The 47,775-nt window shown below is 43.6% G+C and carries 39 protein-coding genes (1 of these 39 cut by a window edge); 24 read left to right on the top strand and 15 right to left on the bottom strand.

Annotated features, from left to right (window positions below; all coding sequences use genetic code 11):
- The 3 genes from AACT42_RS03030 to nagE form a co-directional block, all read right to left on the bottom strand.
- The coding region (locus AACT42_RS03030; protein WP_094183097.1) for a FimV/HubP family polar landmark protein at nucleotides 1–2,863 on the bottom strand (2,863 nt) is incomplete at its 3' end.
- Between the two features lie 225 nt (nucleotides 2,864–3,088).
- A complete protein-coding gene (gene glnS, locus AACT42_RS03025; protein WP_017048027.1) occupies nucleotides 3,089–4,759 on the bottom strand; it encodes a glutamine--tRNA ligase in 1,671 nt (556 codons plus the stop codon).
- Between the two features lie 328 nt (nucleotides 4,760–5,087).
- Nucleotides 5,088–6,575, bottom strand: coding sequence for an N-acetylglucosamine-specific PTS transporter subunit IIBC (nagE, locus tag AACT42_RS03020; RefSeq protein WP_013857296.1), 1,488 nt, complete (start codon nucleotides 6,573–6,575; stop codon nucleotides 5,088–5,090).
- Nucleotides 6,576–7,064: 489 nt separating this feature from the next.
- On the opposite strand from nagE, the gene nagA reads away from it, so the two are divergent.
- The 4 genes from nagA to asnB all read left to right on the top strand — a co-directional run bounded on the left by nagA (nucleotide 7,065) and on the right by asnB (nucleotide 13,041).
- Complete coding sequence (gene nagA / locus AACT42_RS03015; protein WP_094132931.1) at nucleotides 7,065–8,201, top strand: N-acetylglucosamine-6-phosphate deacetylase; 1,137 nt, start codon at nucleotides 7,065–7,067, stop codon at nucleotides 8,199–8,201.
- A gap of 2 nt (nucleotides 8,202–8,203) precedes the next feature.
- On the top strand, nucleotides 8,204–9,418 hold the full coding sequence (nagC, locus tag AACT42_RS03010) for a DNA-binding transcriptional regulator NagC (protein WP_026028126.1): 1,215 nt from the start codon (nucleotides 8,204–8,206) through the stop codon (nucleotides 9,416–9,418).
- Between the two features lie 99 nt (nucleotides 9,419–9,517).
- Nucleotides 9,518–11,104 carry a cation:proton antiporter family protein gene (locus AACT42_RS03005; RefSeq protein WP_017045500.1) on the top strand — a complete coding sequence of 529 codons (1,587 nt, stop codon included), beginning with the start codon at nucleotides 9,518–9,520 and terminating at the stop codon, nucleotides 11,102–11,104.
- A gap of 272 nt (nucleotides 11,105–11,376) precedes the next feature.
- On the top strand, nucleotides 11,377–13,041 hold the full coding sequence (gene asnB, locus AACT42_RS03000) for an asparagine synthase B (RefSeq protein ID WP_017045499.1): 1,665 nt from the start codon (nucleotides 11,377–11,379) through the stop codon (nucleotides 13,039–13,041).
- Between the two features lie 81 nt (nucleotides 13,042–13,122).
- On the opposite strand, the gene rfaH is transcribed toward asnB, so the two are convergent.
- Nucleotides 13,123–13,623: a transcription/translation regulatory transformer protein RfaH gene (gene rfaH / locus AACT42_RS02995; RefSeq protein WP_013857303.1), complete on the bottom strand. Its 501-nt coding sequence runs from the start codon at nucleotides 13,621–13,623 to the stop codon at nucleotides 13,123–13,125.
- 307 nt (nucleotides 13,624–13,930) lie between these two features.
- Between rfaH and AACT42_RS02990 the strand changes: the two genes are divergently transcribed.
- Nucleotides 13,931–15,319: a peptide MFS transporter gene (locus tag AACT42_RS02990; protein ID WP_094132933.1), complete on the top strand. Its 1,389-nt coding sequence runs from the start codon at nucleotides 13,931–13,933 to the stop codon at nucleotides 15,317–15,319.
- Between the two features lie 91 nt (nucleotides 15,320–15,410).
- Here the strand turns inward: AACT42_RS02990 and hemH are convergent, their stop codons facing one another.
- From hemH to htpG, 3 genes are all read right to left on the bottom strand, one after another.
- Nucleotides 15,411–16,376 (bottom strand): ferrochelatase, encoded by a 966-nt coding sequence (gene hemH, locus AACT42_RS02985; RefSeq protein WP_094132935.1) that lies wholly within the window; start codon nucleotides 16,374–16,376, stop codon nucleotides 15,411–15,413.
- Between the two features lie 115 nt (nucleotides 16,377–16,491).
- The gene (adk, locus tag AACT42_RS02980) at nucleotides 16,492–17,136 is read right to left on the bottom strand and encodes an adenylate kinase (protein WP_013857306.1); all 645 of its coding nucleotides are present in this window, start codon (nucleotides 17,134–17,136) and stop codon (nucleotides 16,492–16,494) included.
- A 318-nt stretch (nucleotides 17,137–17,454) separates the two neighbouring features.
- The gene (htpG, locus tag AACT42_RS02975; protein WP_094132937.1) at nucleotides 17,455–19,362 is read right to left on the bottom strand and encodes a molecular chaperone HtpG; all 1,908 of its coding nucleotides are present in this window, start codon (nucleotides 19,360–19,362) and stop codon (nucleotides 17,455–17,457) included.
- Nucleotides 19,363–19,620: 258 nt separating this feature from the next.
- On the opposite strand from htpG, the gene AACT42_RS02970 reads away from it, so the two are divergent.
- The 3 genes from AACT42_RS02970 (at nucleotide 19,621) to AACT42_RS02960 (ending at nucleotide 21,376) form a co-directional block, all read left to right on the top strand.
- Complete coding sequence (locus AACT42_RS02970) at nucleotides 19,621–20,487, top strand: winged helix-turn-helix domain-containing protein (protein ID WP_017045495.1); 867 nt, start codon at nucleotides 19,621–19,623, stop codon at nucleotides 20,485–20,487.
- Between the two features lie 10 nt (nucleotides 20,488–20,497).
- The gene (locus tag AACT42_RS02965) at nucleotides 20,498–21,013 is read left to right on the top strand and encodes a regulatory protein ToxS (protein WP_026027495.1); all 516 of its coding nucleotides are present in this window, start codon (nucleotides 20,498–20,500) and stop codon (nucleotides 21,011–21,013) included.
- 84 nt (nucleotides 21,014–21,097) lie between these two features.
- Nucleotides 21,098–21,376 carry a SelT/SelW/SelH family protein gene (locus AACT42_RS02960; RefSeq protein ID WP_017045494.1) on the top strand — a complete coding sequence of 93 codons (279 nt, stop codon included), beginning with the start codon at nucleotides 21,098–21,100 and terminating at the stop codon, nucleotides 21,374–21,376.
- A gap of 17 nt (nucleotides 21,377–21,393) precedes the next feature.
- Here AACT42_RS02960 and yfcE read toward each other — a convergent pair whose 3' ends face one another.
- Complete coding sequence (gene yfcE / locus AACT42_RS02955) at nucleotides 21,394–21,951, bottom strand: phosphodiesterase (protein WP_026028124.1); 558 nt, start codon at nucleotides 21,949–21,951, stop codon at nucleotides 21,394–21,396.
- Nucleotides 21,952–22,179: 228 nt separating this feature from the next.
- On the opposite strand from yfcE, the gene AACT42_RS02950 reads away from it, so the two are divergent.
- The 4 genes from AACT42_RS02950 (at nucleotide 22,180) to AACT42_RS02935 (ending at nucleotide 26,054) form a co-directional block, all read left to right on the top strand.
- Nucleotides 22,180–23,094, top strand: a complete 915-nt coding sequence (locus tag AACT42_RS02950) for a TIGR01777 family oxidoreductase (RefSeq protein ID WP_013857312.1) — start codon at nucleotides 22,180–22,182, stop codon at nucleotides 23,092–23,094.
- Between the two features lie 399 nt (nucleotides 23,095–23,493).
- Complete coding sequence (locus tag AACT42_RS02945) at nucleotides 23,494–24,348, top strand: thioredoxin family protein (RefSeq protein WP_094132840.1); 855 nt, start codon at nucleotides 23,494–23,496, stop codon at nucleotides 24,346–24,348.
- Between the two features lie 307 nt (nucleotides 24,349–24,655).
- Entirely contained in the window at nucleotides 24,656–25,579 is a 924-nt protein-coding gene (locus AACT42_RS02940) for an SPFH domain-containing protein (protein ID WP_013857314.1), read from the top strand.
- A gap of 7 nt (nucleotides 25,580–25,586) precedes the next feature.
- On the top strand, nucleotides 25,587–26,054 hold the full coding sequence (locus tag AACT42_RS02935) for an NfeD family protein (protein ID WP_017045468.1): 468 nt from the start codon (nucleotides 25,587–25,589) through the stop codon (nucleotides 26,052–26,054).
- 121 nt (nucleotides 26,055–26,175) lie between these two features.
- Here AACT42_RS02935 and cueR read toward each other — a convergent pair whose 3' ends face one another.
- The 5 genes from cueR to zipA all read right to left on the bottom strand — a co-directional run bounded on the left by cueR (nucleotide 26,176) and on the right by zipA (nucleotide 31,921).
- Nucleotides 26,176–26,595, bottom strand: a complete 420-nt coding sequence (gene cueR / locus AACT42_RS02930; RefSeq protein ID WP_017045467.1) for a Cu(I)-responsive transcriptional regulator — start codon at nucleotides 26,593–26,595, stop codon at nucleotides 26,176–26,178.
- A 66-nt stretch (nucleotides 26,596–26,661) separates the two neighbouring features.
- Entirely contained in the window at nucleotides 26,662–27,405 is a 744-nt protein-coding gene (locus AACT42_RS02925) for a YccT family protein (RefSeq protein WP_094183096.1), read from the bottom strand.
- Between the two features lie 76 nt (nucleotides 27,406–27,481).
- A complete protein-coding gene (locus AACT42_RS02920) occupies nucleotides 27,482–28,507 on the bottom strand; it encodes a porin (RefSeq protein ID WP_088732075.1) in 1,026 nt (341 codons plus the stop codon).
- A 505-nt stretch (nucleotides 28,508–29,012) separates the two neighbouring features.
- Nucleotides 29,013–31,028, bottom strand: coding sequence for an NAD-dependent DNA ligase LigA (ligA, locus tag AACT42_RS02915; protein WP_047689606.1), 2,016 nt, complete (start codon nucleotides 31,026–31,028; stop codon nucleotides 29,013–29,015).
- A 68-nt stretch (nucleotides 31,029–31,096) separates the two neighbouring features.
- On the bottom strand, nucleotides 31,097–31,921 hold the full coding sequence (gene zipA, locus AACT42_RS02910) for a cell division protein ZipA (RefSeq protein ID WP_013857321.1): 825 nt from the start codon (nucleotides 31,919–31,921) through the stop codon (nucleotides 31,097–31,099).
- Between the two features lie 230 nt (nucleotides 31,922–32,151).
- Between zipA and cysZ the strand changes: the two genes are divergently transcribed.
- The 5 genes from cysZ (at nucleotide 32,152) to crr (ending at nucleotide 37,065) form a co-directional block, all read left to right on the top strand.
- Nucleotides 32,152–32,904 carry a sulfate transporter CysZ gene (gene cysZ / locus AACT42_RS02905; protein ID WP_013857322.1) on the top strand — a complete coding sequence of 251 codons (753 nt, stop codon included), beginning with the start codon at nucleotides 32,152–32,154 and terminating at the stop codon, nucleotides 32,902–32,904.
- Between the two features lie 157 nt (nucleotides 32,905–33,061).
- Nucleotides 33,062–34,030: a cysteine synthase A gene (gene cysK / locus AACT42_RS02900; protein WP_013857323.1), complete on the top strand. Its 969-nt coding sequence runs from the start codon at nucleotides 33,062–33,064 to the stop codon at nucleotides 34,028–34,030.
- Nucleotides 34,031–34,328: 298 nt separating this feature from the next.
- Nucleotides 34,329–34,586, top strand: a complete 258-nt coding sequence (locus AACT42_RS02895) for an HPr family phosphocarrier protein (RefSeq protein ID WP_026027491.1) — start codon at nucleotides 34,329–34,331, stop codon at nucleotides 34,584–34,586.
- A gap of 138 nt (nucleotides 34,587–34,724) precedes the next feature.
- The gene (ptsI, locus tag AACT42_RS02890) at nucleotides 34,725–36,449 is read left to right on the top strand and encodes a phosphoenolpyruvate-protein phosphotransferase PtsI (protein ID WP_013857325.1); all 1,725 of its coding nucleotides are present in this window, start codon (nucleotides 34,725–34,727) and stop codon (nucleotides 36,447–36,449) included.
- A gap of 106 nt (nucleotides 36,450–36,555) precedes the next feature.
- The gene (crr, locus tag AACT42_RS02885) at nucleotides 36,556–37,065 is read left to right on the top strand and encodes a PTS glucose transporter subunit IIA (protein WP_010317358.1); all 510 of its coding nucleotides are present in this window, start codon (nucleotides 36,556–36,558) and stop codon (nucleotides 37,063–37,065) included.
- Nucleotides 37,066–37,144: 79 nt separating this feature from the next.
- Here crr and AACT42_RS02880 read toward each other — a convergent pair whose 3' ends face one another.
- Nucleotides 37,145–38,296, bottom strand: coding sequence for a 2-octaprenyl-3-methyl-6-methoxy-1,4-benzoquinol hydroxylase (locus AACT42_RS02880; RefSeq protein ID WP_094132782.1), 1,152 nt, complete (start codon nucleotides 38,294–38,296; stop codon nucleotides 37,145–37,147).
- Nucleotides 38,297–38,553: 257 nt separating this feature from the next.
- Between AACT42_RS02880 and miaB the strand changes: the two genes are divergently transcribed.
- The 5 genes from miaB to lnt all read left to right on the top strand — a co-directional run bounded on the left by miaB (nucleotide 38,554) and on the right by lnt (nucleotide 44,128).
- Nucleotides 38,554–39,978, top strand: coding sequence for a tRNA (N6-isopentenyl adenosine(37)-C2)-methylthiotransferase MiaB (miaB, locus tag AACT42_RS02875; RefSeq protein WP_017048014.1), 1,425 nt, complete (start codon nucleotides 38,554–38,556; stop codon nucleotides 39,976–39,978).
- A gap of 70 nt (nucleotides 39,979–40,048) precedes the next feature.
- Entirely contained in the window at nucleotides 40,049–41,149 is a 1,101-nt protein-coding gene (locus tag AACT42_RS02870; RefSeq protein WP_017043446.1) for a PhoH family protein, read from the top strand.
- A complete protein-coding gene (gene ybeY / locus AACT42_RS02865; RefSeq protein ID WP_094127304.1) occupies nucleotides 41,149–41,613 on the top strand; it encodes an rRNA maturation RNase YbeY in 465 nt (154 codons plus the stop codon). Before AACT42_RS02870 ends, ybeY begins: the two co-directional genes overlap by 1 nt.
- 85 nt (nucleotides 41,614–41,698) lie before the next feature.
- Nucleotides 41,699–42,574, top strand: coding sequence for a CNNM family magnesium/cobalt transport protein CorC (gene corC / locus AACT42_RS02860; RefSeq protein ID WP_010317353.1), 876 nt, complete (start codon nucleotides 41,699–41,701; stop codon nucleotides 42,572–42,574).
- Between the two features lie 33 nt (nucleotides 42,575–42,607).
- A complete protein-coding gene (gene lnt, locus AACT42_RS02855; RefSeq protein ID WP_094132784.1) occupies nucleotides 42,608–44,128 on the top strand; it encodes an apolipoprotein N-acyltransferase in 1,521 nt (506 codons plus the stop codon).
- A 51-nt stretch (nucleotides 44,129–44,179) separates the two neighbouring features.
- Here the strand turns inward: lnt and AACT42_RS02850 are convergent, their stop codons facing one another.
- Nucleotides 44,180–44,650 carry a zinc ribbon-containing protein gene (locus AACT42_RS02850; RefSeq protein ID WP_029388304.1) on the bottom strand — a complete coding sequence of 157 codons (471 nt, stop codon included), beginning with the start codon at nucleotides 44,648–44,650 and terminating at the stop codon, nucleotides 44,180–44,182.
- Between the two features lie 122 nt (nucleotides 44,651–44,772).
- On the opposite strand from AACT42_RS02850, the gene leuS reads away from it, so the two are divergent.
- Together leuS and AACT42_RS02840 are read left to right on the top strand one after the other, a co-directional pair.
- The gene (gene leuS / locus AACT42_RS02845) at nucleotides 44,773–47,346 is read left to right on the top strand and encodes a leucine--tRNA ligase (protein WP_094132785.1); all 2,574 of its coding nucleotides are present in this window, start codon (nucleotides 44,773–44,775) and stop codon (nucleotides 47,344–47,346) included.
- Nucleotides 47,347–47,482: 136 nt separating this feature from the next.
- Nucleotides 47,483–47,775 carry the start of an LPS-assembly lipoprotein LptE gene (locus tag AACT42_RS02840; RefSeq protein ID WP_064624756.1) on the top strand. 334 nt of this gene lie beyond the right edge of the window, so the window shows 293 of its 627 coding nt (coding positions 1–293); the start codon lies at nucleotides 47,483–47,485; its stop codon lies off the right edge, out of view.

Genomic DNA, 47,775 nt, shown 5'->3' with positions numbered 1-47,775 from the left:
CGTCTTCCTTTTCTTCTTCTAGAGGAGGCTCGTTAATTGAAGCAAGTGCATCTTCTTCACTGAATTCAGGTAAGGCTTGCTCATCAATCGCTTCAAAACTTTCTTGAGCAACAGGCTCTGACGCCGCTTCTTGAGGCTCGGCTATCGCATCCGCCAGCGCGTCTTCTTCTGACTGCTCTGGCAGTTGGACTTCGGAAAGCTCGCTCTGTGACTGTTCTTCTAGCGATGGCTCATTAAAGGAAGCAAGGAGATCTTCTTCTTCTAACTCCACTAACTTGTCATCGTGGAGCTCCTCAACATGGTCCTTTGCCGATGATTCTGCTGAATTGGTTTGAAGCGGCTCAACATCAGCTTGGCTTGGTTCTTCCTCTTCTAGCTCACCAATGTCCCAGTCTTCATCTTGTGGAACTCCAAATTCGTTAGGGCTGACTTCTGGTTTGCTAACCTGTGCGGGTTCTATTTTTTCCGGGGATGTCGAGCTGTTTAGAGGTTGCTCCTCATTCGGCTTCAGATCCGGATAACTTGCCCCTTCAATTTCTGGGTTAAAATCAAATGAGTCGTCGATAAATTCTTCATCGATGTCGCCATCAACCACTCCCATCTGTTCATCATCCAGTAGAGGATCTTTTTCAGGAGCGGCACTTAGCAGATCGTCAATGAAGATGTCGCTGTTAAACTCGGAATCTTCAACGCTATCGTTTTCATTATCCAACAACTCGCTATTTTGCTGTTCGGCCTCTTCGATATTCTGAGCATGCTGCTCGATTTCCAGCAACTCTTCAAATAATGCCGTACCATCTTCTTCAGCGAGACTACCCTTATCTTCAGCACCTTCTTGCTCTTGGTCTGCCTTTTCAAACTCAAGTGATTCAGAACCATTGTCAGTAAATAGTTCGTCCAATAGCTCTGTACTATTCTCATCCAGCTCGGTTTCAATGTCGGATTCCGTAGTTTCTTCACCCAATAACTCATACAGAGTTTGATCACCAGTGAAGTCAACATCATCAATATCTTCTTCGCTCGAAGCGATGTCTTTATCGGGCTGCACAAGTTCTTCAAGTAAGTCGGTGCTTTCCGATAAGTCTGTCTCGCTCTCTTCATCATCACCGAGTAGCTCATCGAGCAGTTCGACACTGTCACTATCAATTGCTAGGACATCTTCATCTTGCTCTTCTAATAATTCATCCAGCAGCGCTGTTTCAGTGGAGGAATCAGTTTCTATTGAGGTGAGGTCAGATTGCGCTTCAATCGTTGCGAATAGATCATCAAGTTCACTATCCGACGCTAGCTCTGCTTCTTTTAAATCGAAGTTACCGCCGGTTTTTGCTAGATCAGGCTCTTCTGAATCCAAGTTGAAATCATCTTCGGACTCATCCAATAATGAATCAAAGTCAAAACTATCATGATGATCGTCATCACTATTGGCGGCAAACAAATCGTCAAGTAGCGATTGATCTAAAGTATCGCTTCCGAGATCTTCAGCTTTCTCATCTCCAGCCAATAACGCGTCAATGTCGTCTTCAGAAATGGAATCATCATCATCGGATAAATCAAATTCTGTTTCGCTATCATCTTCATCTAATAACGCTTCGTCTAAAGCTCGCGCCATCTCATCGAGACCGACAGCTTTTTCGTCAGTACCAACACTGATGCCGTTACTGCTAGCAGTCAAATCTTCTAAATCCGCAGCAAGATCACCATCATCGCCGATACTCGCAAATGGGTCTTCGCCATCTTCACCTTCGAGGTTGAAGTCTAAATCTGTATCGTCTAAATCGGCAAAAATGTCCGATTCTTGTTCAGCATTGTCATCGATTTCATCATCCAGTGTGATGTCGTCACCAAATAACTTCTCACTATCATCAGACTCACCAAACAAGTCATCATCCAGCATTAAATCATCGTCAATATCTTCAAGGCTGCCAGCAGCCATTGGCGTTATGGGCTCTTGATTACCTTGAGTGACAACAGGCTGCTCCGTTGGCTTGGATCGGCGGCCAAGCAACATCACAACCAGTAAACCAATTAACAGACCAGGAATAAGGGCGAGAGCGGCGACCAACCAAGAGTTGGAAAGCAGTTGATCAAGTGCACTTGGTGCAAGCTTTTGCGCCTCTAGTGCTTTTCGACGTTCTTCATCAAGTAGCTTTTCAACTTCAGAGCGAATGCGGTTTTCGTCACCGAGTTCTCCTTTGAGTGCATCGACTTCAGATTGAACATCTGCCAGCATCAAACGTAACTTATGATTTTTCTCTTCAAGCGCCAGTAATTCAGTATCAGATTTCGCAACTTGTGTGCCAATATCTTTTAGCACAGGTTCACTCTTCGTCTTTTCAACAACTGGTTGAGCGGCAATAGAGGCAATTGTTTTTTCAGGCAAAGCTGTAGAAGCAGCAGTAACAGGCGCTGTTGGCTGCGCCGTATTAGCATTCAATTTGGCTTGATGCGCGGCCATGATATTGACCGCTTCTTGTGTGGGCGCACTATTTACCTGTGCCAATGATGGAACACGTAAGTTGCTACCCGGAATCAAACTGTGAATATTTTGATTTTCGAACGCCTGAGGGTTTAGCCGATAAATGGCCAGCAGGGTTTGTTGTACAGTGACGTTATTCGATGGGCGTAGTCGAGTGGCAATAGACCACAAAGTGTCGCTGTCTAAGGTTGGCCCAAAAAACGTCGATGGTTGGCTATTAGCCTGCTGAAGATTACGAGTTTGAGTGAGATTTTCTGAAAATTGAGGAGAAGACTGGATCTCACCATTCGGCCCAACCAGGCGAATGCTCTCGGCACTAACGATAGAAGTCTGAGTCACGGCAACCATTGCTATCGGCAACAGTAGACGCTGAAAAATTTGACGCATATAAGGCTCAGCTATGTGCTTGGAATAAATAAATACGATGATCTGTTTAATATATCGGATAACGCTAGCAAAACTATAGGACGCAAGGTAAAAAATGTGTCACGACTACGATAATCGCAGGAATCTCACACATTTTCCCCGCTAAGTGAGCTTGCTCAGACAAAAACAGTACCATAATAAAAAGAAAGGCCAGCATTGGCTGACCTTTTTAAATAGTACTTAAGCTTACTCTGCGTCTATTTTTGCCCAAGTGTCACGTAGACCCACTGTGCGGTTAAAAACCAACGCTTCTGGTTTAGAATCTTTCGAGTCAGCACAGAAATAACCCATGCGCTCAAACTGATAACCTTGCTCCGCGTGTGCCGACACCAAACTAGGCTCAACAAAACCATTAATTTTAACCAATGAATCTGGGTTAATGGTTTCGGCAAAGTTGTCAGCCGCCGCCGGGTTGGGAACGGTAAATAGGCGATCATACAAACGAATTTCAGCTGGCAAGGCTTTATCGGCGGATACCCAGTGAATAACACCTTTCACTTTGCGTCCATCTGCCGGGTTTTTACCCAGAGTATCCATATCGTAAGTGCAGAATATTGTCGTAATATTGCCTTGTGCATCTTTTTCAATGCGCTCTGCTTTTATTACGTAAGCGCCGCGTAAGCGAACTTCTTTGCCTAGCACTAAACGTTTGTATTTCTTGTTGCCTTCTTCACGGAAATCTTCACGTTCAATCCACAATTCGCGAGTAAATGGAACTTCACGTTCGCCCATTTCAGGCTTGTTTGGATGATTTGCCAGCGTTAACGTCTCGACTTTACCCGCCTCAAAGTTTTCTATCACCACTTTTACAGGGTCAAGAACCGCCATGGCGCGAGGCGCATGTTCGTTTAAGTCTTCACGGATACAAGACTCTAACGAACTGAATTCGATCATATTTTCCTGTTTTGTCACACCTATGCGTTTGCAAAATTCACGAATCGATGCTGGTGTGAATCCACGGCGGCGTAAACCTGAAATCGTCGGCATACGTGGGTCATCCCAACCATCCACTAATTTTTCCGTAACCAGCTGGTTTAGTTTACGCTTAGACATTACCGTGTATTCAAGGTTTAAACGGCTAAACTCATACTGATGTGGTCGACAATCAATCGTGATATTTTCCAACACCCAATCGTACAGACGGCGGTTATCTTGAAACTCTAGGGTACAAATTGAGTGCGTGATCCCTTCCAAGGCATCCGAGATACAGTGGGTAAAATCGTACATTGGATAAATGCACCATTTATTACCCGTTTGGTGATGCTCAGCGAAACGAACACGGTAAAGCACAGGATCGCGCATCACCATAAAGGATGATGCCATGTCAATCTTGGCACGTAGGCACGCTTTGCCTTCTTCGAAACCACCAGCGCGCATTTTCTCAAATAGCGCTAGGTTTTCTTCAATGCTGCGATCGCGGTACGGACTTGGCTTACCTGCTTGAGTCAATGTACCTCGATATTCACGGATCTCTTCTGGACTGAGCTCTTCAACATAAGCCAGACCTTTTTGGATCAACTCAACCGCGTATTGGTATAGTTTGTCAAAATAATCTGACGAATAACAAACATCACCAGACCATTGGAAGCCGAGCCATTTCACGTCGGCTTTGATTGACTCAACGTACTCCATATCTTCTTTTTCAGGGTTTGTATCGTCAAAACGTAAATTACACTGTCCCTGATAGTCCTGAGCAATACCAAAGTTTAAGCAGATAGATTTAGCATGACCGATGTGCAGGTAACCATTTGGCTCGGGCGGAAAACGAGTATGCACACTTGTGTGTTTGCCATCCGCTAAATCTTTATCAATGATTTGGCGAATAAAATTCGATGGACGAGCCTCAGCTTCACTCATCTATAGCACCTCAAAATTATTTAGTATCGTCAGAAGATTTTTCTGTATGTAAGAGCAGCAATGCTTGCAGAAACAGAAAGTTTGTCGCTAATGATCCACAATTATCCGCTCTTGCACAATAAAAAGTGGGCATTTCCTGCGATTATTTCAAGACATTGCCTTTTGTCTGGCTAGGCTAAGCAAAATTTCAGGCAAAGGGCGTAAGAAATAGGCAAAAGCTACCGTTGTGGGCAGTCTTAAATTTGAATAGCGCTCATTTGATGAATAAGAAAAGCCTCTGCATGAAGCAGAGGCTTTAAAATAACCTAATCATCCGTTGCGATTAAGACTAAGGAAGTTTCACGCTAGAAAGATCTTCGTTTGCATTGATAGACTTCATCTCACCAGCAACGATTTCAGCAAGAGGACCTAAGATAACTTGTAGGTTATTAGTACCCAGTTTCACCACACCCATTGCACCCAATGCTTTTAATGTTTTCTCGTCGATAATGCTCATGTCATTGACAGATAAACGTAAGCGAGTGATACAAGCATCGATGTTAGATAGGTTGCTGTGACCGCCTAGAGCTTTAAGGTATTGTTTAGCGAGCTCAGAAGACTCTTTCGCGCCTGATACTTTGCTATCGCTGTCGTCATCTTCGCGACCTGGTGTTTTAAGGCCAAATTTCAAAATAACGGTACGGAAAATCACATAGTACAAAGCAAAGAACACAATACCTTGAACTATTAGCATGTACCAATTAACCGCCAGTGGGTTACGTGATGACAATACCATATCCACAAGGCCTGCAGAGAAACCGAAACCCGCAATCCACTGCATTGAAGCAGCAATGAATACTGATAGACCCGTCAATGCTGCATGCAGTACATATAGTGCAGGAGCAAGGAACATGAACGAGAATTCTAGAGGTTCAGTTACACCGGTAAAGAATGAAGCAAAACCAGCTGCAATCATGATAGAAGCAACTTTCTCTTTATTCTTCGCTGTAGATGTGTGGTAAATAGCCAATGCCGCACCAGGTAGACCAAACATCATAATAGGGAAGAAGCCTGCTTGGTACATACCCGTTACGCCTGGGATACCAGTACCCTCAGCGATAGATTTTGCACCACCTAGGAAGTTAGGAATGTCGTTAATACCCGCAACGTCAAACCAGAATACTGAGTTCAGCGCGTGATGAAGACCAACAGGGATTAGCAAACGGTTAAAGAACGCATAGATACCTGCACCCGCAGAACCTAGACCTTGAATCGATTCACCAAACGATACTAGACCACCATAAACATGCGGCCATACATACATCAGAACGAAGGCGATAAAAATACCAGCAAACGACGTCAAAATAGGTACTAGGCGTTTGCCAGAGAAGAAGGCTAATGCTTTATGCAATTCTACAGTAGAGAAGCGATTGTAGATTTCAGCAGAAACAATACCGACTAAAATACCAACAAACTGGTTGTTGATTTTACCAAAAGCAGCAGGAACTGCGCTTGGATCAATACCTTGGATCTGTGCAACGGCTCCTGGAGAAAGCAAAGTCGTCACGACTAAGAAACCAACAAAACCCGACAATGCAGCAGCACCGTCTTTATCTTTAGACATACCGTAAGCCACACCAACAGCAAACAGTACAGACATGTTATCAATGATTGCAGCACCTGCTTTAATCAGGAATGCAGCCAAGGCACTGTTTGAACCCCACCCATTTGGGTCGATCCAATAACCAATACCCATTAGTATCGCGGCAGCTGGCAATGTGGCAACTGGTACCATCAACGCCTTGCCTACTTTTTGAAAGTATCCAAGAATATTCACCTTAAGTTCCCCCTATAGGATTTAGGATTTTTTGTATTTGGTTGAGCCACTTATTTTAGTCGCTCAATTTAGTCAAACTCAGTTTATGATATTAATTTTGCTCCGCAAATTAAAACCTTATCATTTGTGATCATAATCACCACAATCTGCCAAATACCAAGGTTTTTGCTAGCGAGATCATAAAACTTATTTTACAATTAAAAAAAATGGAAATTAGGCGATAATATTTGCCTGTTTCATCGTCGAATAGCATGTAAGCTAAACAACCCCGACTGGCTTTTTTCGTATAAAATGCAAACTATAACCATCAAATAACCCAGTCAAAACGAGCACTTAATTTTAATGTCATCCAGCATTGGCTGTTTGCTAGCAAGATAATTCGCGACCTAATTGAAGTAAGAAAAGAAAGCACCGTACTGGCACATTCCACCTTTCATTTCGTCGCCTCGCCAAATTTATAAAATATTGATAGATAAGGATTTGATGATTATGTACGCACTAACTAACTGTAAAATCTACACTGGCAGTGATGTGCTAGTTGACCATGCTGTGATTATCAACAACGAGTTGATTGAAGCGGTCTGTCCTATTGCGGATTTACCACAAGATATAACGACACAAGATTTAAGTGGTGCAAACCTAAGCCCAGGCTTTATCGACCTGCAATTGAATGGTTGTGGCGGTGTGATGCTGAATGATGAAGTAACCGCGACTACGATGCAGATCATGCATAAAGCCAACCTAAAATCAGGATGCACAAGCTTTTTGCCAACGTTAATCACCTCTTCAGACGAAGACATGCGCAAAGCGATTTCTGCCGCACGTGAATATCACTCTCAATATAAAAACCAATCACTGGGTTTACACCTTGAAGGGCCATATCTTAATGTGATGAAAAAGGGCATTCACAGTGTGGATTTCATCCGCCCTTCAGATGACAACATGATCGCCACTATGTGTGAAAATAGCGATGTGATTGCTAAAGTGACATTGGCGCCAGAGCACAACAATCCAGAACACATTGAACGTTTGGTGAAAGCTGGCATTGTGGTATCGATTGGTCACACTAACGCAACTTATACTGAAGCACGTAAAAGCTTTGAATCAGGCATCACCTTTGCCACACACTTATTTAATGCCATGACGCCGATGGTTGGACGTGAACCCGGTGTCGTTGGTGCAATTTATGACACCCCAGAAGTTTATGCTGGCATTATTGCTGATGGATTTCATGTTGATTATGCTAACATCAGAATTGCTCACAAAATCAAAGGCGAAAAGCTTGTATTAGTGACCGATGCCACAGCTCCTGCAGGCGCTAACATGGATTACTTTATTTTTGTCGGTAAGAAAGTATATTACCGTGATGGTAAGTGTGTTGATGAAAACGGCACACTGGGCGGCTCAGCACTCACTATGATTGAGGCAGTGCAAAACACTGTTGAGCACGTTGGTATCGCATTGGACGAAGCTCTGCGGATGGCGACTCTGTATCCGGCAAAAGCAATTGGTGTGGATCACAAACTAGGCCGAGTTAAAAAAGGCATGGTGGCGAACCTCACTGTATTTGATAGAGACTTCAATGTTCAGGCGACGGTTGTTAACGGACAATACGAGCACAATTGATAATGAATGGCGGACAAATAGGTAACGTAGATTTAGTCAAACAACTCAACAGCGCAGCAGTGTACCGATTGATCGACCTACAAGGTCCGATATCTCGTATTCAAGTTGCCGATGTGAGCCAACTTGCTCCAGCAAGTGTTACAAAAATAACCCGCCAACTTCTAGAACGCGGCCTCATTAAAGAGGTCGCACAACAAGCCTCTACTGGCGGACGTAGAGCCATCTCCTTAACAACCGAAGTCGCCCCTTTTCACTCTGTCGCCGTACGTTTAGGCCGAGATTACATTCAGCTCAGCCTGTATAATTTAGGGGGCAAAGAACTCGCGTCGGACTATCACGAGTTTCACTATTCTCACCAAACACAATTAATTGAGGGGCTCCTTTTCCACCTCAATACCTTTATCAAACAACAGCAAGAGCGAATCGAACAGTTCATTGCCATTGGTATTGCCCTACCCGGCTTAGTCAACCCAGAAACGGGTGTCGTAGAATACATGCCCAATATTGCTATTGATGCACTCGCTTTAGGTGACATCATTCGTGATAATTTTCATGTTGAATGTTTTGTTGGCAACGACGTGCGCGGTATGGCGCTTGCCGAACATTATTTTGGTGCCAGCAAAGACTGTCAAGACTCTATCCTAGTCAGCGTTCACCGAGGAACTGGGGCTGGCATTATCGTCAATGGTCAAGTATTCCTAGGCTATAACCGTAACGTAGGTGAAATTGGTCATATCCAAATCGACCCACTCGGCGAACAGTGTCAATGCGGAAATTTCGGCTGTTTAGAAACGGTAGCCGCAAACCCGGCTATTATATCTCGTGTTAAAAAACTGATTGCTCAGGGCTATGAATCTAGCCTAGCGAATATAGAGAGCATTACCATCAATGATGTATGTGAGCACGCCAATCTCGGTGATGAGCTAGCAAAACAGAGCTTAATTCGAGTGGGTAATCAACTCGGTAAAGCCATTGCGATGACCATCAACTTGTTCAACCCACAAAAAGTGGTAATTGCAGGTCAAATTACAGCCGCTCAAGAGATCGTATTCCCCGCGATTCAACGAAATGTAGAGAATCAATCACTCAAAACTTTCCACACCAATTTACCCATAGTCGCGTCGCAGATTGATAAACAACCAACCATAGGTGCATTTGCTATGATTAAACGGGCAATGTTAAATGGTGTTTTACTTCAAAAATTACTTGGCGATTAAGCAACCGATTGAATTATAATAAAAGGCTGTGTCGTCATGACACAGCCTTTTTTACAACCAAAACATTATTTTTAAACCAAAGCATTACTAAAGGAATTTATGGAACTTATCCTAATTTCAACGGCTTTTTTCGCAGGGTTTATTGCCTTGAAATGTAATTTACCTCCGTTGGTTGGCTTTTTAGTTGCTGGGTTTGGCCTTAATGCTGCTGGCTACCACAGCAGCGATACCATTCTGACCCTAGCCGATCTAGGGGTTACCTTATTGCTGTTCACAATTGGACTTAAGCTAGAGATTAAAACCTTACTTGCGAGAGAGATTTGGGCTGGTGCCACGGTTCATAACCTCCTTTCGACAGGGATTTTCAGCATTGCTTTATTGATATTCAAATATTTAGGGGTTAGCTCTCTGGCCTCGATGTCAATTGAACAATTAGTTCTGCTTGGTTTTGCTTTGTCATTCTCCAGTACTGTTTTTGCGGTGAAATCACTGCAAGAGAAAGGAGAAATGAACGCGACATACGCCACTATCGCCATCGGTATTCTTGTGATGCAAGATATCTTTGCTGTCATATTTTTAACCGTCTCGACAGGAAAACTTCCTCATTGGTACGCTGCCACTTTATTGATCCTACCCTTTATGCGACCACTATTTTACAAACTGCTCGACTGGGTTGGTCACGGTGAAATGCTTGTTCTGTTTGGTATATTTTTTGCCTTAGTGGTCGGAGCAGGATCATTTGAATTGGTTGGGATGAAACCCGATCTTGGTGCTCTGATTTTAGGCATGCTGCTAGCAGGCCATCGCAAAGCATCTGAGTTGTCAAAATCACTCTTTAATCTAAAAGAGCTGTTTCTCGTCTGCTTTTTCCTCAACATTGGACTATCAGAACAACCCACAATGACTGGGTTTGCGCTCGCATTGTTGCTCTTACTGCTGCTTCCCATCAAAGGTATCCTCTATTTTTGGGTACTCAACCGCTTTAAATTCCGAGTGAGAACCTCACTGTTAGCCACCTTGTCTTTATTCAATTTCAGTGAATTCGGACTGATTGTGGGGGGGCTTGCTTTCAAAATGGGATGGATGTCGGGTGATATATTGGTCGCACTGGCCATTGCGGTATCCATTTCATTTGTAATCGCAGCCCCAATAAGCCGTAAAGGCCATGAACTCTATCAACATTCACGGCAATGGCTCAAAGAACATGCCGCTGAAAAACTCAACACCAAAGATCAATTAATTAATCCAGGCCATGCCCAGGTACTCATATTAGGGATGGGCCGCATAGGTACCGGTGCATATGATGAGTTGCGCTCTCGTTATGGCAAAATAAGTTTAGGCATAGAAGTCCGAGAAGAGGTTGCTCATGATCACCGCTCACAAGGGCGCAATGTTATTGCTGGTGATGCAACCGACCCTGATTTTTGGGAGCGTATTCTAGACACTGGTAATGTAAAACTCGTACTGCTTGCTATGCCGCATCATCAGGGTAACCAAATCGCACTATCGCAGTTACAACACCGTAATTTTAAAGGTCAAATCGCAGCCATCGCCGAATACCCAGACCAATTGGAATCACTATTGGAAAGTGGTGTTGATGCGGCATTCAACATCTATAGCGAAGCGGGTAGCGGTTTTGCCCGTCACGTATGTAAACAGCTCCAACCTAATTTTACTAAACCGTAATAATGTCTAGGTAAGCCATCGCAATTTTTAGGTAAAACATTGTCATTTCTATGCCCAACTCAATACGGCCCCAGAGCTTAGTTGGGCATAATTTACCCACCATCGCTCAAAAACAGAAAACAAATAGAAAAAATTCACATAAAGCACTCATTACTTAAATAAAATTCACCAAGATGCATCTTATGTGATATTAACGACACCATATGGTTGCTTTTTTTAACCAGAATGGCAAATTAGGTCCAACAGATTAAAAATCATCAAAAGGAAGTTGTATGTGTTCTATATTTGGCATTCTTGATATTAAAAGTGATGCAACAGCGTTACGCCCAATAGCGCTAGAGATGTCTAAAAAAATGCGTCACCGCGGCCCTGACTGGTCTGGCATCTATGCTTCAGAAAAAGCAATCTTGGCTCATGAGCGCCTTTCTATTGTCGGTTTAAACAGCGGCGCACAACCACTTTACAGCCCAAATAAAAAGCACATATTAGCGGTCAATGGTGAGATTTATAACCACAAAGAAATTCGTGCTCGTTACCAAGGCAAATACGATTTTCAAACCGACTCTGACTGTGAAGTGATATTAGCGCTTTATGCAGACATGGGTGCCGCGCTGCTTGAAGAACTCAACGGCATCTTTGCCTTTGTGCTCTATGATGAAGAAAAAGATGAGTACCTCATCGGGCGTGACCATATTGGTATCATTCCTCTTTACCAAGGCCATGACGAACACGGTAACTACTACATTGCATCCGAAATGAAAGCTTTGGTAAGCATTTGCAAAACTATCAGTGAATTTCCTCCTGGTAGTTACTACAGCTCGAAAGAGGCAGGCGCACAGCGCTACTATATTCGAGATTGGAATGAATATGCGGCAGTCCAAGGCAATAGCAGCAGTAAAGAAGAGCTAAAACAAGCATTAGAAGCGGCCGTGAAGCGCCAACTGATGACAGATGTACCTTATGGTGTTTTGCTTTCTGGAGGATTGGACTCTTCAATTACGTCAGCCATTGCGAAACGTTACGCTGCAATGCGAATTGAAGATGATGAACAATCAGAAGCATGGTGGCCACAGCTTCACTCTTTTGCGGTGGGTTTAGACGGTGCTCCAGACCTTAAAGCGGCTCGTGAAGTGGCTGAAAAAATTGGCACTGTACACCACGAAATGACTTATACCATCCAAGAGGGTTTAGATGCTATTCGTGATGTTATTTACCATATTGAAACGTATGACGTGACGACAATTCGAGCCTCTACTCCGATGTATTTGATGGGGCGGAAAATCAAAGCTATGGGTATCAAAATGGTACTTTCCGGCGAAGGAGCGGATGAGATCTTCGGTGGTTACTTATACTTCCACAAAGCACCAAACGCGCAAGAATTCCACGAAGAAACGGTGCGTAAACTGCTGGCGTTGAACTTGTTTGACTGTGCTCGCGCTAATAAATCTTTAGCGGCTTGGGGAGTGGAAGGACGCGTTCCTTTCCTAGACAAAGAGTTTATTGATGTTGCAATGAGGCTTAACCCTGCTGACAAAATGTGTGGCAATGGCAAGATGGAAAAACACATTCTACGTGAGTGCTTTGAAGATTATCTGCCAGCCTCGATTGCTTGGCGTCAAAAAGAGCAATTTTCCGATGGTGTGGGCTATAGCTGGATTGACACCCTAAAGAGTGTTGCTGAAGAAAAAGTTACCGATCAACAGATGGAAACAGCAAAATACCGCTTCCCATATAATACTCCAGCGACAAAAGAAGGGTATGTTTACCGCGAGATCTTCGAAGAGCTGTTCCCGTTAGAGTCTGCTGCACAATGCGTTCCTGGAGGTCCTTCTGTAGCTTGTTCTTCCGCCAAAGCAATAGAGTGGGATGAATCCTTTAAAAATTGTATTGACCCGTCAGGCCGAGCTGTTAAAGCGGTGCATAATGAAGCGTACTAACCAAAACGCTGGCTAATAAAGCAAATAAAAGGCGCAAAATGCGCCTTTTATTTGTCTAAAGAGCTTACTGTAGAGAGTCAATCACGAATCTAATTCTAAATGTTTATTATCAATGCTCATCGGTATCACTTGGCTGATCATTTTAACCAGCATAATCGATCGCGTCTCACCATCGGGCTCTTGGTAAATGGCATCAATTCCTGAGAACTGCCCACCCTTAAGTCGAACTACCTGCCCTTTTTCTGGAATATTGAACGATGCTACCGGTAATTTTAACTGGTCGAGTAACTTCAATTCCTCGATCAAATCACTGTCCAACTCCTTCGGATGTGAACCAAATCGGATGAAATCAACCACACCGCGAGTAGAGCGCACACTAGTAAAGGTTGGGCCAATTTCAAAATCAAAGTAAATGAACATATAGGAGGGAAAAAGTGGCTCTTTGACAACTTGCCGCTTACCCCGAAGAATTCTCTCTAGTTCAATTTCTGGGTAGAAACATTCGACACCTTGGTTTTCAAGGTGTGCTTTAGCACGCCTCTGATCGCCACGTTTACAATACAACAAATACCAACGTTTCATTTTATTCCTAGCTACTGCTTTTCTTTTTCTTGAATCCTAACACCATCCTCCTCCTCAATAAACGGCTAATAAACTGAACACAAAAATAAACCCTTAATGTCCGAACAAGGCAAATTCAAATAATCAGTAATGAAAGATAAGTTTTCATAACGCAACAAAACTTTGAGTATTGATAGACATGCATTTCAAAAACAATGAGTTAGTTAATAATGCCAGAATAAAATACTGATTTTACTCATTGCGATACGCTAAAAGCCCATGTATATCTAAAGCACAATTTTTCTCATCTCAAATACTAATAATTCTTATGACAAACCAACATCAATACTTTGGGCACCCAAGGGGCCTATTTTTACTTTTTGGCACAGAGCTATGGGAACGTTTTTCGTATTATGCGATGCGCGCCATTTTGGTACTTTATCTTACAGACGCAACGATGAATGGCGGTCTAGGTTGGTCGACTAAAGATGCACTCGATCTTTACGGCACCTATACAGGGCTAGTCTACATCACACCGCTTATTGGTGGTTACCTTGCAGACAACTACCTTGGGCAACGCCGTTCTATTTTATTGGGTGGAGCGTTAATGGCCATTGGCCAATTTACGCTAGCACTACCTGCAGATGTGCTAGGCATTGGCTCTCTACACACTTTCTATTTAGGCCTTGCACTGCTTATCTGTGGTAACGGTCTATTTAAGCCCAATATCTCAACAATGGTTGGTGACCTATATAATGAGGGTGATAACCGTCGTGATGGCGCGTTCACCATCTTCTACATGGGGATCAATTTAGGTGCGCTACTTGCTGGTGTGATCTCTGGTTCTGTTACTAACTCATTTGGTTGGAAAGCCGGTTTTGTGGCCGCTGGTATTGGTATGCTGATCAGCCTTGTGATGCAAATGGCAATGGCTCAATCATGGCTTGGTAATATTGGCCGCGAACCAGCAGCTAAGCGCGATCTAAAACTGAAAAAATCAGCAAATAAAGAACCACTAACGAAAGCAGAAGTAGATCGTATCAAAGTTATCCTTGTGATGAGTTTGTTTACTATTGTTTTCTGGGCGGGTTTCGAACAGGCTGGTGGTTTAATGAACATTTACACGCAGCAATACACTGATCGTATGATGGGTGGTTTTGAGATACCTGCGGCTTGGTTCCAATCGTTAAATCCATTTTTCATTATTACTCTTGCCCCTGTATTAGCCGTATTATGGGTAAAATTAGGTAAGCGTGAACCAAACTCGCCAATGAAGTTTGCATTAGCGATGTTCTTCTTAGCCCTAGGCTTCCTATGCATGGTTGGTGCAGTTATGGAGCAAGGTGGTGACACTACCGTAAAAACATCAATGCTATGGCTTGTCGGTGCCTTCTTCTTCCATACCTTGGGTGAACTGTGTCTATCACCAATTGGTCTATCGCTTGTCACTAAACTAGCCCCACTACGCCTTGCTTCATTAATGATGGGAGCATGGTTCGGTTGTAACGCAATCGCGAATTATGTAGCAGGCCATGTAGGTTCTCATGTTGGAGAGCTTGGTGCGATGGCTATCTTCAGCGGTATTGCAGTAACAGCAACCATTGGCGGCGTCATTTTATTGTTGTGCTCTAACACGCTCGTTCGTTGGATGCACGGTGCAGAAAGAACCACAAGCTACGCTGAAGAAATTGAAGAGCAACAAACTCAGTTGGTTTAGCTTCAAATTCACCTAGTAGTAATTCAAGAATAATAATGACAAACGGTCACGCTATAGTGACCGTTTTTGTACCAGAAAAGAATTCAACTCATCAGCGCTTAACTAAGGAAGCCATCATTTCTATATGCATTGCCGAATCATTTAGGCACTCAATGTAGGTAAACAATTCTCCACCAGCGTGAATAAAAGTTTCTTTACCTTGCTCAGCTATCTCTTCTAGGGTTTCTAAACAATCCACCGAGAAGGCGGGTGTGATGATATCCAACTTTTTAATACCGCGGCTTGGCAGAGCCTCTAATGTTTTGTCCGTATAAGGCTGTAGCCACTCTTCACGTCCAAAAATAGACTGGTAGGTCATGCCGATTTGGTCAGCATTCAAACCAAGTTCTTGTGCCAAAAGTTCTGTGGTTTTTTGGCAGTGCTGTGGGTAGATATCACCGTTATCGGCGTATCGCTTAGGAATACCGTGGTAGGAACAAAGCAAATAGTCACCTTGCCCGTTACGTTGCCAAGAGTCACGGACTTTACTCGCCAAAGATCGTATATAAACAGGGTGATTATGATAATCACGAATAAAACGTAAATTGGGCGTCACAGGCATACGTTTCATCGCTTTGGCAAGGCCATCAAACACGGCAGCCGTAGTAGTACCAGAATATTGAGGGTACAGAGGCAGCACCACAATCTCTTCAACACCACGCTCCAATAATGTGTTGATACCCCCTAAAAGGCTTGGTGAACCATAGGTCATACCAAGTTCCACTGGTGTACCGAGATACTGTTCTAACGCTTGCACTTGGCGTTTAGAGTACACCATCAAAGGAGAGCCTTCTTCCATCCAAACAGATTGATATAACTTAGCAACCTTGGGAGCTCGCAGCGGAAGAATCACACCATGTAATAATGGACACCAGATCCAACGATTCATATCAACCACACGTTGGTCATGTAAAAATTGGCTTAAAAATCGTTTTACTGCCGATGCCGTCGGTTCACTCGGCGTTCCCAAGTTAACCAATAGCACACCCTGTTTTTGATTATTTTGCATTACTTCCATTCATCCATTTCATTGTTAATTATTGAGTACGAATTCGCGGCAGGAAAGTTCATAAAAAAAGCGACCTTTAGGTCGCTTTCACTATAACAAAGTTAACAAGCCTATACTGAGCCAATTATGCTAATGCTTTCTCAATATCAGCGCTAACTTGAGCAACTGGCTTAGTGCCATCAAATTTTAGGTATTTCGTATTACCCATTTGTGCTTCTTTACCGTAGTAAGTGATCAGCGGCGCTGTTTGCTCGTGGTAAACACCTAAACGAGCACGAACGGTTTCTTCTTTGTCATCATCACGAACGACAAGATCTTCACCTGTTACGTCATCTTTACCTTCCACTTTTGGCGGGTTGTAAATGGCGTGGTAGGTACGACCAGAAGCCAAGTGAGCACGACGTCCCGCCATACGCTCAACAATAACGTCATCGGCAACATCAAACTCAATCACATAGTCAACATTAATACCCATTGCTTTTAAGCCATCAGCTTGAGGAATCGTGCGAGGAAAACCATCGAGTAAAAAGCCCTTTTCACAATCGGCTTGGGTGATGCGTTCTTTGATTAAGCCAAGGATGATTTCATCAGAAACAAGTTGACCAGCATCAATCACTGATTTCGCTTTTTTGCCAAGTTCAGTACCTGCTTTAATCGCAGCACGTAACATATCACCAGTAGAGATTTGTGGAATACCGTACTTCTCCATGATGAATTGAGCTTGAGTGCCTTTACCTGCACCGGGAGCACCTAGAAGAATGATGCGCATGTTTAATCCTCTTTAGAAAATTATGATTTATACCGAAGCTCACAACCAGATGAGACTTAAAACCAACGGTAAGTTTCGGTATAACGGTAATGAGATGAGTGAATAATAATTCGGCAAGCAACATACACAGCTTACCGATCGCATTCAAGCGATGCATTCTAACATACAAATTTAAGCGACTAACCAGATTAAGACTAAAGAATATAATCTTGGCCGGATGTTCGCTGCAAGTTTGCCTAAAATATCGCTCGTTCTCAGCAGAGAATCGCTATTCAAAGCAAAAAGCTCGCAGTTGCGAGCTTTTTGTTAGCCAGTTAGCTATTCAACCTTAGTCAAAAGCTGATTAATTGCGGTTAAGAATTGTGACGGATCTTCCATCGAACCACGCTCAGCGAGCGTCGCTTGACCTAGTAAAACTTCAACCCAGCGACCAAATACTTGCTCATCCGCTTCATCGGCCATCCGTTTCACTAACGCATGTTCAGGGTTAAGTTCTAAAATATACTTCACCTCTGGTACCGGTTGACCAGCCGCAGCAAGCAATTTTGCCATCTGCGTACCCATCTCATAATCGTCGGTCACAACAACCGCTGGAGTACTTGCCAGTTTAAAGGTAGTTCGAACCTCTTTGACACGATCGCCAAGGTACTGCTTCGTACGTTCAACCACCGATTTAAACTCTTCTTCAGTCTCTTTATGCTTCTCTTTTTCCGCTTCATCTTCGAACTGGCTCAGATCTAGCCCTGCTTTGGTGATGGATTGGAACATTTTTCCATCAAACTCAGTGAGGTAGTTCATCAACCACTCATCAATGCGATCAAACATTAAAATAACTTCGATACCTTTGGCTTTAAACTGCTCTAGGTGTGGGCTATTTTTGGCCGCTGCATAGCTATCGGCGGTAAGGTAGTAGATTTTATCCTGCCCCTCTTTCATCCGTTCAACATAAGCCGCTAAACTAACCGTTTGCTCTGCTGAGTCAACCTCGGTCGAGGCGAAGCGCAATAGGCTGGCGATCTTCTCTTTATTAGCAAAATCTTCTGCAGGCCCCTCTTTGAGTACCAAACCAAACTCTTTCCAGAAGGTTTGATATTTATCAGCATCATTGCTCGCCATACGTTCAAGCATGGTCAATACACGCTTGGTACAAGCATTACGCAATGATTGAGTCACCTTGTTATCTTGTAAAATCTCGCGTGAAACATTAAGCGGTAAATCGTTTGAGTCGATTAAGCCACGTACAAAGCGCAAGTAGGACGGCATAAATTGCGCAGCATCATCCATGATAAATACACGCTGAACATAAAGTTTCAAGCCTGATTTATGATCACGATTCATCATATCCCAAGGTGCTTTCGCTGGTATATAAAGTAGGCTGGTATAATCGTTTTTACCTTCTACACGGTTATGGCTCCACAACAGTGGGTCAGCATAATCATGGGAAACGTGCTTATAGAACTCTTGATACTCTTCATCACTGATTTCTGACTTAGAACGCGTCCACAACGCCTGTGCTTTGTTGATTTGTTCCCACTGGGTCTCTTCAGTCTCATTACCTTCGTCATCACGAACCTTGGTTTGGATAGAAACTGGAATTCCAATGTGGTCTGAATATTTAGAAATCACATCACGCAGACGCCATTCAGAAAGGAACTCTTTGCCTTCCTCTCGCATGTGCAAAATGATATCGGTTCCACGAGACTCTTTATTAATGCTTTCGACTGTATATTCACCTTCACCTTGTGAATACCATTGAACCGCTTCGTTAGCGGGTAAACCCGCAGCGCGAGTTCTTACAGTGACCGCATCAGCGACGATGAAGGCCGAGTAAAAACCCACCCCAAACTGACCGATAAGCTGAGAGTCTTTAGATTGATCTTGGGATAGTTTAGAGAAAAACTCCGCTGTGCCGGATTTTGCAATCGTACCGAGATGTTCAATGACATCTTCGCGGCTCATACCAATACCGTTATCTGAAATGGTCAGCGTATTCGCTTGGGTATCAAACGATAATTTAACGCCTAAGTTGGCATCACCTTGATATAAATCGGCATTAGACAACGCTTGAAAACGAAGTTTATCCGCAGCATCAGAGGCATTTGAAATTAATTCGCGGAGGAAGATCTCTTTATTGGAATAAAGAGAGTGAATCATAAGATGAAGTAACTGTTTGACTTCAGATTGAAAACCACGAGTTTCTTTATTGGTAGTAGCCGTTTCGCTCATACTAGCTCCATAACATCTGAGTTATTTTCATTCACACACAGAGTGTGCAACCAAGGATGATTTGCTAGTAAGATGAGGCTGGCAATTGTAAATTCAAGGTCAATAATCATAAAAACACTGTTTTTTTCATTTATTTTGATTATGCTTGCCGTAATTTTTATCAAAGAAAATAAAAACTAGCATAATGTTTCATCAATTGCTTCCCCAAGCAGGCTAGGTTGATGGACGGTTAAACATGCCAACAATAAGAAGATTATCATGAGTAACATAGGCACAAAATTCATCCTTGCTAACCGATTCACGTTTGATCCCAATAGTAACTCTTTGCTTGAACAAGAAAACGAACAAGAGGCTGTTCGCCTTGGTAGTAACGAAAGTCGAATTCTACTTCTACTTTGTGAACGCCCAAATGAAGTCATTACACGCCATGAACTGCATGAGTTTGTGTGGCGTGAACAAGGTTTTGAAGTTGATGACTCAAGCTTAACTCAAGCGATTTCAACACTTCGTAAAATGTTGAAAGATCAAACTAAATCACCAGAATTCGTTAAAACCGTGCCAAAACGAGGTTATCAAATGATCGCCTCGGTGACTCGAGCAACCCCCTACTCACAAAAAAACACCACCAATGAGCCTGAAGAGGAACCGTTACTGGCCAGTGAGTCTATCCAAGACATTGACGCGGACACCACTTCGCAACCCGAAGAGACAACATCCCAAACCGTGACGACAGATCCACTCGCGAAAGTAAAAATAGGGAAAGAAAAGTTAACACTGCAAAGCAAATTGATGTTGGTTGTGGCTCTTTTCTTACCTATTCTGGCTCTCCTATTGACTAGCCCTGCACAATCAAAATTTAAACAGATTGCGGTTTATAACAACATAGTTGTGAATACTCCCATCAATCATCCAGACCTAAACAAATGGTTACCTTCTATTGAAAAATGCGTAAAAAAATACAATGAATCACATACTGGAGAACTGGCACCTAAGCAGGTGATTGCGACTGGTGGTCAAAATAATCAGCTCGTATTGAATTACATCCATAGTTCTGAGTTCTCGGGTGAAAATGTCACTTTACGAATTTTAGCTAACCAAGATGATTTGGCCAACGTGTGTAAATAAGGGCATAAATATGAATCCAAAAGTGGCAACCCTCATCTTAGCTATCTCTGCACTATTCAGTAGTTGGTTATACTGGGGCAGTGATTTAAAAATAGAACAAATCCTAACGGCGCAAGAATGGCAATCTAAAATGGTCACTGTGGTAAAACGCAGTCAACAGAATGATTCTGTTGGGCCAATCCGTCGGGTTGATGTCAATTCGAATGTGAAATATTTACCTAACGGTACTTATATTAGAATGTCAAATGTGAAGTTATTCGCCGTGGGTGGTGAAAGTGAAAGTTTCATTAATATCTCAGAAACCGGCACCTGGGATATCAGTGATAGCTACTTATTGATATCGCCTAGCGAATTTAAAAACATTAGTTCTAGTCAAAGTAAGGACTTTACCCCTGAGCAACTAGAACTGATTACTCAATTTTTCAAGATGGATGCTCAACAAAGTCGACGTATTGATGTCGTCAATGAAAAAACATTATTGCTCACCAGCCTAAGCCATGGTTCGACAGTGCTGTTCATCAATTAGCCATCGAGTAATCTGTAACTTCAATGAAGGATCGAAAAGGTCCTTTGTTGCGAATGGCCCTTACTTCTTCACAAAAGGTACACCATGGAAAAAGCCAATATTGAGATCTACTATTGCCGCCAGTGTAATTGGATGCTTCGAGCCACTTGGCTAAGCCAAGAGTTACTGCATACTTTTAGTGAAGAAATTGAATCTGTGCGTCTCTACCCTGATACAGGGGGACGATTTGAAATCATGTGCAATGGGCAACGTATTTGGGAACGTAAACATGATGGTGGTTTCCCTGAAGCAAAGGTTCTTAAGCAACGAGTCAGAGATATCATTGACCCAGAGCGAGATCTGGGTCATTCAGACAACAGGTAAATCAGATAGCGACCGGTTTAAGAGCTAGTCGCTAAACGATATTGCGCCAGTTGTTGTCCCTCTAGCCCCATGACTTGAAATAATCCATCCGTATAAATAGCGTAGCTTGGGGGAAATTCATTACGTGGAAAGGTCGCGGACCCCGGGTTGACAATAATGACATCATCTTGACCTTGCGCCATAGGGATGTGCGAGTGGCCATGGATCAAAACATCACCTTTTTTTAATGGTGGCCTATTTTGAGCATTATATTGATGGCCATGCGTTAAGAAAAAACGAGTTCCTGACTCCAAAACTACCCAACAAAAATCCATCATCATCGGAAAGTCGAGCAGCATTTGGTCGACTTCGCTATCACAATTGCCTCTGACCGCCACAATATGCGGCGCCCATCGATTCAAGCACTCCGCCACTGCGGTCGGATTATACCCATCAGGTATAGGATTACGCGGACCATGATTTAAAAGGTCTCCTAGCAGTACTAAAGTGTCTGCACCTGACTGTTCAAATAGACTGAGCACTTTTTCAGTAGCAGGCAGTGAACCGTGTAAATCCGAAGCAAAAAACAACTTCATACTTTTATCTCCGTATTTTGGAGCTACAGATTGTACGAATTTCAGCACACTTCGTCATCTTTAGTTATGGATAAACATTGTCATTTATCACCACAAACAATTCACGTATGCTAAATAAGTTTCCTATATTAGGTTAGATGGCAAACAAGCATCGCCACTTAACCAACATGGCTATCGTTCTCATCACCACCATTTAGGTGATATCGCACAGACCAATGAGGTAGAAACATGAAAATACTATTAACGGGAGGGACTGGCTTTATCGGTAAAGAGCTGATGAAACAGATTTTCACGCACAATATCTACCTCCTCACGCGCGATATAGAGCGAGCTAAGCAGCAGCTCGCCCATGTAGACAAAGGTAGTATCACCTACCTGACCTCCCTAGCGAGTTTAAAAGACGCGAATCAATTTGACGCCATTATCAATCTTGCAGGAGAACCGATCGCCGACAAACGTTGGAGCAAACAGCAAAAAGCGATCATTTGCGCTAGTCGATGGGAAATAACAGAGCGGTTAGTTGAACTCATCCATGCCAGTACTGAACCACCCTCCGTTTTCATCAGTGGCTCGGCCGTCGGCTATTATGGTGACCAACAGTCTCATCCGTTTGATGAAACATTACATGTGCACCAACAAAGTTTTCCTCATCACGTTTGCGAAAAATGGGAGCGCATCGCACTCCAAGCGCAATCAGAAAAAACTCGAGTGTGCCTATTGCGTACGGGGATCGTGCTCGCTAGTGATGGTGGTGCTTTAAAGAAAATGCTGCCACCTTACCGTTTAGGCTTGGGCGGCCCTCTTGGTAAGGGTGAGCAGTATATGCCATGGATCCACTTATTAGATATGGCACGAGCGATAGCCTATTTATTAGACACGCCACATGCACAAGGTGCTTTTAACCTCTGTGCTCCACATCCCGTACCTAATAAGCATTTTAGCCAACTATTGGCGAAAACATTACGTCGACCACACATACTATTCACTCCCAAATGGGTTCTAAACCTTGCAATGGGTGAAGCGGCTGTTTTACTGTTTGACAGTATTAGAGCAAAACCTAAAAAGCTAACCGAGCTAGGATTTCACTTCCAGTTTTCACACCTAGAACCTGCGTTGAAAAATATATTACAACATCGTGCTTAACCAAAACTGGCCTATATTTTTTGTGCATAGCAAGGTATACGATAATGACAAAAGCGATACTTATCTGTGGATAAACCGACGGTTGCATAAAGTAGCACAACCAACTTAATTGTCATTAATTCGTAACATTCATGTGACATGATACAACTCTGGATATCCCAGTTAATCCAATATAAAGCGTTACATGTGGTACGACGAATATGACATTACACCAATTAAATTGGCTCAGTGTCGGTGTTGCGCTGACACTATTTTTAATATTATAGACACCTTTGCTTGCCCTCTCTTTGAGAGATAAAAAACGCTACTTTAACGGTAGCGTTTTTCATTTGCCCTTGATATTCCAATTTTCACCCCTATTTCTAAGACTATAAACTTGATTATCGCAAGGAAAATATCATGCAATCACCTTACATCGTTGAGGTCAATCAGCACAACTTTCGAGAGGTGTTCGAACGCTCAGTTGAGACTCCTATTCTCTTTTATTTTTGGGCACCCATGAATCAAGAGAGCGTACAACTCATTCCTGAATTACAAAGCGTAGCGCAACAGCACAGTGGCGCATTCACATTGGCTCTTCTCAACTGCCAGCAAGAACAGCAAGTGGCAGCGCAATTTGGTGTTCAAACCCTGCCAACAATCGCTCTGTTTATTAATGGTCAAGCGGTCGACGGCTTAGCAGGTGCTCAGACCATAGAAACAGTGAATACAATGTTAAGCAAACATTTGCCAAGCCACGATGAAGTTGCGCTACAGCAAGCCTTAACACTGATAGAGCAAACACAACATTCGCAAGCACTCCCCTTGCTACTAAGTCTACCTGACGATATGAAAGCAAAAGCAGAGGTCAAACTGGCCCTCGCTGATGTGTTTCTGGAAACTCAGCAGTATGAAGCGGCAGAAACAGAACTGGATCGCATCCCACTAGAGTATCAAGATGGTTACTATAAAGGCTTAATCGCCAAATTGGAGCTGCACAAGCAAGCTGCTGACAGCCCAGAGATTCAAGCATTAGAAGAGATTTTTTCCGCTGAGCCAAACAACGCTCACATAGCAAGTGAGTTAGCGCTTCAATATCATCAAGTTAACCGTAATGAAGAAGCTCTCGAGCTGTTATGGTCATTTTTACAAAGCGACCTCAATTGCCTCGATGGCGGACTCAAAAAAGTGTTTATGGACATTTTAAGTGCGCTTGGACAAGGAAATAGTGTGGCAAATCTCTATCGCAGAAAGCTGTATTCACTATTATATTAATAATATCAAGCAATTAAACTGGAAACGTTCTGCTTTGATTGTTAAAAAACCAGTATCAAATCTCATTATTTCATTTGTTCCATATCGATAACTGATAGAGAATGATCAATAGCAAAGCTCAAACGTTGATGAGAATCGCTCCTATATCCAAATGACTTGGAGATACTGGCAGTCGGCAAGTGAGTTCATCCCCATAAGCACAATAAGTTCTATGATTGGGGTGAACGAACTTAGCTAACACAGCGGCCGTTTCAATAGAGAAAGGAACATCAACATTAGGATTATTTAATACTAAAAAGGAACCGTTATGGCTATTGATTCACTCGTCGCCGTTGGCATATTTGTATTCGTCGTTATTTCATTTATCTTTTCTGCTGTGAAAACCGTTTCACAAGGGAGCAATTGGACAGTAGAGCGTTTTGGACGTTACACACACACCCTACGCCCCGGTTTAAATATCATTATTCCGTTCATTGATCGCGTCGGACAAAAAATTAATATGATGGAACAGGTGCTTGATATCCCAGCACAAGAAGTGATATCCAAAGATAACGCCAATGTTGTTATCGACGCGGTTTGCTTCGTGCAAGTGATTGATGCTGCGAAAGCCGCCTATGAAGTTAGCGAACTACAACACGCCATTCGCAACTTAACTCTAACGAATATGCGTACCGTACTGGGCTCGATGGAGCTGGATGAAATGCTCAGCCAGCGTGACATGATCAACACTAAATTGTTATCGATAGTCGATCAGGCGACTAACCCTTGGGGTGTAAAAGTCACTCGCATCGAAATTAAAGATGTACAACCACCAGCGGATTTAACCGCGGCGATGAACGCGCAAATGAAAGCGGAGAGAAATAAACGTGCTGAAGTGTTAGAAGCCGAAGGCGTACGTCAAGCACAAATTTTACGCGCCGAAGGCCAAAAGCAGTCTGAAATACTTAAAGCTGAAGGTGAAAAGCAGGCGGCTATTCTTCAAGCAGAAGCACGTGAACGCGCTGCCGAAGCGGAAGCTAAAGCGACAGAGATGGTTTCGAATGCGATTGCGCAAGGTGACATGCAAGCGGTTAACTACTTTATCGCTCAAGGATATACCGAAGCACTTAAAGCCATTGGTCAAGCAGAGAACAGCAAAATCATCATGCTGCCATTAGAAGCAACTGGGTTGATGGGTTCGGTTGCTGGCATTGCTGAAATGTTCAACCTGAAATCCTCACAAGATAAGTAGGCCTAACGTGATTGAGCTAATACAACAAATGAATTATTGGCACTGGCTCGCATTAGGCTTAGTGCTTGTTGCATTGGAACTGCTTGGAACTGCTGGGTATTTTCTTTGGTTAGGTATTTCCGCACTCATCGTTGGCCTTATCTTTGCGATGCTCCCCATCAGTTGGCAACTGCAGTGGATGGCTTTTGCAAGTTTATCACTCGTCACGACTTGGTTATGGTGGCGTAAACAATTTAAATCAGACCACGATGGTGACGAGACTCGTGATCTGAACCAGAAACAGAAACAGCTGATCGGACAAACAGCTCGTCTTAAAGAGAGCGTTCAAGAAGGGGCAACTTTTCGATTGCAGCTCGGCGATACGACGTGGACAGCAAAATGCCAGCAAAACCTAGAAGCTGATGTTGTGGTTAAAGTCGTAGATGTCGAAGGAATTGTGTTGATTGTTGAGCCTAAAGAGAACCAGCCTCATTGAGTAAACATCAGTAAGAAAGTACATAAAAACCAAAAGTGATGAATTGCTTTTGGTTTTTCCATTTATGGGCAGCCAAATTGTAGTGTGTGCCTCGACAGCTCATTAGCTAATGAGCTCATTTTCACACTGACTTGTTCAAGTCGTTATGGCAACACTGCCCCTTCAAATTATCTATGATTGGGCATTCACTACCGCCGTCGCCTGGACATTCGGTAATCCATTCTTCTAGTTGCAACTTAATCAATGAAAGCTCTGCCAGCTTCTGTGATACTTGTTTCAACTTCTCTTGTGCTTTCTCTTTAACTGCAAAACTGGTCCGGGACGGATCGTTGGCAAGGGCGAGTAAGGATTTACATTCCTCTAAACTAAAACCAACGCGCTTGCATCGCGCAATAAGTAAAAGATCATCAATATGCGCTTGTTGATAATGACGGTAACCATTCTCTGAACGAAGGGGCGTCGATATCAGCCCCTTCTCTTCATAAAGACGAATGGACTTAGCGGTAAGTGCTGTTAACTGAGAAACTTGGCTAATATTCATAGTAAGTGTAATACTTAAAAGGCATGGTTTAACCATGCCTTTTATAACGATAAATCGCAAGCTTGATTATTGATTTAGTAACCAGCTCAGAATCTGAGACTTCTCAGCTTTATTCGCTTTCTCATACCAGTACCCTAGCATATCTAATGGCTTATTTTCTGCCGTCAGAGGTTGGCTAATGTTATCTCGATTGCTAAATGCCCAGTTTTCAAATATTTTCCGATCGTTAACATCAGCTTCAGCAAACCAATATTGAACCATTTCAACAGGCTTTGATTTAATGTCATTTTGAAAATCAACATTAGCATCAGTGATGGATGCATCAGTCGGAAGTTTGATGTTATTCTGGCGATTATACATAATTATTTCTTTGTTATAGTCGCGAGTAATTCCATCCAACCTTGGTAATTTATCTTGCTTATATTCAATATATTCAATATTTTTAGAAGAGCGAATAATGAATATCGGTTTTTGATTAAATGCTTCAGCTTGTACAACTGTATTAACCGTCTCTTCAATTCCAATATCTAATGTCTGATCCTCAGCTTCAAAAGTAATCACTACAGGATGTGAATTAAATTTCTCAAATTCACCATATTTAGAGACTAGCTTTGCAACCCTAACGACCAGTTGGTTAACTCCGTTATCCAGTTCTAGTTTTGATAGCTTATTAACTCTAAACCCAATCTCTTCACCATTTACAGCCAATATATTGACATCATCACTCAGCCTTACCTCAACTTTAGCTAGACTACTAAATGGAACCACAATTGCACTCAACATAAGTGCTTTTAACCAAATTTTCATCATAATTTCCTTGTAAATAAAGTGAGCACCAAAAAAGGTGCTCACTCATAAGTAGATAAGGCAATAGCTTTACTTCGAATTAGAAGTAGTATTCTGCACCAATTAGAAGGTTGTTATCAAAACCATCAGCAGCATTCATCTTATAATTACGTAAATCCATAAATAGATAAGTGCTTGGTAACAAATAACCCAAACGAGCTGTTACTGCCAAGTCTCCCGTATCGGCAAGTTTCGTGCCTTTTTCTTTCGCATCTGTTGTGCCAGCAACGCCCAACTTATACACCCAAGAATTATTCACATACTGAGCTGTTGCAGAATAAGCCAATTGCTCTTTATCTGCTAAGTCATTATTCATTAACTTTACAGCACCCGTCAAAGTAAATGCATCGAAACCAGCGGTTGCACCAAGAATAGCGTAGTTGATATCACCTTTCTTGTCCGCGCCGTCAGTATATTCAGCTTGAGTGTAGTAACCGCCATGTAGATTGACTGGACCTGCTTGATAAGAACCAGCAATACTCACCACTACAGCGTCAGTTGTTTTTTCCATGCCGCTTAGAGTGATTTGATAGTTAAAACCACCAAAGCTCTCAGAATCGAAGCGTAGAACATGATCAGCACGGTCTTGATATCCAGCACCAATGTCATTATTCCAGTCAAAAACGTTACCAAGACCAGGGTTTGAGTGAGGCCAATCGACATAGTTGTACGCAGCAACAAGCTGACGACCATATTTGAACGACCCAACACCGTCAAAACCTAAGCCTAGGTAGGTATCACGAGCACCGAGTTGACCATTGTCATTATGAGTCCATGATGTGTCAGGATCAAAACCGCCGTGACCTGCATTGCCACCCTCAATCTGCCATAGTAGATTTGGCCCGAAATCTTCAAACTCAACTACGCCACGAAAACCAATTCTGGACTCGATGGTTGCTGTTACAGATTCATCACCTTTGTCAGGAGAAGCGATAGTAATAAAACCTGCAGCTTGGCCGTAAAACTGAACGGCATCACCAGCTAGAGGAATAGCAGCTTGCGCTGAACCAACTGCAGCCATAGCAACTGCAGCGCCTAAAAGAGTACGTTTAAACATTTTGTCCATGGAAAAACTCCTAAAAATAGATATAGCTGTTTTTTATTTCCCCCTTAAGTTGGCCGCCGAAGGGAGAAATCATTTCCTATGTTGAAAACCTAAATTAATCATTAATTTTCTGATTTTCTCTTTTCCTGCATACACATCGTGTATCCATGTTCACTAGACTAACTTCGCAACAGAAAACATCAATGAGAACTTAATTTTTATCTAAAAAAATATGAGCTACGGCAAACTTTGACCAAGTAAGTGATCAAGATCTAATAAGTCATAAAACAAAATATAAAAACAAAAAACTCATTAATTTTCAAAATGATAAAAAAACAATTACACTAATAGCTTGAAGTGCATCGCAATAATAAATTGAAAGAGAGTAAAGTTCTTCTTGATTGGCATCGAAGCAAATGAGGGCTTTTTTTTCTAATTACTGGACATTTTAATGTGGCGGTTTGAGATAAAAATAAAGCCTCAAAATTAATTTTGAGGCTTTATGAAGGAAGGGATGCTTAAAAAATTAGCTTTTCATTAACTCAAGCAAATCTTGTTCGCTGCGAATTTCGATCCCTAGTTCTTGCGCTTTTACTAATTTTGAACCGGCCGCTTCTCCGGCAAATAGTATATCGGTGTTTTTAGAGACGCTTCCCGTTACTTTTGCGCCAAGCTCTTGTAGCGCCGCTTTCGCATCACTTCTAGAGAGTTTCGACAAGCTCCCCGTCAAAACCACCACTTTACCAAGTAAAGGGAGAATCGCATCTTGGCTCGGCTTTTCGATATTAGGCCACTGGATACCGAGTTCGATCAATTCATTAATCACCCGTTGGTTTTTATCTTGCTCAAAAAAAGATGTGATGTGACTCGCAACGATAACTCCAACATCTTGAACTTCAAGTAGTTCTTCATGGGTCGCTTGGCGAATTTTGTCTAATGACCCGAAATGGAGCGCAAGATTCGCCGCCGTCGCTTCCCCGACTTCACGTATGCCCAATGAATACAAAAAACGGGGTAATGTGGTCATTTTGGCGGCATTCAGTGCATTAACGATATTTTGTGCTGATTTTGGTCCCATACGCTCTAACACCGTTAGCTGCCCTGCTTTTAGACGGAAGAGGTCCGCGGGCGTGCTCACCATCTCTTTATCAACAAGCTGCTCAATCACTTTTTCGCCTAAACCATCCACGTCTAACGCTTTGCGAGAGACAAAGTGCTTTAATGCTTCTTTGCGCTGAGCTTGACACACTAACCCCCCAGTACAACGGGCGACAGCTTCACCTTCAACACGCTCAATGTCAGAGTTGCACACCGGGCAGTACTGCGGGAAAACAATATCGACCACTGCATTAGAGCGTCTGTCTAACAACACAGAAACAATCTGTGGGATAACATCGCCTGCTCGACGAATAATAACGCTATCACCAATTTTCACGCCTAGGCGCTCAATTTCATCAGCGTTGTGTAATGTCGCATTGCTGACGGTGACTCCCCCCACAAATACAGGTTCTAACTTCGCAACAGGTGTAATAGCCCCGGTACGGCCCACTTGAAATTCAACATCGTTCAGGAGCGTTATTTCTTCTTGGGCAGGAAATTTATAAGCTATCGCCCAGCGAGGTGCCCGCGCGACAAAACCGAGCTTTTGTTGCAGTTCAATATCATCAACTTTAATCACCACGCCATCAATCTCATACGCGAGTTGAGCGCGACGAGTTAAGATACTTTGGTAGTACTCTTTCACTTCATCCATTGAAGAGACTAGACGTGTTTCAGGGCACATCGGCAGCCCCCACCCTTTTAACTGCAAAAAGCGCTGATAATGACTGCTTGCTAACTCAGCGCCTTCAATCACACCAACACTGTAAGCATAAAAATTCAACGGCCTTTGAGCTGTGATTTTTGAGTCGAGCTGTCTCAAGCTCCCTGCGGCTGCATTTCTTGGGTTAACAAAGGTTTTTTCACCTTTTTTGAGTGCTTGTTGGTTCAATCGCTCAAAACCGGCTTTAGGCATGAACACTTCACCACGAACTTCTAAACGAACGGGCCACCCTTTTCCCTGTAACTTCAGTGGAATAGCACTGATCGTTCGCACGTTTTCCGTAATGTTTTCACCGACCGCGCCATCCCCACGCGTGGCGGCTTGTACTAACACACCATTTTCGTAAAGCAAACTCACGGCTAAACCATCAAGCTTAGGTTCGCAGCAAAAAGCGTTAAAGTGGGCACTCGGTATCCGGTCTTGCATCCGCTTGTGAAAGGCATCAAGCTCATTCTCATCAAACACATTATCTAAAGAGAGCATTGGAATTTCATGAGTCACCTGGGCAAAACCCTCTAAAGGCTTACCTCCAACACGCAAGCTGGGTGAATCCGCTGTGACTAACTCCGGATACTGCGATTCCAACTCAAGCAGCTCACGCATCAAACGATCATACTCAGCGTCAGGAATTTCAGGGTTATCTTCTACATAATAACGTACAGCATGATAATGCAGCGTCTCACGAAGTTGGCTTAATTTGTGTTCTATTGTTTGCATCATAATTCTCTCGGATCATGAAAAAAGGCTCCGACTAGGAGCCCTTAATGGTCGATGTTTATTCTACGCGTCTACGCGTTGCGTGCGCTTTTAAACTCTTGGATTTGGCGTCGGTAGGCAGCCAATCGATCTGGCGTCATTAAATTACGCGCATCATCCAATACATTGCCACCTAAATCATCAGCGATTTGTTGAGCGGTTTTAAGCATTAATTTGAAATTTTGATCAGGCTCGCCGTAGCAAGGCAGTGTCATGAAGAATGAGATACCGCGAGTAGTAAACTCCGCAGGATCATGGTGTGCCAATGTACCGGGTTGCATCATGTTGGCAACACTAAACAGCACTTTCCCTGTACCTGACAGATCGGCATGTCGGTGGAAAATATCCATCTCACCATAAAGAAGGCCGTTTTGCTGCATACTGTCAAAAAGCTTAGTGCCGACAAAGGGATCATTTCCCGCACAATGCACATTCAGCACAATAACTTCCATTTCGGCTTCTTGAACGTCGGATTTTTGATTATCGTCAGCAATGACATCATCTTGTTCACTGAGACTTGGGGATTCGGTTTTCATCGATATTGAGGGTACATCATCGAGTTCATCAAGCACATTTTCAGGTTCAAAGCTTGGTGAATAACCGTCAATGAGAGGGTCAACCGCTTCACTAAAATCTGGCTCTTTACGTACTTTGCGAATAATTTCGAAATCATCTTCCGGAGCAAATGAACGCTGGGTCGCAGATTGTGTATCATCGTGATCAACATCAATTTTACCAAGAGGCTTATCCTCAAACTTGGACTTCCCTTCTTTCTTACTGGTCCAAAGACCATGAAATAGCAACGCGGCTATCGCTAGCGCGCCAACAATTATGAGTACGAATCGCAATTCCTGCATGTTTCACTCTCAGTTTCTCGATGCATGGTTATTCTCAGCTTTACCAGCTTGAATTGAACGTGTCACCAACGTGGGTTATATCGGTCTATCGGGGTACTTTACCAAAAGTTTGTACCGATTTAGAACAACTTAATGTGAGAAGTTCAATACATGATGTGATTTTCACCACGCTTTTCTTCTTCGGCAGGTTGAGTAGAATAGCTTTTTAGTATTGATTAACAGATATTCACATGGATAACGGTATGACACTTAAGCAACGTTCAGGTTTTGGATACTTCTTTTTTGGTCTAGAGCTAGCACTCACCCCCGGCATTCGACGCTTTGTGATTCTGCCATTACTCATCAACATCATTCTCGTCGGCAGCGCTCTTTTTTACTTATTCAATCATCTCAATACGTGGATAGAACAGTTTATTGGTCAAATCCCTGATTTTTTATCTTGGCTAAGTTACGTTTTATGGCCATTGCTCGCGATCACTATCTTAGCCACGTTCTCCTATTTCTTCAGTACGCTGGCTAACTTCGTCGCTGCACCATTTAATGGGCTACTCGCAGAAAAAGTGGAAGAAAGATTAATTGGCGCTCCAATCAACAGCGATGGCATCTGGTCTATGGTCAAAGATATCCCACGTATCCTCGCAAGAGAGTGGCGAAAATTAATCTATACCTTACCCAAAGCAATCGGTTTGTTCTTATTGCTCCTAATTCCTGCCTTAGGACAAACCTTAGGCCCTTTGCTGTGGTTCATTTTCACTGCATGGATGTTAGCCATCCAATACTGTGACTACCCATTTGACAACCACAAAGTGAGCTTTAACCAGATGAGACACAATTTGAAACAAAAACAGACCAAGGCGTATAGCTTTGGTGTTTTAGTGTCGATTTTTACCACCATACCCATTGTTAACTTAATCGTCATGCCGGTTGCTGTATGCGGGGCAACAGCCATGTGGGTTGGTGAATTTAAAAACAAACTGCAGTGATGGTACGAGGGAGATTCAACCTGCATATCCCTCTATAAGTTATAACTTTTTAATCCTTTTACGTTTTAAGGTTAACACCTATTCTGCATCTGTATCTACTCACGTGTCTTATCAGACCGCTAGGCACATATAACGTGTGTAATAAAGGAATATCGCAATGAGCAAAATTTACGAAGACAACTCTCTGACTATTGGTAACACTCCTCTTGTTCGCTTAAACAAAGTCAGCAAAGGTAAGGTACTGGCGAAAATTGAAGCGCGCAACCCAAGCTTTAGCGTGAAGTGCCGTATCGGTGCCAACATGATTTGGGAAGCAGAAAAAGCTGGCACACTGAAACCTGGCGTTGAACTTGTAGAGCCAACCAGCGGTAACACCGGTGTTGCTCTTGCATTTGTTGCAGCTGCTCGTGGTTATAAGTTGACACTTACTATGCCTGAATCAATGAGTTTAGAGCGCCGTAAACTGCTTAAAGCTTTAGGAGCCAACCTTGAACTCACCGAAGCGGCGAAAGGCATGAAAGGCGCAATTGCTAAAGCAGAAGAAATTGTTGCCAGCAACCCTGAAAAATACTTGTTGCTGCAGCAATTCAATAACCCAGCCAACCCACAAATCCACGAAAAAACAACAGGGCCGGAAATCTGGGATGCAACTGATGGTGAGATTGACGTGTTCGTTGCAGGTGTCGGAACCGGTGGTACTTTAACGGGCACAAGCCGCTACATTAAGGGCCAAAAAGGCAAGGCTATCATCTCAGTTGCGGTTGAACCTGCGGAGTCGCCAGTCATTGCTCAAGCACTTGCTGGAGATGAAATCAAACCTGCGCCACACAAAATCCAAGGTATAGGAGCGGGATTTATTCCTGGCAACCTCGATTTATCCCTCATTGACCGTGTTGAAGCTGTCACTTCAGAAGAAGCGATTGAAATGGCAAGGCGACTCATGGAAGAGGAAGGGATTTTGGCTGGAATTTCATCAGGCGCAGCGATTGTAGCAGCGAATAGATTAGCAGAACTACCTGAATTTGAAGGAAAAACAATTGTAGCGGTACTACCAAGCTCAGGTGAGCGTTATCTGAGCACCGCACTATTTTCTGGCCTATTTACCGAGAAAGAGAACCAACAGTAATAGGTGGTTAAATCAAATTTTCGTTTAAAAAAGCCCCATACAGGGGCTTTTTTGTTGATCCTTGCCTCACCTTTGGTAATATCACCTCGTTTTATTTTAAGCTTCGAAATAAAGAAGTCAGAAACGTATTAACTATAATGACGAATGACAACATAGATTGAAATCGTGATTATGAAATTTAAATCAGTATCAGCTATGACACTAAAACAGCGTTACTCTGCTAGCAGAACCGTTGATTAGCAGTTAAGCTGTTCTGGTGAAGAAACTAACAAAAAATAAATCAATTGGGGTATATAACATGTACGAGAAGCAAGTAGAAATCACTGCAGAAAACGGCCTTCACACTCGTCCTGCTGCGCAGTTCGTTAAAGAAGCAAAAGTATTCGATGCAGACATCACAGTGACTTCTAACGGCAAAAGCGCAAGTGCTAAGAGCCTATTCAAACTTCAAACTCTTGGCCTAGTAAAAGGTACCGTTGTGACTATTTCTGCTGAAGGCCCTCAAGCTAAGCAAGCGGTAGATCACCTAGTTGCTCTCATGGACCAACTACATTAATCCGGTCCACTATTTCAAAGCCATTTTGTGAAAACAAAATGGCTTTGTTGGAAATAGTCTACATTTTGAGCTACTAATTACCGTTAGCGCAATAGTCCACATTCTCCCGTTTACAGTTGACCAATTTAAGGTAACGCTATGATTTCAGGCATCCTAGCATCTCCAGGCATTGCTTTTGGTAAAGCACTGCTACTTCAAGAAGATGAAATTGTCCTAAATACTCACTCTATTTCAGATGACCAAGTAGAAGCAGAAGTTCAGTGTTTTTATGACGCTCGTAACAAATCTTCTGCTCAGCTAGAAGTGATCAAACAAAAAGCACTTGAAACATTCGGTGAAGAAAAAGAAGCCATCTTTGAAGGCCACATCATGTTGCTTGAAGATGAAGAGCTAGAAGAGGAAATTTTAGCACTCATCAAAAATGACAAAATGCATGCAGACAACGCGATCTATACCGTGATCGAAGAGCAGGCTGCTGCCCTAGAATCTCTTGATGATGAATATCTAAAAGAACGCGCGACAGACATCCGCGATATCGGTACGCGCTTTGTTAAAAATGCACTCGGCATTAATATCGTTTCACTGAGTGATATTAACGAGCGGGTGATTCTTGTTGCTTACGATTTAACACCTTCTGAAACTGCACAAATCAATCTTGATTACGTGCTGGGTTTTGCTTGTGATATCGGTGGTCGTACATCTCATACTTCAATCATGGCACGTTCACTTGAGCTTCCAGCGATTGTTGGTACTAACGACATCACTAAGAAAGTAAAGAATGGCGACATGCTTATTCTTGACGCCATGAACAACAAAATCATCATTAATCCTTCAGAAGCACAGCTTGAAGAAGCGAAAAAAATTCGTGATGATTTTGCTGCGGAAAAAGAAGAGCTCGCAAAACTAAAAGACCTACCTGCTATCACACTCGATGGCCACCAAGTTGAAGTATGCGGTAACATCGGCACAGTAAAAGACTGCGATGGTATTTTACGCAACGGTGGTGAAGGCGTTGGCTTATATCGTACTGAGTTTTTATTCATGGACCGCAGCGCGCTACCAACTGAAGATGAGCAATACCAAGCTTATAAAGAAGTTGCAGAAGCGATGAGTGGTGAAGCGGTGATTATCCGTACCATGGATATCGGTGGTGATAAAGATCTTCCGTACATGGATCTACCAAAAGAGATGAACCCATTTTTGGGCTGGCGCGCGATTCGCATCAGCTTAGACCGTCGTGACATCTTACGAGATCAGCTTCGTGGCATTCTGCGTGCATCTGCGCATGGTAAACTGCGTATCATGTTCCCGATGATCATCTCTGTAGAAGAAATTCGTGAGCTTAAAAACGCCATTGAAGAATACAAAGAAGAACTTCGCACTGAAGGCTTAGCGTTCGATGAAAATATCGAAATCGGCGTTATGGTTGAAACACCTGCGGCAGCGGCAATTGCGCACCACTTGGCAAAAGAAGTGTCATTTTTCTCTATCGGTACCAATGATTTAACCCAATACACTCTTGCGGTTGACCGTGGTAACGAAATGATTTCACACCTGTATAACCCACTTTCTCCAGCGGTTTTAACCGTGATTAAGCAAGTGATTGATGCCTCACACGCTGAAGGTAAATGGACGGGTATGTGTGGCGAGTTAGCGGGTGATGAACGTGCAACGCTACTTCTACTTGGTATGGGACTCGATGAATTCTCTATGAGTGGTATCTCTATCCCTAAAGTGAAGAAAGTGATCCGTAACTCAAACTTCGCCGAAGTTAAAGCGATGGCAGAAGAAGCACTCTCTTTCCCAACCGCAGCTGAAATCGAAGCTTGTGTGGAAAAATTCATCGCAGAGAAAACGCAATAATTCGCTAATACCAATGAGATAGACGACTAAAAATAGGTCGTCTATTGTTGGCGATTGGTATACTATAATTCGACAGAATAAAATTAAACGTTAGGAGCATGACACAATGGGTCTGTTTGATAAACTTAAGAAGCTAGTATCTGACGACAGCTCAGATGCAGGTGCGATTGAAATTATTGCCCCTCTTTCTGGTGAAATCGTCAATATCGAAGATGTGCCAGATGTTGTTTTCGCTGAGAAAATTGTTGGTGATGGTATTGCGATTAAACCATCAGGCAACAAAATGGTAGCTCCAGTTAACGGCACTATCGGTAAGATTTTCGAAACTAACCATGCGTTTTCAATCGAGTCTGATGACGGTGTTGAGTTATTCGTTCACTTTGGTATCGACACAGTTGAGCTAAAAGGTGAAGGTTTCACTCGTATCGCTCAAGAAGGCCAAGCGGTTAAAGCAGGCGATACTGTTATCGAATTCGACCTAGCGCTTCTTGAAGAGAAAGCAAAATCAACACTAACACCTGTTGTTATCTCTAACATGGACGAAATCAAAGAGCTAAACAAGCTTTCTGGCACCGTCGTTGTTGGTGAAACACCGGTTCTACGTGTAACTAAGTAATTCGTTAAAATTTTTATTACGTAAAAAACGCTGCTGATTTGCAGCGTTTTTTGTTTCTACAAAAACAGCTCAAATCGCACTACAAACCTAACGCGTATTGCAACAGTTTTTCCTTCACTGGGCCTGAATGTTCGGCCAACTTCAATACCGCGTTGCGCACCAACTTTGCAGGCAAAACCTCGTTGCTGAACGTTTTATAAAACAGATCCATTCCTGATTGCATCACTAAGTTATCCGGCCTTCTGCGTGTTTCATAATTCCGTAATTGCGCTTGTGTTAAAGCTTCTTGATTTTGTGTCACAGCTAATAACGCTTTTACATCTTTAAACCCTAAATTCACCCCTTGCCCAGCCAGAGGGTTAATCGTGTGTGCTGAATCGCCAACCAAAACACATTGCCGTTTCGCATACGTCTGAGCATGACGACGAGTGAGGGGAAATGCCCCACACTGCAACACGTTAATATCGCCTAGTTCCTCAGGAAAAGAGGCCAACACTTGCTCCCTTAACTGCTGCTTGTTCATCGCACACAATTGGCGAATTCGTTTTGGTGAGTCATACCATACCAAAGAAGCTTGATTACCCGGCAAAGGAAGAAACGAGCGCGGGCCGGATGGAAAAAATTGCTGCCAAGTAATATCTTGCTGAGGTTGATGAGTTTCGACATTGATCAACATGCAATGGTGTCGATAATCCCACGCGGTAATACCAATTCCCGCCAGCTGCCGCACAAGAGAATTTGCACCATCCGCACCAATCACCCAAGTTGCAGTAAGAGTTGCGCCTGACTCTAAAAGCACGCTATTTTGTTGGCCAAACACAATGTGCTTGAGCTTATCAGGACAAAAAACCTGCAAATTCGGATAGTGCACAAATTGCCCCCACAATCCGATCTGAATAAGACGATTTTCGACCATATAACCCAGCTGAGGGAGGCCCAATGCATCGCTATGAAAACGAGTACGGCACTCTGGGTGCTCCCAGGTTTCTAGGCGGCGATAAGGGCAAACACGCATTTGCATAATTTCATCCCATGCGCCTAAGTCAGTAAGTAACTGAACCGAAGTTTGCGAGATGGCTGAAACGCGCAGATCCATTGCTTGGTCTATTGTAAACGCTTCAGGCTCTATACCTTCGACCAGAGCAACCGTGCGACCTTGCTTAGCAAAGCCTATAGCCACTGCCGCCCCAACCATGCCACCGCCAATCACCACCACGTCAAAATTGTTCATTGTTTACACTTAATCGTCTGAGTTTTGAGTCGATTTTCATTGTACGTTTTCAGCTCTTTTTTGCGAATTTTTTTACACAAAAACCCTGCACTTTCTATGGTGAAAATCTAGAGATGACGGAACATGCGAGAGATTTTATTGGATGACTAGTCAGTGACTTTTTAAAGCAGTACAATACGCGGCTTACCGCCGAGATGGCGGCTACAATTTGAGCATTAGTTCAACCAATTTAGACCAATAAGACGAGCGAAAGTGAGATGAGTAAGAAACTGCTAATTAAAACCTGGGGCTGCCAGATGAACGAATACGATTCATCAAAAATGGCCGACCTGCTTAACGCTGCAAACGGCTATGAGCTAACGGAAGAGCCAGAGGAAGCAGATGTATTATTACTTAACACCTGTTCGATCCGAGAAAAAGCACAAGAGAAAGTCTTTCACCAACTGGGTCGTTGGAAAACATTGAAAGATAAAAAACCAGGCGTCGTGATTGGCGTTGGCGGCTGTGTTGCAACCCAAGAAGGTGATCACATCCGTGAACGCGCTCCTTTTGTTGATGTTATTTTTGGCCCGCAGACCCTACACCGTTTGCCAGAAATGATAAAACAATCGCAAACTAACGATGCGCCAGTCATGGACATTTCGTTCCCAGAGATTGAAAAATTCGACCGTTTACCAGAACCAAAAGCAGACGGCGCGACCGCATTCGTCTCTATTATGGAAGGGTGTTCAAAATACTGCACTTACTGCGTAGTACCTTACACTCGCGGTGAAGAAGTCAGTCGCCCGATGGATGATGTGTTGTATGAAATCGCGCAACTCGCGGCGCAAGGTGTACGCGAAGTCAATCTTTTAGGACAAAACGTTAACGCATACCGTGGCCCTATGCACGATGGTGAAATCTGTTCATTTGCTAATCTGCTGCGCTTAGTGGCCTCTATTGATGGTATTGATCGCATTCGATTCACCACCAGCCACCCACTCGAATTTACCGACGATATTATTGCCGTTTATGAAGACACACCTGAGCTGGTGAGTTTCCTGCATCTTCCGGTACAAAGTGGTTCAGACCGAATCCTAACCATGATGAAGCGTCCACACACCGCGATTGAGTACAAATCCATTATTCGCAAACTGCGTAAGGCGCGCCCAGAGATCCAAATTAGTTCTGACTTTATTGTCGGTTTCCCCGGTGAAACAGATAAAGACTTTCAAGATACAATGAAGCTGATTAAAGACGTTGATTTTGATATGAGCTTCAGCTTTATCTTCTCCCCTCGCCCGGGTACGCCAGCCGCTGATTACCCATGTGATTTATCAGAAGACGCCAAAAAAGAGCGTTTATATGAACTGCAGCAAACAATCAACGCACAAGCGATGCGTTACTCACGTTTGATGTTAGGTACAGAACAACGCGTATTAGTCGAAGGCCCATCTAAGAAAAATCTAATGGAGCTTCGCGCCCGTACCGAAAATAACCGTGTCGTTAACTTTGAAGGCTCCGCCGATCTGATTGGCCAATTTGTCGATGTAAAAATTGTCGATGTGTTTGCCAACTCACTGCGTGGTGAACTTGTTCGCACTGAACAAGCGATGGATCTTCGCACCGTAATTTCACCAACGCAAATGATGGCGAAAACACGTCGAGAAAATGAGCTAGGGGTAGCCACTTTTACACCTTAGGTTTAAGCATAATGTCATACAGTGCTCGATCATAATCGGGCACTGTACCATGGCAAACTGAGAGGCAACATTGAGCAATAAAATTGTTACGCTAGAGATAGATCTAGAACCTTCAGACAACCGCCGTCTTGCTAGCCTGTGCGGTCCATTCGATGACAACATCAAACAATTAGAACGCCGTCTTGGTGTTGAAATTAATCACCGCAGCCAGTTTTTCACCATAGTCGGTAAACCACACACTGCCGCGGCTGCGTTGGATATTATCAAATCTTTGTACGTTAATACCTCACCCATACGTGGTCAAATTCCCGATATCGAACCAGAGCAAATTCATCTAGCCATCAAAGATTCAGGGATCCTTGAGCAGCCGTCTGAATCAAGTATTCAACATGGCAAAGAAGTCTTCATTAAGACCAAAAAAGGGCTGATCAAACCGCGTACGCCTAACCAAGCTCAGTATCTCGTTAACATGGTGACGCACGACATCAGCTTTGGTATTGGCCCTGCAGGGACAGGTAAAACCTACTTAGCCGTTGCCGCTGCAGTTGATGCGCTGGAGCGCCAAGAAGTTCGTCGAATTTTGTTAACACGCCCGGCGGTTGAAGCAGGTGAAAAATTGGGCTTCCTACCCGGTGATTTAAGCCAAAAAGTCGACCCGTACCTACGACCGCTTTATGACGCGTTGTTTGAAATGCTTGGCTTTGAGCGAGTAGAAAAGCTCATTGAACGCAATGTGATTGAAGTTGCGCCACTCGCTTACATGCGCGGACGTACGCTCAACGATGCTTTTATTATTTTAGATGAAAGTCAAAACACTACCGTTGAACAAATGAAAATGTTCCTGACACGGATTGGGTTTAATTCAAGAGCCGTTATTACGGGTGATGTGACACAAATCGATTTGCCGCGTGGCGCTCGTTCAGGTCTTCGCCATGCCATTGAAGTGCTCAATGAAGTTGACGAAATCAGCTTCAACTTCTTTTTGTCTGATGATGTCGTACGTCATCCAGTGGTTGCTCGTATCGTCAACGCTTACGAAAAATGGGAAGCTCAGGACCAAAAAGAGCGTAAAGCTCAAGAGCAACGTCGTCGTGAAGAGCGAGAAGTAAAGTCTGTGGATGTTTCTACTGAAGTGAATGCAGTAACCGCAACAAAAAACGTTGGTGAATAATGAGTATCGAACTAGATTTACAATTAGCGGTCAAAAATGAGCAAGGGTTACCTACTTTTGATGATATCAGCCATTGGTTAACTCACGCGCTGACCCCATTTCAGGAACAAGCGGAAGTCACTGTGCGAATTGTTGATTCCGAAGAGAGTCAACAGCTCAATCGCGATTATCGAGGAAAAGATAAGCCGACCAACGTGCTATCCTTCCCTTTTGAGATGCCTCCGGGCATAGAGTTGGATCTACTCGGTGACCTTGTCATTTGCCGTCAAGTGGTGGAACAAGAAGCCGATGAGCAACAAAAACCGTTGATGGCACACTGGGCTCATATGGTTGTACACGGCAGTCTACATCTGCTAGGTTATGATCATATCGATGATGATGAAGCCGAAGAGATGGAATCTCTTGAAACTGAAATTCTGCAAAAAATGGGCTTTGAAGACCCGTATATTGCCGAGAAGGAATAGCTCCAGACAATGAAGCTAGTACCGCTAAAGTCGGTACGATATGTGTGCTATCACACATCTGATAGCGAGGAAAATTAGAGAAACAATGAACGAAGATAACCCCCAGAATTCTGAAGGTCCGAGTAGAAAGTCCTTCTTTGAACGCCTAGGCCAATTATTTCAAGGTGATCCGAGAGATCGCCAAGAGCTTGTGGATGTGATCCGCGACTCTGAAATCAATGACCTTATCGACCATGACACAAGAGATATGCTTGAAGGTGTGATGGAGATTTCTGAGATGCGCGTGCGTGATATTATGATCCCACGCTCACAAATGGTCACTATCGATAAAAACGATGACTTGGATACCTTAATTGCGCTGATCACCGATGCTCAGCACTCACGTTATCCAGTGATCAGTGAAGATAAAGACCATGTTGAAGGCATTCTACTAGCGAAGGACTTACTCAAATATTTAGGTTCAGACAGTGCACCTTTTAACATTTTAGAAGTGATCCGACCGGCAGTCGTGGTACCAGAAAGTAAACGGGTTGATCGCTTATTGAAGGAGTTCCGAGAGGAGCGTTACCACATGGCGATCGTCGTGGATGAATTCGGTGGCGTGTCTGGCTTAGTGACCATTGAAGATATTTTGGAAGAGATCGTTGGCGACATTGAAGACGAGTTCGATGATGAAGAACAATTGGATATCCGTAAGCTCAGCAAACATACTTTTGCAGTTAAAGCGCTGACCACCATCGAAGAGTTTAACGAAACCTTTGGTACTAAGTTCAGCGATGAAGAAGTGGATACTGTAGGGGGATTGGTGATGACGGCCTTTGGCCACCTGCCAAGCCGTGGCGAAGTTGTAGAGATCGACAAATACAGCTTTAAAGTCACCGCAGCAGATAACCGCCGAGTGGTTCAACTGCAAGTCACTATTCCTGATCTTGAATCACTTCCAGTGATAGCAGAAGAGTGACATAACCCCATTCACATCAGCAGAATGAGATAGATGATTAAAGCACTTTTTCATCGCCGCTTGCGGCCGCTTGCGGCCGCTTTTGTTGGCGCATTAACCCCACTCGCTTTTGCTCCTTATCAGTTTTGGCCGCTGGCCATACTCACCCCCATGTTGCTATTGTTGCTCATTAATCAGCAACCAGCTAAAAAAGCAGCATGGATAGGTTACTGCTGGGGCTTAGGTTTTTTTGCTTTTGGCATCAGTTGGGTGCACGTCAGTATTGATACCTTTGGTGGTATGCCAAAAATTGCCAGCCTGTTCCTAATGTCATTGTTGGTCGGTTATTTAGCCCTTTATTCTGGGCTTTTCGCTGGCTTACTCAACCGTTTTTTCCGTCATAACACCATCAGCCATTTTTTATTAGCCACCCCTGCGCTTTGGCTAATTACCGATTGGCTTCGAGGCTGGGTAATGACCGGCTTTCCTTGGTTATGGCTTGGTTATAGCCAAATTGATAGCCCGCTCGCCAGTTTCGCACCACTGGGAGGCGTTGAGCTGGTCACCTTCTTCACGCTCCTCTGTTCTAGCGCTCTAGCAATGACGTGGCTTAAGCGCTCTTGGATACTCGTGCTCATTCCTCTGACCATATTGGCGACGGGGTTTGGACTACGCAATTTCGATTGGGTCACTCCCGATCCCAGCACACAAACTCGCGTCGCACTGATTCAAGGTAATATTAAGCAAGCGGAAAAATGGCTTCCCAATCAGCGCTGGCCAACCATTATGGCCTACACCGATCTCAGTCGAGAAAACTGGGACGCAGATATTATCGTATGGCCAGAAGCGGCGATTCCCGCATTTGAATTCGAGATCCCTTCCTATTTGAGTAACTTAGATTCTGCGGCAAAAATGAACGACAGTGCGATTGTCACAGGCGTGCTCAACCAAAGCCCAGAGCGATCTTTTTACAACAGCATTCTAGTACTTGGCACCAACCCTTATGGCGACTACCGTTATGACTCTGACGCTCGCTACCATAAGCATCATTTATTGCCATTTGGTGAGTTTGTGCCATTTGAAGATTGGCTCAGGCCCATCGCACCCTTTTTCAACTTGCCGATGTCTTCATTTAGCCGTGGTGACTATATTCAACCGAATCTGATTGCCAAGGGTAGACACCTAGCCGCGGCACTGTGCTATGAAATCATCTTCAATGAACAAGTCAGAGCGAATGTCACTGATGAAACAGATTTTATCTTAACCCTCTCTAACGATGCGTGGTTTGGGCATTCAAATGGACCATTGCAACATATGGAGATTGCTCGGATGAGAGCTTTAGAGCTGGGTAAACCGCTCATTCGTTCAACCAACAATGGTGTCACCGCCGTGACGGATCATAAAGGTAAAATAACGCAGCAGATCCCACAATTTGAAACGGCCGTATTGAAAGCAACCATCACGTCGACCAAAGGAGAGACGCCGTATCACGCTGTCGGCACTTGGCCGCTCTACGCCTGGGTGTTACTCAGTTTGATCGTCGGATGGACAAGACGCCACTCACCTCATTCTTAACCTCAAAAAGGCGCATTTCAGCGCCTTTTTGAGGTTTTCTATCAGCAACACTTAAGGTTTTAATGGCTGACGAGTAAAAGCCGTTTGCCCACATTGAATACAAGGCATAATTTCAGTTGGATGATTATACTGGGTTTTATGCCCACAATGGTCACACACTAACATCCCAAGGCCTATCATCTCCCCCGCTTGATACAAACCTTGTCGTTCTAAATCTTGAAACAATTCCACCCATTCCACTTTTGTTTTATCGGTGATTTCAAAAAGCCCCTGCCAAATTGAATTGGTAATCATCAATGAAAATGGGCTGCTTCTACTCTCTTCAAAACTATCCGCGAATTCTTTGAGATCCGCTTTTACATAGGCAGAAATAAGCGCCAATTCATCTTTGGTGAGATTATTGGCAGCATCAACAACCTTACCTGATGTCTGCAAAACTTGGGACATTTCATCAGGACTATGTTTGAGCGTTTCAATCACGTCATCCACAATCTCTTCGTAACTTGTTTTACGTTTTGGCATCACCCACCTCCATCAAACCAGATTGGCTATTGTTGTGTACCCCTGCTTTAGGTATTCTATGTCGATCTATTAGACTCTGTTCTAACCGAACTCACAAATTCCAAGATAACCGGATATCATCGATGCAAGAGCAATATAACCCGCAAGATATTGAACAAAAAGTTCAACAGCACTGGGATGACAACAAGACCTTTGTTGTAAGTGAAGACCCAAATAAAGAAAAATTCTACTGTCTTTCTATGTTCCCATACCCAAGTGGCCGACTGCACATGGGTCACGTGCGTAACTATACTATCGGTGATGTAGTCTCTCGTTTTCAACGTCTGCAAGGCAAAAACGTTATGCAGCCCATTGGTTGGGACGCATTTGGCCTACCCGCTGAAAATGCGGCTGTAAAAAACAAAACGGCACCAGCGCCTTGGACCTACGAAAACATTCAGTACATGAAAAACCAGTTAAAACTGCTGGGTTTTGGCTACGATTGGAGCCGTGAATTCGCCACTTGCACGCCAGAATATTACCGCTGGGAACAAGAGTTCTTCACTAAGCTGTATCAAAAAGGCTTAGTCTACAAGAAAACCTCTTCCGTTAACTGGTGTCCAAACGACCAAACCGTTCTCGCTAACGAGCAAGTTGAAGATGGCTGCTGCTGGCGTTGTGATACACCAGTAGAACAAAAAGAGATCCCACAATGGTTTATTAAGATCACCGCGTACGCACAAGAACTGTTGGACGATTTAGAGAACTTAGAAGGTTGGCCTGAAATGGTCAAAACCATGCAGCGTAACTGGATTGGTCGCTCAGAAGGCGTAGAGCTCAAGTTTGGTGTCAACGGTCATTCAGATCTCGACGTCTATACCACTCGCCCTGATACCTTGATGGGTGTCACTTATGTGGGCATTGCGGCTGGTCATCCATTAGCGACCATTGCAGCGCAAAATAACCCTGCTTTAGCTTCTTTTATTGACGAATGTAAGAACACCAAAGTTGCAGAAGCTGAACTGGCGACCATGGAAAAGAAAGGCATGGATACGGGCCTAACGGCCATTCATCCTTTAAATGGTCGTGAAGTGCCTATTTATATCGCCAACTTTGTGCTGATGGATTACGGTACAGGCGCGGTGATGGCCGTACCTGCTCATGACCAACGTGATTTTGAGTTCGCCACCAAATATGGCCTAGACATCATTCCAGTCATCAAACCAGAAGATGGCTCTGAAGTCGATGTGTCTAGCGCTGCGTACACTGAAAAAGGAGTCCTATTTGGTTCTGGCGAATTTGATGGTTTAGCCTTCCAAGCAGCATTTGATGCTATTGCAGCCAAGCTGGAAGCTGAAGGTAAAGGCAAGAAAACCGTTAATTTCCGTCTACGTGACTGGGGGGTTTCTCGCCAACGTTACTGGGGCGCGCCGATTCCTATGGTGACCACTGAAGATGGCCAAGTTCACCCAGTGCCAATTGATCAACTGCCCGTCATTCTACCAGAAGATGTTGTGATGGATGGTGTAACTAGCCCAATCAAAGCCGACAAAGAGTGGGCCAAAACCACCTTTAATGGCGAGCCTGCACTACGTGAAACCGATACCTTCGATACGTTTATGGAGTCGTCTTGGTATTACGCTCGTTACTGTTCACCACAAGCGGACGATATTTTAGACCCAGCGAAGGCAAACTACTGGTTACCAGTAGACCAATACATCGGTGGTATTGAGCATGCTTGTATGCACCTGCTCTACTCACGCTTCTTCCATAAGCTATTGCGTGATGCAGGCTATGTCACTTCAGATGAACCTTTCAAGCAACTACTTTGCCAAGGCATGGTATTGGCAGATGCGTTCTACCACACGAACGAGAAAGGCACCAAAGAGTGGGTAGCGCCAACTGACGTAAAAGTGGAACGCGACGGTAAAGGCCGCATCACTCAAGCCGTAGACAACCAAGGCCGCAACGTTGAGCACTCAGGCATGATCAAAATGTCTAAGTCGAAAAACAACGGTATCGACCCGCAAGAGATGGTTGATAAGTATGGCGCCGATACGGTTCGTCTATTCATGATGTTTGCCTCTCCGGCTGACATGACGCTTGAATGGCAAGAGTCTGGTGTAGAAGGTGCTAACCGCTTCCTAAAACGCGTCTGGAAACTGGTTGCAGAACATAGCGCTAAAGGTGTAGCTGAAGCGGTAGATAGCGCCTCTCTTACTGGTGAACAAAAAGCGCTACGTCGTGATGTGCATAAAACCATCGCCAAAGTGACTGACGATATTGCACGCCGCCAGACGTTCAATACCGCCATTGCTGCGATTATGGAGTTGATGAATAAACTCACTAAAGCGTCACAAGAATCCATGCAAGATCGGGCCATTCTCGACGAGGCTTTAAAAGCGGTTGTCAGCATGCTTTACCCAATCACTCCTCATATCAGCTTTGAACTGTGGAATGCACTGGGTGAGAGTGATGTAGATAATACCGTGTGGCCGACCTACGACGAATCCGCCCTAGTGGAAGATGAAAAACTGATCGTCCTACAAGTTAACGGAAAACTTCGTGGTAAGCTGACCGTAGCCGCTGATGCAAGTAAAGATCAGGTTGAAGCACTCGGTTTAGCGGACGAGAACGTCATGAAATTTACGGATGGCTTAACCGTGCGTAAAGTTATCTATGTACCAGGTAAGTTACTGAACATCGTTGCGAACTAATATCGCAGCCTAATGTCGTAATAATTGGTTTATCAACAGGGTAGCTCGCTGCCCTGTTGATTTATCTTAGCGTTCTTACCCACAGAGCTATAGAGCGCTAAGATAAGTCACCTAAATATATGAGAACTTAACCCCAATGCGCCAAATTTCGTCTTACTCTCTGAAATTATCGTTAATTGTTATTATGAGCAGCCTACTCTCAGCTTGCGGCTTTCATCTGCGTGGCGATTACTCCGTTCCCGAAGAACTCAATCGTGTCTCTGTCACCAGCTATGATCAATACAGTACCTTCACTCGTATGGTAAAAAATCAATTACGAATGAGTGACATTGAGATTGTTTCCCCCTCAGAGACGGTGCCAAACATCTATCTAATAAGCGAGAGTGTTGGTGAACGGACGCTTTCGCTTTATCAAAATACTCGTGCTGC

This window comes from Vibrio sp. V15_P4S5T153 (genome assembly GCF_963874485.1).
Lineage (GTDB): Bacteria > Pseudomonadota > Gammaproteobacteria > Enterobacterales > Vibrionaceae > Vibrio > Vibrio anguillarum.
The sequence above is the reverse complement of the archived record's forward strand: the minus strand, read 5'-3'. Positions and strand labels throughout refer to the sequence as shown.

What these genes read in the sequence shown, in the direction of transcription:
- glnS (WP_017048027.1), bottom strand. Translation starts at nt 4,759, where the DNA reads ATGAGTGAAGCTGAGGCTCGTCCATCGAATTTTATTCGCCAAATCATT.
- nagA (WP_094132931.1), top strand. Translation starts at nt 7,065, where the DNA reads ATGTACGCACTAACTAACTGTAAAATCTACACTGGCAGTGATGTGCTA.
- nagC (WP_026028126.1), top strand. Translation starts at nt 8,204, where the DNA reads ATGAATGGCGGACAAATAGGTAACGTAGATTTAGTCAAACAACTCAAC.
- AACT42_RS03005 (WP_017045500.1), top strand. Translation starts at nt 9,518, where the DNA reads ATGGAACTTATCCTAATTTCAACGGCTTTTTTCGCAGGGTTTATTGCC.
- asnB (WP_017045499.1), top strand. Translation starts at nt 11,377, where the DNA reads ATGTGTTCTATATTTGGCATTCTTGATATTAAAAGTGATGCAACAGCG.
- rfaH (WP_013857303.1), bottom strand. Translation starts at nt 13,623, where the DNA reads ATGAAACGTTGGTATTTGTTGTATTGTAAACGTGGCGATCAGAGGCGT.
- AACT42_RS02990 (WP_094132933.1), top strand. Translation starts at nt 13,931, where the DNA reads ATGACAAACCAACATCAATACTTTGGGCACCCAAGGGGCCTATTTTTA.
- hemH (WP_094132935.1), bottom strand. Translation starts at nt 16,376, where the DNA reads ATGGAAGTAATGCAAAATAATCAAAAACAGGGTGTGCTATTGGTTAAC.
- adk (WP_013857306.1), bottom strand. Translation starts at nt 17,136, where the DNA reads ATGCGCATCATTCTTCTAGGTGCTCCCGGTGCAGGTAAAGGCACTCAA.
- htpG (WP_094132937.1), bottom strand. Translation starts at nt 19,362, where the DNA reads ATGAGCGAAACGGCTACTACCAATAAAGAAACTCGTGGTTTTCAATCT.
- AACT42_RS02970 (WP_017045495.1), top strand. Translation starts at nt 19,621, where the DNA reads ATGAGTAACATAGGCACAAAATTCATCCTTGCTAACCGATTCACGTTT.
- AACT42_RS02965 (WP_026027495.1), top strand. Translation starts at nt 20,498, where the DNA reads ATGAATCCAAAAGTGGCAACCCTCATCTTAGCTATCTCTGCACTATTC.
- AACT42_RS02960 (WP_017045494.1), top strand. Translation starts at nt 21,098, where the DNA reads ATGGAAAAAGCCAATATTGAGATCTACTATTGCCGCCAGTGTAATTGG.
- yfcE (WP_026028124.1), bottom strand. Translation starts at nt 21,951, where the DNA reads ATGAAGTTGTTTTTTGCTTCGGATTTACACGGTTCACTGCCTGCTACT.
- AACT42_RS02950 (WP_013857312.1), top strand. Translation starts at nt 22,180, where the DNA reads ATGAAAATACTATTAACGGGAGGGACTGGCTTTATCGGTAAAGAGCTG.
- AACT42_RS02945 (WP_094132840.1), top strand. Translation starts at nt 23,494, where the DNA reads ATGCAATCACCTTACATCGTTGAGGTCAATCAGCACAACTTTCGAGAG.
- AACT42_RS02940 (WP_013857314.1), top strand. Translation starts at nt 24,656, where the DNA reads ATGGCTATTGATTCACTCGTCGCCGTTGGCATATTTGTATTCGTCGTT.
- cueR (WP_017045467.1), bottom strand. Translation starts at nt 26,595, where the DNA reads ATGAATATTAGCCAAGTTTCTCAGTTAACAGCACTTACCGCTAAGTCC.
- AACT42_RS02925 (WP_094183096.1), bottom strand. Translation starts at nt 27,405, where the DNA reads ATGATGAAAATTTGGTTAAAAGCACTTATGTTGAGTGCAATTGTGGTT.
- AACT42_RS02920 (WP_088732075.1), bottom strand. Translation starts at nt 28,507, where the DNA reads ATGGACAAAATGTTTAAACGTACTCTTTTAGGCGCTGCAGTTGCTATG.
- ligA (WP_047689606.1), bottom strand. Translation starts at nt 31,028, where the DNA reads ATGATGCAAACAATAGAACACAAATTAAGCCAACTTCGTGAGACGCTG.
- zipA (WP_013857321.1), bottom strand. Translation starts at nt 31,921, where the DNA reads ATGCAGGAATTGCGATTCGTACTCATAATTGTTGGCGCGCTAGCGATA.
- cysZ (WP_013857322.1), top strand. Translation starts at nt 32,152, where the DNA reads ATGGATAACGGTATGACACTTAAGCAACGTTCAGGTTTTGGATACTTC.
- cysK (WP_013857323.1), top strand. Translation starts at nt 33,062, where the DNA reads ATGAGCAAAATTTACGAAGACAACTCTCTGACTATTGGTAACACTCCT.
- AACT42_RS02895 (WP_026027491.1), top strand. Translation starts at nt 34,329, where the DNA reads ATGTACGAGAAGCAAGTAGAAATCACTGCAGAAAACGGCCTTCACACT.
- ptsI (WP_013857325.1), top strand. Translation starts at nt 34,725, where the DNA reads ATGATTTCAGGCATCCTAGCATCTCCAGGCATTGCTTTTGGTAAAGCA.
- crr (WP_010317358.1), top strand. Translation starts at nt 36,556, where the DNA reads ATGGGTCTGTTTGATAAACTTAAGAAGCTAGTATCTGACGACAGCTCA.
- AACT42_RS02880 (WP_094132782.1), bottom strand. Translation starts at nt 38,296, where the DNA reads ATGAACAATTTTGACGTGGTGGTGATTGGCGGTGGCATGGTTGGGGCG.
- miaB (WP_017048014.1), top strand. Translation starts at nt 38,554, where the DNA reads ATGAGTAAGAAACTGCTAATTAAAACCTGGGGCTGCCAGATGAACGAA.
- ybeY (WP_094127304.1), top strand. Translation starts at nt 41,149, where the DNA reads ATGAGTATCGAACTAGATTTACAATTAGCGGTCAAAAATGAGCAAGGG.
- corC (WP_010317353.1), top strand. Translation starts at nt 41,699, where the DNA reads ATGAACGAAGATAACCCCCAGAATTCTGAAGGTCCGAGTAGAAAGTCC.
- lnt (WP_094132784.1), top strand. Translation starts at nt 42,608, where the DNA reads ATGATTAAAGCACTTTTTCATCGCCGCTTGCGGCCGCTTGCGGCCGCT.
- AACT42_RS02850 (WP_029388304.1), bottom strand. Translation starts at nt 44,650, where the DNA reads ATGCCAAAACGTAAAACAAGTTACGAAGAGATTGTGGATGACGTGATT.
- leuS (WP_094132785.1), top strand. Translation starts at nt 44,773, where the DNA reads ATGCAAGAGCAATATAACCCGCAAGATATTGAACAAAAAGTTCAACAG.